This window comes from Mycobacteriales bacterium (assembly GCA_035690485.1).
In the GTDB taxonomy this organism is placed as follows: Bacteria; Actinomycetota; Actinomycetes; order JAFAQI01; family DASSKL01; genus DASSKL01.
The window spans coordinates 1-57,161 of sequence record DASSKL010000066.1 but is presented as its reverse complement, the minus strand read 5'-3'; the positions used below and the strand labels follow the sequence as shown (position 1 = coordinate 57,161).

Genomic DNA, 57,161 nt, shown 5'->3' with positions numbered 1-57,161 from the left:
GCTGCTCGCCTGCGCAGCCAGCGCGTCGATCTGCGCACGCAGCTCGACGAACAGGGCCGGGGTCAAGGCGTTGAGCTTGTCGGGCCGGTTGAGCGTGAGGGTCGCGACGCCGTCGGCATCCTCACGGAGCACGAGCGCTTCAGTGCCGGTCACGGAACGCCTCCCGTCGGTGCAACGGCCGCCAGCATCCCAGACGGTTGTTGCCTCGAGCGCGGGCGTCCGACAGCATCGCCTGGTGACCGAGACCGCGCAGCCGTCCGTACGCCAGTCCCTGGCGATGTCCGACGACGAGGTGACGGCGTTCCTCGGCGAGGGCCGTCGCGCCCAGGTGGCGACCTGCGGGGCCGACGGCTGGCCGCACGTCGTGCCGCTCAGCTACATGCTCCTCGACGGGCAGGTGTCCTTCTGGACCGACGGTGAGTCGCAGAAGGTGGCGAACCTGCGTCGCGACGCGCGGATCAGCGTGCTCGTCGAGCGCGGCAACAGCGTGGAGGAGTTCCGCGCCGTGCTGCTGCGCGGCTACGCCGACGTCGACGACGGCTACGAGAGCTCGGTCGCCGCAGGGTGCACGCTGTTCACCCGCTACAGCCCGGTGCCACTGCCGGAGGAGGCGCTGGCGCACATCCGCAAGCTGGCCCACCAGCGCGTCACCGTCCGCGTCCAGGTCGAGAAGGTCGTCTCCTGGGACCACCGCAAGGGCGCCGCTTCACTGGAACAGCTCGGCCGCTGACGAGCCATGTGTGGCGCGCACTCCGCTCTGGGGCTCGACGAGACCGAGCGAGAGCTCTGGCCGAAGCTGCGCGAGCGGCTGCGCCAACCCGGCCGGCTGATGGCGGTCATGCGCGGAGTGCTCGGTAGCGACGCGGAGATCGCCTGCGTCAGCGCGGTGACACCCGAAGGCATCGTGCAGCCTCTGGCGCTGCTGGTGACACCGGCGATCGCGGCCGAGATCGCCCTGGTGGGACCGACGACCGGCGACGGCATCCGCGCCGGGAAGATCGGCGACTACGACGTCGAGGTCGCCGTCGACGAGTCCGGCGAGCGCCCGCTCGCCGTGCTGGTCAACTCGTGGATCTTCCACAACCTCACGCTCTACAGCCGCAAGCTGTGGTCGCGGCGCTGACCACGTCCCGTCGTACAGTGCCCGCACCGTCGCGTCACAGGAGGAGCGCGTGAAGCTGTCCACCGGTCTCGGCTACACCGGCGACCCCAAGCAGGCGGCGCGCAGGGCGAAGGACCTGGAAGCCGCCGGCATCGACATGATCTGGGTGGCCGAGCTCTACAGCTTCGACGCCGTGTCGATCCTCGGCTACCTCGCCGCGCACACCGAGCGCGCCGAGCTCGCGTCCGGCATCCTGCCGATCTACTCGCGCACGCCGACGCTGACCGCGATGACCGCCGCCGGTCTCGACGCGGTGTCCGGCGGCCGGTTCGTGCTCGGCCTCGGCACGTCGGGACCGCAGGTCATCGAAGGCTGGCACGGCGTGCCCTACGACAAGCCGCTCACCCGCACCCGCGAGGTCATCGACATCTGCCGCCTGGTCTGGAAGCGCGAGCGGGTCGCCTACGACGGCGAGGCCTACCATTTGCCGCTCCCCGAGGGCCAGGGCACCGGGCTGGGCAAGCCGCTGAAGATCATCAACCATCCGGTGCGCGACAGCATCCCGATCTACATCGCTTCGCTCGGCCCGAAGAACGTCGAGATGACCGCCCAGCTCGCCGACGGCTGGCTGCCGGCGTTCTTCCACCCCGACAAGGCCGACATCTGGAAGGCCGACCTCGACCGCGGCCTGGCCCGGCGCGACTCCTCGCTCGAGCCGCTGCAGATCGTCGCGGGCGGCACGCTGTCGATCTGCGACGAGGACACCGCCCGCAAGCTGCGCGACGCGGCCCGCCCGATGACGGCGCTGTACGTCGGTGGCATGGGCGCCAAGGGTCGCAACTTCTACAACAACGTGTTCCGGCGCTACGGCTACGAGGACGAGGCCGAGCGGATCCAGAACCTCTACCTGTCCGGACAGAAGTCCGAGGCCGAAGCGCTGGTGCCCGACGACTACCTCGCCGCCACGGCGCTCGTCGGTGACGAAGGCCGGGTGCGCGAGCGCATCCAGGCCTACCGGGACGCCGGCGTGACCCGGCTCACGGTGAACCCGGTCGGTGATGACCCGCTGGCGCTGATCGAGAAGGTCAAGTCCTGGGTGAGCTGAAGGCCGCCCGCTCGAAGGCGGCCTCCACCAACGAACGATTCAGGTCCGCGACGCTTGCCGCGCCGACCAGGCTCATGGTGCGGGCGAGGTCCGCCCGGAACCACTCGAGCACCCGATCGACGCCGCGCTCGCCGGCGGCACCGAGGCCGTAGAGGTAGGCGCGGCCGGCCATGCAGGCGGTGGCGCCGAGGGCCACCGCCTTGAGGATGTCGCTGCCCCGGCGTACGCCGCCGTCGCAGATGATCTCCGTGCGCCCGCCGACCGCGTCCGCCACCGGCGCGACCAGCGGCAGCGTCGCGGGCGCGCCGTCGAGCTGCCGGCCGCCGTGGTTGGACAGCACGATCGCGTCGACACCGGCGTCGGCGGCGATCCTGGCGTCCTCGACGGTCTGGATGCCCTTGACCAGCACCGGGCCGTGCCACACCGAGCGCAGCCAGTCGACGTCGTCCCAGGACAGGCCGGGGTCGAACTGCGTGTTGATGTAGTCGGACAGCGTCACCGGCGAGGCGCCGTCGCCGACGTCGCGGCCGACGACGTTGGCGAAGCGGATCGGCTCGCTGCGCACGAACTGCCAGGTCCAGCCGGGGTGCAGCGCTCCGTCGACGAACGTCCCCAGACCGATCGCCGGTGGCAGCGAGAAGCCGCGTCGGACGTCGCGCTCACGCCGGCCGAGCACCGCGGTGTCGACGGTCAGCACGAGCGCCTCGTAGCGGGCGCCGGCAGCGCGGTCGATCATCTCCTTGACCAGCCCGCGATCGCGCCAGGCGTAGACCTGGAACCACAGCCGCCCGTCGCTGACCGCGCGCACCTCCTCGATCGACCGGGTGCTCAGCGTGGACAGCGTGTAGGGCAGGCCGGCGCGCGCAGCGGCCCGGGCGACGGCGAGCTCCCCGGCGGGATCGGCGATGCGGGTGAAGCCGGTCGGGGCCAGGGCGAGCGGGTAGTCAGCCGGCTTGCCGAGAATCGTCGTGGAGAGGTCGACCTCGGTGATGCCGCGCAGCACTCGTGGCCGGTAGGTCACCGCGCCGTACGCCGCCTGGTTGGCCGCCAGCGTGCGCTCGTCCTCGGCGGCACCGTCGATGTAGTCGAAGACCCCGCCGGGCAGCCGCCGCCTCGCGATGCGCCGCAGGTCCGCGACGGACGCGGCACGGGACAGCCGCCGCTCGATCGGGTCGGTCTCGACCGGACCCAGCCGGACGACCGACCGCAGGGTCCTGAACGGGTTCGCCATGCAAGCTCCGGTCAGGACGCGGGCAGGCGCAGCGTGCCGAGGCTGACGCCGGGCTCGTACGCCGCCTCCGGATCGGCCCGCACCGCCTCGTCGATCGCGTGCGCGTCGTCGCCGACCAGGATGCGCCAGGCGCCGCGACGTACGCCGTCGAGAATGATCGTGGCCGCCTGCGCCGCCGACGTCGGCGCGCTGTCGCGGAACATCGTGCCGATGGCCTCGACGTCGGCCTCGACCTCGCCGCCGCCGTGCGCGCGGCGGGAGTTGACGACGATGTCGGTGCCGATGTGGCCGGGCATCACGACCGCGACCTTGACGTGCGGGGCGTTGACGCGGAAGTCCTCGATCAGCGCCTCGGAGAAGCCCTTCACCGCAAACTTCGCGCTGCTGTAGGCCGTGTGCGGCACGCCCGGCGCGAGTCGCGCCCAGAAGCCGTTGACGCTGCTCGTGTTGACCAGGTAGGCGTCGTCGCTCGCGACGAGCAGCGGGACAAAGGCGCGGCTGCAGTTGTAGACGCCACCCCAGCACACGCCGAACGTGCGCTCCCACTCGCCGCGGTCGGCGGTGACGAAGCTGCCGCCGCCCCCGATGCCGGCGTTGTTGAACAGCAGGTCGACGTGGTCGGTCGCGTGGTCGCGCAGCACCTCGTCGCGGAACCGGTCGACCGCCGCGGGGTCGGAGACGTCGCACCGGTGGGCGGTGATCTTGAGGCCGGCGGGCGCCTCGGCGGACGCGAGCCGCACCGTCTCGTGCAGGGCCTCGAGGTTGAGGTCGCACGCGGCGACCGCACACCCCTCCCGGGCCAGCTGCACGACAAGCTCGCGGCCCATGCCGCTGCCGCCGCCAGTGACGACGGCGAGCCGCCCCTCGAACGAGTCCATCCGGCCCTCCTCGGCGCGGTCAGCCGGTCGCCGCCGCCACCGCACTGTAGGCCGCGAAGCCCAGCAGAATCACCCCGGTCACCCGGCGTACCACGGTCACGGAGACGTGGTCCAGCAGCTTCGAGCCGGCGGTCACCGCGAGCGCCGTCACCGCCCAGAGGGCGAGCACGGCACCGAGGCCGACCGAGAACGGCGCGGCGTAACGGGCGGCGTAGTTGGCCGTGACGATCTGGGTGATGTCGCCCCACTCGCCGACGAACACCACGCCGAACGACGTCAGCGCGACCCGCAGGAAGCTCGGCGGCACGCGCGCCGCCCGCTCCCCCTCCTCGACCCCCTCTCGCGTCACGGCCTCCTCGCTGCCGAGCAGCAGGTAGGCCGCGCCGGCCAGGAACAACGCGGCGACGACCGACTCCACCACCTGCTGCGGGAGCAGCGTCAGCGCCTGGCCGGCCGCCACGGCGATGACCACGTGCACGAGGAAGGCCGCGGCCACGCCGACCCAGACGTAGAGCCCGCGGTAGCGCGTGCCGAGCACCAGCGAGGCGAACAGGCTCTTGTCGGGAAGCTCGGCGAGGAAGATGACGCCGAACACGGTGGCGACGACCGCCGCGCTCAGCACGACGCACCGCGGCAGTGCTGCCCGCTCCGCACGTGGGTTCCTCCCGGTCTCGGCCGGGAGAAGGGACGGGGTGCCTTCGGCCCGGCCTGGTCGGCCTGGTCGAAGGTCTCGCCCACCTGCAGCGAGTGCAGGCCCGGCGGCCGGGCGCGAGCGCCAGCATGTCGACCGCCGGTGACGGGGCTACTCCCCTTCGGAACTCACTCTACCCGCGTGGTCCCGGGGCTCAGATGGGACGCGTCCCGAGGCCGGCCTCCCTCGCCCGGATCACGGCCTGCGCACGGTCCGCGACGGCGAGCTTGGTGAAGATGTTCGACAGGTGGTTGCGCACGGTCTTGTCGCTGATCCGCAGCCGCCGGGCGATCGCCGGGTTGGCGTGCCCCTGGGCGACCAGCTCGAGGATCTCGTGCTCCCGGTCGGTCAGCTGCGGGAACACGAGCGCCACCCCGGCCGGTCTCGGCCGGGCGAAGAACTCGATGACCCGCTGCGCGACGAGCGGACCGAACATCGCCCCACCCGCGCCCACGAGGTGCACGGCGCGCACGATGTCGCCCTGGTTGGTGCCCTTCAGCAGGTAGCCGCGGGCGCCCGCCCGCATCGCCGCGAAGACCGAGTCGTCGTCGTCGAACATCGTCAGGACGAGCACCGCGACGTGCGGGCTGTCTTGCGTGATGCTCCTGGTCGCCGCGACGCCGTCCAGCTCGGGCATGTGCAGGTCCATGACGACGACGTCCGGCTGCAGCTCCTCGACCAGCGAGACGACCTGCAGCCCGTCGACCGCCTCGCCGACGACCTGGATGTCCGGGTCGGTCGACAGCAGCGCCCGTAGGCCGTTCAGGAACACCGGGTGGTCGTCGGCGATCACCACCTGCAGCGGCTCGCTCATCGTGGCTCCGGGATCGGCAGCCTGGCCCGCACCCGCGCGCCCGTCTCCGGTCGCTCGAGGCTGAGCGTGCCGCCGAGCTCGGCCGCGCGCTCGCGCATCGCGGCGAGCCCGACACCCACGTCCGGCTCGGCGGCGAACCCGCGACCGTCGTCGGTGACCTCGACCTCCAACGCTCCGTTGAGCGACAGGCGGACCGTGCAGGTCTGCGCCTGCGCGTGGCGCGCGACGTTCGTCAGCGCCTCCGTCGCGATGCGGTAGGCCGCGACCTCGACGGCGGCGGGCAGCACGCCCAGACCCTCGGGCGGGCTGTCGACGACCACGCGCAGGCCGCCCTGGGTCCCGTCGAAGCGGGCCGCGTGCAGCTGGACGGCGCGCACCAGGCCGAACTCGTCGAGCGCCGGCGGCCGCAGGCCGTAGACCAGCCGCCGCACGTCGGCGACGGCCTCCTCCACCTCCGTCTCGATGGCGGCGAGGAGGCGCTCGCTCTCCTCCGGGTCGGCGGCGAGCTTGGCCCGCGCGGCGTGCAGCCCCAAGGTGACCCCGGCCAGCGTCGGGCCCAGACCGTCGTGCAGGTCGCGGCGCAGCCGGCGGCGTTCCTCCTCCCGGGCGGCGACCAGCTCCGAACGTGAGCGCAGCAGCGCGGTCGTCGTCCGCACCGCCGCCGCGGCAACACCGGCCTGCCGGGCGAGGTCGGCCAGGAGCCTCAGGTCGGCCGGGCCGAGCGGGTCGCGCGCGTCACGCGGCGACACGAGCATCCGGCCGACCACGTCGTTCTGGTAGGTCATCGGAAAGCTCACCGGCTCCAGCGACCGGGTGCCGTGCTCGGCCGCGAGGACCCGCAGACCGCCGTCGTCGAGCTCGATACCGACGTAGGGCACCCGCAGCGCGTCGGCGACGGTCTCGACCACCGTCGGCAGCACGGTCTCGGGCGCCGCCGCGGCCTCGAGCCGGCGGGCCAACCGGCCGACGGCCTCGTAAGGCCGGGCCCGATCGCCGTAGTAGACGCGGTCGACCGCTCGATGCACCCTCGACCGCAGCGGCTGGAACACCGCTGCCGCAGCCACCGCGGCGGCGACGTGCGCACCGAGCGGGACCGCGCCGGAGACCGCCAGCGCCGCCGTTGCGACGACCGCCAGGTAGAGGCCCACGACCAGCGCCGTGACGGTCGCGTAGGCGACCGTGCGCCGTACGGCGAGGTCGAGGTCGTAGAGCCGGTAGCGCAGGATCGCGACGCCGAGCACGACCGGGATCAGCACGAACACGAACGAGAACAGCGCGTCGTCGATCGTCGACGACACCACGCCGTGCAGCACCAGAGGGATCGGCAGCCAGACGACGCCCGCGAGAAACCACTTCAGCTGCTGGCGCTCGTCGCCGGCCGCCCGGCGCCACCTCAGCGCCAGCGTGACGACGCCGCCGACCAGGGCGACAACCCCGCACAGCCCCGAGATGCCGACGACCGGCCCGACCGCGCCTTGCAGCGCGGCGACGGCGTAGGGGTTGTCGATCTGCGGCACGCTCTCCAGCTTCTGCGCCGCCACCGCGTTGCCCACGAACGCCAGCAGGATGTAGCCGCACGCGGCCCAGACCAGGAAGCGCCACCGCCGCGACAGCGGCCGACCGGTCGGGAACAGCTGCGGCAAGAGTCCGGCGAGCACCCCCGCCATCGGAGTGGCCATCGAGTCGGCGAGCCACGCGACGAAGGTCCCCGCCGGCAGCGAGCCGGGCGCGTCGACGAGGGCGCGCTTGGCGTACTCCCCACCGACGCCGAGAACCGTCATCAGCACGGCGCCGACGAGGAACAGCCACCCCAACCGGTTGTCGGGTCGTTGCACGGCGACGAGCCCGCCGACAGCGGTGAAGGCGAGCGGCCCGACGACACCGACGACCGCGCCGCCGGCCCGCCCGTCGAGTGCGGACAGGACGAGTCCCAGAACCACCAGCGCGACGACGGCGAAGACGACGAGGGACACCGCGGTACGACGCACGAGATCGTGCCGCACCGCGGTGTCCGTCGCCATCGCCCCCACCCGACGTCCTGGCTGCCAGTGTCCCACCCGCGCCGCGGCGTCGCTCGGCTTCGCCGCAGGCGCGTAACTCGCTCTAGGAGTGCGACATCACGGTGTTACCGAGCACGGTGAACAGAATGCTTCCGACCACCGCGAGCGCGGCGAGAGTCAGTGCGATCGTGAACGGCCTGGCACCGATCCCTCGACCGGCTGCCTGCGCCCGCCCCTCCGCGGCCAGCATCAGCGCGCCGGCACCGATCACCACCGGCAGGCCGCTCCAGAAGGCCACGCTCACCAGCAGCGCGACCACCGCCGGCACCAGCGCCCACCGGGCCGCGTGCCGGCCACCGGACCGGATCGACCGCAGCCCCTTGGGGACGACCCAGCCGTAGACGATCAGGCCGACCACCACGGCGATCACCACGAGCGACGGGACCGCCGACTCCTGGCCGGACTTCGCGTGCGGATCGCCGTACGCCGCATATGTTGCGAGCCCGCCGGCCGCGACGACCGCGACCGCCCCGACCTTGGCGGCCAGACCGCGCACCGACGCGACCGGACCCTGCCGAACCTCGCTGATCGTGGACATCTCCCCCACCTCTCTGCCTGGACAGGAGGCAAGGCTGGCCCGGCAGCTGTCCCGCCGTCATGGGCGCGCGTCCCGACCGGCCGGGAAGTTTCGGCGGTCAGGCGGCGTGCAGCTGCATCGGCATGCCGTGCGCAGGGCGCATGGTGACCGTGGCGCGGATGCCGATCCGGGCGCCGGGGGCGAGCGAGGGCCGCCACCGCGGCGCCAGCACGGCGAGCGCCAGCACCGCCTCGGTCCAGGCGAACGACGCGCCGATGCAGACGTGCGCCCCGGCGCCGAAGGGCAGGTAGCCACCGCGCGGCTGGCCGGGTGCGGTCTCGTCGTAGCTGCCGTCGGCGCCCAGCCACCTCTCGGGGCGGAAGACCATCGGGTCGTCCCAGACCCGCGGATCGCGGTGCAACAGGTAGATCGGCAGCAGCAGCACCGTGCCGGGCGGCGGGTGGTAGGGCCCGAGCCACAGGTCGCCCACGACCTCGCGCTCGAGGATCCACGCCGCGGGGCGCAGCCGCAGCGTCTCCGCCACGACCGCCTGCACGTAGGGCAGGCGGGAGACGTCGTCGTACGCCGGAACTCTGTCGCCGAGCACCGACCCGAGCTCCGCGCGCAACCGTGCGGCCACCTGCGGATGGCGGTCGAGGAGCCACCAGACCCAGGTCAGCGTCGTCGCGGTCGTCTCGTGGCCGGCGAGCAGCAGGGTGAGCAGCTCGTCCCGAACGTCCTCGTCCGACAGCTCCGGCACGTCGGCTGCGGCCTCGCGCAGCGACTGGACCAGCTCGGCCTCGCTACGGGCAGCGGCGTCGCGCGCCACCGAGTCGAGGGTGTCGTAGGCCTCTCGCAGCCACCGCAGCCCGGGGATCGGCTGCAGGGCGACCTTCTCGAACTGCGGCACGAACATCAGCGGCAGCGCGCGGAGCAGCCGCTCCAGCGAGCCGCCGATGACCTCCGCCGTCGCCCGACCGTCGACGCCGAGGACGGACCGGCCGATGGCGTCCATCGTGAGCGCGGCCATCTCGCGCTCCATCGGCACCTGCTGCCCGTCGCGCCAGGCCCGCGCGGTGGCCTGCGCCGCCGCGACCATGCTGTCGGCATAGGTCTCGAGCCGCTGGTGCTGGAACGCCGGCTGCACCTGCCGGCGTCGCAGCCGGTGCGGCGGGCCGTCGGTGGTGATGAGGCTGTCGCCGAGGAACACGCCGATCTTGCGAAACGACCCGCTTCGGGCGACCACCTCGTAGGGCGCGGTCAGGATCTGCCGGCACCAGGCCGGGTCGGTGACGACCCAGTTGGTCTGTCCGGCGAAGCGGAAGCGGCTGACGCCGTCGCGGCGGGTGAACGCGCCGACCTCGTCCCACAGCTCGATACTGCGCGTGCGGTCCAGCGACCAGGCCAGGCGGCGCGGCGTGAAGTGGAAGCGCCGCGGTGCAGCGGCTGCGGTGACCACGGGCGCATCATCCACCTCGTGCGCGCGGCAATCATCGATGGTTACGGGCCGCCGGAGGTGATCCGGGTCACAGCGGTTCGCTGCTCACCCCGTAGACCTGCCTGGCCGTCGGAGGCCGGATCGGGCAGGCTCGGCACATGGTCGATGCGTCCCTGGCCGTCGCCGGGGTGCCACCCGAGCCGCTCGACGACGTACCCCCGCCGCCCAACCTGCGCAGCGTCGTGCGCCAGTTCGGCCCGCGGGCACTGACCGACGCGGTCATCCCGCTGGTGCTGTTCCTGGCGCTCAACAGCACCGCCGGCGTCGTGTCGGCGATCGTCGCAGCGACGCTGTGGTCGCTGGCGTTGATCGCGCTACGCCGCCTCCGCGGGCAGCGGGTGGGTGTCGTCGTCTGGATCGCCGCGGGCTACGTCGCGCTGCGCGGCACGGCCGGCGCCCTGACGCAGTCGAGCGGGGTCTTCTTCGGACCGGGCGTGATCAACAACTTCATCATCGGGCTGGCCTTCCTCGCCTCGGTCGTCGCCGCCCGGCCGGCGGTCGGCGCGATCGCCCGGGTCTTCTACCCGTTTCAGGACTACGTGCGCGCGCACGCGGCCTACCGGCAGGTGTTCTCGCGGCTGACTCTCGCCTGGGCTGCCTACCTCATCCTCGGCGGCGGCCTGCAGCTGTGGCTGCTCGCCACCCAGTCGACCAACACGTTCCTGCTGGCGCGCGCGGCGTTCTCGTGGCCGATCGCCCTGGCGCTGTTCGTGTTCTCGCTGCACTACCCGCGACGGGCCTTCGCACGCGTGCCGGATCTGGCGCCCTTCATCGCGGCCGCCGAAGCGGCCCGCACCAGAGGCCGGGGCAGCAGCGCGACGACCTGAGGCCCGGTCAGGGGATGCGCGAGTCGTGCACCGACCGCGCGGCCGCCAGCTCCTGCGGGTCGAGGGTGCTCTCGTCGACGAGGGTGACCGTCGTCCAGTTGCCCCCGACAGGGCAGCGCTGCCAGCGGCGGCGACCGAGCCGGACCGCCTTGAGCGACGCCATCGGCACCCAGATCGTGGTGAACCGGTGGCCTTCCTTGCACCGGACGACGCGGTCGTAGCGCTCGAACACGGAGGCCCCCTCAGGCACCCGCTGCGGAAACGATGGCATCGGTGCCGAAGCCGAGCAGCAGGCCCAGCAGCAGACCGTAGGCCAGCAGGTCGCCGCGCCGGGTCTTCGCCGCGACACCGAGCAGTTGTGTCACGACGTAGATGATCGACCCGGCCGCGAGGGTCAGGAAGACGACGCTGACCGGCTCGGACGTGAACGAGTGCCCGACCACCGTGCCGAGGAATGTCGGCCCGCCACCGATCGCGCCCATCGCGAGCAGGAAGCCCCAGCCAGGCCGCACGGGGCGACCGTCGTCGGTCGTGTCGCCGGCAAGGGGCGCCACGATGCCGAAGCCCTCGGTGGCGTTGTGCAGACCGAAGCCGATGACGAGGAGCGTGGCGAGGGCGATCTCCGACTTGGCCGCGGACTGGCCGATGGCGAGCCCCTCGGCGAAGTTGTGCAGACCTATGCCCACGGCGATCAGCAAGGCCAGGCGCCGGCCGGGCGACCAGGTGGCCATGCCCCGTGGCCGGGTCTCGGGCAGCTCCTCGACGTGCATCGCGCCGGGCCCGAACTTCACCGCCGCGCCCCGGGCCGGGCCGGTGCCGCCCCGCCGAATGCGCCCGGACATCCAGCGCTCGTAGAACACCAGCGACAGCAGGCCGACCGCCAGCCCGAGCGCGAAGATCGCGCCGTATCCCGCGGCGGTCGCGCCGCCGCCGTGCCCGTCGTGCACCCGGACCAGTGCCTGGTCGATCGGCTCCCATGCCGCCGACAGCACGTCCCAGACCAGGAAGAGCAGGATCCCGACGGCCACCGCGTTGAGGAACGCGCGCAGCCCCGGCGCGGGAGCGCGCAGCCGGCCCAGCGGCAGCCCGAACAGGATCGTCGCTCCGGCGATCAGCCCGAGCACGAGCGTGGTTCCCAGCCCCATCCGGGCTTCCTTCCCCACAAACGCTGATGACTAAGGGCATCCTAACCCTCGGCCCCGAGAGAGAAACCGGGGCACGGATCAGCCCGTCCTCAGGTTCCGTTCAGCCAGTCAGGGCACCGTGCCGGGTGGACGATGTCCGGCGTACGGCGAGTGGGAGAACCCGTGGACGAGCGCGACCTGCCCTGGTGGGCTCAGCCGGCGACGGCTCCCACCGACGGCGAGGCGACGGCTGCGCCTTCGCCCGGCGAACCACTCGCTGCGCCGGTCGAGCACCGCCACCGCGGGCTGAACCGCGTCACCGCGCTGCTCGCGGCCCTGCTCGTCCTGGTCTCGGGCATCGCCGGCGGGGCGCTCGCTGCGGTCCTCCACCACCCCACGGCCTCCTCGCCGTCCGCGCAGAGCGGGCAGCCCGCGCCGGGCAACGGGTTCGGCTTCCACCACTGGTGGCAATACGGCGGCAACGCGGGTCCCGGCGGCACCAACGCCGGCTCCGGCGGAACCAACAGCACGACCGGTCCCGTCGACGCCGCCTCCATCGGCCGGCGCGTGGCCCCCGGCATCGTCGACATCAACACGTGGATCGGCTACCAGCAGGCCCAGGCAGCCGGCACCGGCATGGTGCTGACACCCGGCGGCGAGATCCTCACCAACAACCACGTCATCACCGGCGCAACGAAGATCACCGCAACCGACGTGGGCAACGGCAAGACCTACGCCGCGACCGTCGTCGGCTACGACCGCAGCCACGACGTCGCCGTCCTGCAGCTCGCCGGCGCGTCCGGCCTGCAGACCGTGCGCACGGGCAACTCGTCGGCCGTGCGGGTCGGCCAGGCGGTCGTCGCCGTCGGCAACGCCGGGGGGACCGGCGGCGAACCGTCGTACGCCGGAGGATCGGTCACCGCGCTCGACCAGACGATCACCGCCTCCAACGAGTCCGACGGCACCTCCGAGCAGCTGACCGGCCTCATCGAGACCAACGCCGACGTCGTGCCCGGCGACTCGGGCGGCCCGCTGGTCGACCAGTCGGGACGGGTCATCGGCATGGACACCGCAGCCTCCGACGGGTTCCGCTTCTCCGCGACCGGCGGCGACGGCTACGCGATCCCGATCGACGACGCGCTGCGCATCGCCCACCAGATCTCCTCGGGCAACGCGTCCTCGACCGTGCACATCGGGCCGACGGCACTGCTCGGCGTCGAGGTGCAGGCCGCGCGGGACCAGAACGGGTTCGGCGCGCCGACCTCCGGTGCGCTGGTCGCCGGGGTCGTCTCGGGTGGCCCGGCCGAGGCGGCCGGCATCGTCGCCGGCGACCTCATCACCGCGGTCGACGGGCAGCCGGTCGACTCCCCCGACGCGCTGAGTGCGGCCATGCTCGCCCAGCGGCCGGGTGACGTGGTCAGCGTTGGCTACGTCGACGGGTCGGGCCGGCAGCGCAGCGTGCAGGTCCGGCTCGGATCCGGCCCGCCCCAGTAGCGGCCGGTCAGCCGGCGCCGAGCACGCGGCGGGCGAACTCCGCGTAGACCGCCACCCCGTCGGCCAGCACGCCGTCGTCAAACGCCGCCTCGGGCGAGTGGTTGTACGGCGCGGTGGCCGGGTCGCGATCGGCGGGGGTGGCTCCGAGAAACGCCATGACGCCGGGCACCTCGTCGAGCACGCGGGAGAAGTCCTCGGAACCTGCGACCGGGTTGGGCAGCTCGACGAACCGGTTGTCGCCGTGCACCTCGCGGATCACGTCCTGCAGGTCGTCGACCGACCCGGCGGCGTTGACGGTCACCGGGTAGAGCTCCTCGGCCACGGCCTCCACGTCGAGGCCGTGCGCGGCGGCGATGCCCTGGCACACCCGCACCGACTCGGCCAGCACCCGTTCGTGCGCGTCGCGAGAGAACGACCGGACCGTCGCCTCGAAGCAGGCGTCGTCGGGGATCACGTTGTGCACGGTGCCGGCGTGGAAGGCGCCGATCGTGATGACGACCGGGTCGAAGACGTTGAACCGGCGGGTCACGAACGTCTGCAGCGCGGTCACCATCTCGCAGGCGGCCGGGATCGGGTCCTTCGCCTGGTGCGGCGACGAGCCGTGCCCTCCGGCGCCGCGCACGGTGACCCGCAGCACGTCGGCCGCCGACATCACCGGGCCGGGCCGGCTGGCGAACAGCCCGCGTGGCAGCAGCCCGCTGGTCACGTGCAGGGCGAGCGCGGCATCGACCCGATGGCCGGTGGCGTCGAGGACGCCCTCACCGACCATGTGGGCCGCGCCGTCGTAGCCCTCCTCGCCGGGCTGGAACATGAAGACCACGTCGCCGGCCAACGACTCGCGCTGCGCGGACAGCAACCGAGCGGCCCCGACCAGCATCGCCGTGTGCAGGTCGTGCCCGCAGGCGTGCATGGTCTCCCCGCCGGCTGCAAAGTCGACGCCCGACCGCTCGACGACGGGCAGCGCGTCCATGTCACCGCGCAGCAGCACCGACCGTCGCGCCTGCCCGGCTGCCGAGCCGCGCAGCACGGCGGTGACCGAGGTCAGCGACGAGCCGGTCGAGACCTCCAGCGGCAGGCCGTCGAGCGCGGCGAGCACGCGCTCCTGGGTGCGCGGCAGCTGCAGCCCGATCTCCGGTTCGCGGTGCATCTTCCGCCGGAACTGCACCAGGTCGTCCTGCAGGGCACGCGCGTCCTCGAGCAGCGTCATGGCCGGATTGTGGCATCGCCGTCGCAGCGGGTAGGCGCCCATCGGCGCACGCGCTGCACCTCGCGCCGTACGCAGGAGAGGACGGAGGCACTCCGTGACGGACGCAAGCCGCGTGGGCCGGCCCCACCGGCGAGCACTGCTCGCCGTGACGCTGGCGGGGGTTGCGGGGTTCGTCGACGTGGTCGGCTACATGACCCTCGACCTGTTCACCGCGCACATGAGCGGCAACAGCACCCGGCTAGGCGTCTATCTGGGCAGCGGGGTCGTCCTGCGCGCGGCTCCGGCGCTGTTCGCCGTCGCCCTGTTCGTCATCGCGATCACCGTCGGCACGATCCTGATGGAGGCCGGCACCAGAGCGGCGCTGCGCTCGCCGTCGGCGCTGGTCATCGGCATCGAGGCGGGGCTGCTGGTGGCCTTCGCGGTCCTCGGCGGCCTGGCCGCGACCCACGGCCAGGTGGCGCGCAGAGACACCGCGACGTACTACGGGCTGGCCGCGCTGGCCGTCATCGCCATGGGGCTGCAGACCTCGACGCTGCAGCAGATCAGCGGCCGCACGGTACGCACGACGTACGTGTCGGGGATGCTGACCCAGTTGTCCGACGAGCTGGCCGGGCTCCTGCTCCGGGGACCGTTGCAGCGCAACCAGCCGAGCTACCTGCGCGCCGAGGTGGGAGTCCAGCCGGGACAGCCCTCCGGACGGCGGATCGGGCTTGTCGCTGGCATCTGGTGCGTCTACGCCGCGGGCGGCATCCTCGGCGGCTACCTGCAACATCGCTGGCAGCTGCGCTGCGTCGCCATCCCGATCGCGTTGCTTCTCGTGGTGGCCGCGACCGAGCTGCGCTTCCCGATCGACCGCCGGCTGCGCTCAGGAGAGCGCGCCACCGATTTCGACGACTGGACCGCGGGCTGACGCAGCGGCGCGAGCCCGGAGTCGCGCGTGACTGACGGCGAAGGGGTATGGCCAACACGGGGATCCAGGGGGAGGATCGACGAGGGTCTCGGACCCCTGCTCCCTGCTCTGTCGGCTGCGCGCGATGGGAGTCTCCGATGACGGTGCCGACGTTGATCCCGATCCTGTCCCCCGGCCGCCATGCCAGCCCCGAACAAGGCGGCTGCTTCATGGAGATCGCCTCGCTGCTGGCCGGCGAACGATGGAGCGACCATCCGCGCTCGGCCCACCCGGCGCTCGGCATGCTGGCGCGGGCGGTCAACGACCGCAGCAGCGACACCGGCCGCGCGGCGCTGGTGCCGATGATCCCTTCGGTGATCGGTACCTCCGCGGCGGACGAGCGCGTCGGCGCGGAGATCGTCGCGCTCTGCTGCCGGCGCGCCCTGGACGGTGCACGGCCGGCCGACCGGTTCTTCCTGACCCACGCGCTTCGGGTCAGCGAGCGACGGGCGGCCGACCCGCGACCGCTCACCTGGTGGCGCCGGCGGCTGCTGCGCAGCCACCTGCACGGCCCCGGTGGGCGCGCGATTCACGGCGCCGTCCTCGACATCGCCCGGGTGGCCGGCCCGCACGCCGACGTCGCGCTGCGCCGGCTGCTCGCCGACGCGATCGCGCTCACCCGGCAACGTTGCCGGCAACAACACTCAATTGCGGCAACTGCCGCGCCGATACCTATTGCGTGACGAGTGCTCGTAGATCGGACGCACCCGCCTCCCAGCTGACCGCCGAGTTGCGCGGGATCGCACGCCGCACCGGGCGCTCCCTCGACGGGCGCACCGACCGGCAGCTCCTGGACGGGCTGCGGCTGCTGCGCCGAGCAGTCGCCGACGCAGCAGCCGTGCAGGCACCCGCACTGCGCTGAACGCGGGCGGTGGACGTCTTACTTGAAGGCGTCCTTCACCTTCTCGCCCGCCTGCTTGAGGTCGCCCTTGGTCTGGTCGACCTTGCCCTCGGCCTCCATCGAACGGTCACCGGTCACCCGGCCCGTCGTCTCCTTGGCCTTGCCTACGGTTTCCTCTGCGGTGTTCTTGGCCTTGTCCATGAGTCCCATGCACCGTTCCTACCCGGACGTCGCCGCGCGGCTAACCTCGCTGCCCGGCTACGATCCGCTGCCCATGGAGGCCCGCCACTTCACGACGCCGAGCGCCGCACAGCTGGTCGACGTCGAAGCGCTGCGTCAGCTGAAGTACCGCTACTGCCGGCTGCTCGACACGAAGCACTTCACCGAGCTGGGTGAGCTGTTCGTCGAGGACGGCACCGCGTCGTACGGCGGAGGGGCGATCACTCTCACGGGCCGGGCCGAGATCGTCGGGTTCCTGACCACCTCGATGGGGTCCGAGCGGATCCTGACCAGCCACCTGGTCGGCCACCCGGAGATCGGCCTGAGCGAGGACGGGCGCAGCGCGACCGGCTCGTGGGCACTGCAGGACGTCGTCGTGCTGGAGGAGCCGGGACTCGTGGTGCGTGGCGCCTCCTACTACGAGGACCGCTACGTGAGGGTGGGCGACGCGTGGCGGATCGCTCACACCGGCTACCGGCGGCTCTACGAGGAGATCGGCCCACGCGTGGAAGGCACCCGGACGACGGCCTCGTGGTGGGGCACCGACGGCCGGTCGAGCCTCGTCGGTCGCTGACTCACGGCGCCAGCGAGTCGCCGTAGCCGGTACGCCGGGCCTGCTCGCGCACCGCGCCGAGTTGGGCCTCGGTGAGTATGGCCGGCGCCCCGATCTGGCAGGCCCGCCAGTAGAGGGTCGCCAGCCACTCGAGCAGCTCGGCCCGGCGGTAGGCCTCCGCCAGCGATTCGGCATAAGCGACCGTGCCGTGGTTGGCAAGGATCGCGGCGAAACGACCGTCGATCGCCCGTCGCACGTGACCGGCGAGCTCCGGCGTGCCGAACGTCGCGTAGGGCGCGACCCGCACCGGGCCGCCGAGCGCGTTGATCGTGTAGTGGATCGCGGGCAGCTCGACCGCCACCGTCGACAGCGCCGTGGCGTAGGGGGAGTGGGTGTGTACGACGGCACCGGCCACGTCGCTCGCGGCGTAGACCGCCAGGTGCAGCGGCAGCTCGGAGGTCACCCGGCGCGGTGCGCTGCGCACCGCGCCGGCCGGGTCGACGACGCAGATGTCCGCCGGCACGAGGTCGTCGACCTGGACGCCGCTCGGCGTGACGTAGATGTCGTCGCCGGCCCGGACGCTCAGGTTGCCCGACGTACCGATGCAGAGCCCGTCACGGACCATCCGGCGGCTGGTCTCGACCAGGGCGACCCTCGCGTCGTCGCCGGTCACGGCCGGAACCGGCGCAGCCGCAGGCTGTTGCTGACGACGAACACCGAGCTGAACGCCATCGCTGCTCCCGCGAGCAGCGGGTTGAGCAGGCCCGCCGCGGCCAGCGGCAGGGCCGCGACGTTGTAGGCGAAGGCCCAGAAGAGGTTGCCCTTGATCGTGCGCAGCGTCCGGCGGGACAGCCGGATCGCGTCGACGGCCGTGCGCAGGTCCCCGCGCACGAGCGTGAGGTCGCTCGCCTCGATCGCGACGTCGGTGCCGGTGCCCATCGACAACCCGAGGTCGGCCTGCGCCAGCGCAGCGGCGTCGTTGACCCCGTCGCCGACCATCGCGACGACGGCGCCGGAGTCCTGGAGACGCTTGACGACGTCGACCTTGCCGGCCGGGAGCACCTCGGCGATCACGTCGTCGGCCGCGATGCCGACCTCGCGGGCGACCGACGCGGCGACCGCGGCGTTGTCACCGGTGAGCAGGACCGGGCGCAGGCCGAGGTCCCGCAGCTCTGCGATCGCCTGGGCCGACGTCGGCTTGACCGTGTCGGCGACGACGACGATCCCCCGGGCCGCGCCGTCCCATGCCACGGCAACCGTCGTACGCCCCTCGGCCTCGGCTGCCGCGAGTGCGGCCTGCAGGTCGTCGGGCAGGGCAATGCTCCAGTCGGCCAGCAGCGCGGGCCGCCCGACCAGCACCGCCCGGCCGTCGACGACGGCCTGCACGCCGAGCCCTTCGACGTTGACGAACTCCTCGGCGGCCGGCAGCTCGCCGACCTCGGCCTGCGCCGCGGTGGCGATCGCTCGGGCGATCGGGTGCTCGGAGGCGTGCTCGGTCGCGCCGGCCAGCCGCAGCAGCTCGCGACGCTCGACCTCCGGTGCGACGACGACGGCGTGCACGGCCATCCGGCCGGTCGTGACCGTGCCGGTCTTGTCGAGCACGACGGTGTCGACCCGGCGGGTCGACTCGAGCACCTCGGGCCCCTTGATGAGGATGCCGAGCTGCGCGCCGCGGCCGGTCCCGACCATCAGGGCCGTCGGGGTGGCCAGCCCGAGCGCGCAGGGGCACGCGATGATCAGCACCGCGACGGCGGCGGTGAACGCCGTCTCGACCGGGTGGCCGGTGCCGAGCCAGACGGCGAGGGTGCCGAGGGCGAGCACGATGACGACTGGCACGAAGACCGCGGAGATGCGGTCGGCGAGCCGCTGCACCTGCGCCTTGCCGTTCTGCGCCTCCTCGACCATGCGGGCCATCTGCGCGAGCTGCGTGTCGCCGCCGACCCGGGTGGCCCGCACGACGAGCCGCCCGCCGGCGTTGACGGTGGCGCCGACCACGGCAGAGCCGGGACCGACCTCCACGGGCACCGACTCGCCGGTCAGCATCGACACGTCGAGGGCGGACGTGCCGGTGACGACGACGCCGTCGTTGGCGACCTTCTCCCCCGGCCGGACGACGAACTCGTCACCGACCGCGAGCTGCTCGACCGGCACCCGCAGCTCGACGCCACCCCGAAGGACCGCGACGTCCTTGGCTCCGAGCTCGAGCAGCGCACGCAGCGCGGCACCGGACCGGCGCTTGGCCCGCGCCTCGAAGTAGCGCCCGGCCAGGATGAACAGCGTGACGCCGGCGGCCACCTCGAGGTAGATCTCGTCCGCGCCGCCGCCCTGCGACGGCACCAGCGTGAACGGCATCGTCATCCCGCGCTCGCCGGCCCCGCCGACGAACAGCGCGTAGACCGACCAGCCGAAAGCCGCGAGCACGCCCAGCGAGATGAGGGTGTCCATCGTCGTCGCGCGGTGTCGCAGGTTGGTCAGCGCGGCGCGGTGGAAGGGCCACGCCCCCCACGTCACGACCGGCGCGGCCAGCGTGAACGACAGCCACTGCCAGTAGTCGAACTGCAGCGCGGGCACCATGCCCAGCACGATGACCGGTACGGCGAGCACGAGGGTCGTCAGCAGCCGCTGGCGCAGCGACGCGCTCGGGTCGGGCTGCTCCGGCGCTGGACCGGGCGCCGCGGCGCGGGGCTGCGGCAGCGCGGCCGTGTAGCCCGTGGCCTCGACCGTCGCGACGAGGTCCTGGGGACGCACGCCGTCGGCGTAGGTGACCCTGGCCTTCTCCGTCGCGTAGTTGACACTGGCGGTGACGCCGTCCATGCGGTTGAGCTTCTTCTCGACGCGCGCCGCGCAGGAGGCGCAGGTCATGCCGCCGATGGCCAGCTCGACCGTGTGCTGCCCGGTCTCGACGCTCATGGTTGGCTGCCGGTCAGCTCGTAGCCGGCCTCGTCGACCGCCTCGCGAACTTGCTGCTCGGCCAGCGGGGCAGCACTGGTGACGACGACCGTCGACTCGCCGCCCTCGACGAGGTCGACGTCGACCGACTGCACCCCCGGGAGGGCGGTGATCTCACCGGTGACGGCGGAGACGCAGTGGCCGCAGGTCATGCCGCTGACGGTGTAGCGCGCGGTGGTGGTCATCGGAGATCTCCTTGTCGTGGGTAGGTCAGCTGCGGACGAGGCGTGCGATGGCGTCGGAGGCCTCGCGCACCTTGGCGTCCGCCTCGGAGCCGCCCTTGGCGGCGGCCTCCATCACGCAGTGCGCGAGGTGCTCGTCGAGCAGACCGAGCGAGAAGGACTGCAGCGCCTTGGTGGCCGCGCTCACCTGCGTGAGCACGTCGATGCAGTAGTGCTCCTCCTCGACCATGCGCTGCAGGCCCCTGATCTGGCCTTCGATGCGCCGCAGCCGCTTGAGCTGCGCGTCCTTGCTGTCGTGGTAGCCCGGCGTACCGTGCGTCATCTGGCCTCCATACCCCGGGTGGGTACCTGCTCCCAACGGGGCAACCATACCCCCAGGGGGTACATTCGGCAAGCGGTCGCCGGTCTTCCCGTCCACCGCCGGTTCCGACGTCCACGATCGTCCTGAGAGCTGACCGCACCACGCGCGCGGCGGGGCCGGACCTAGCGGCGGGCCTCGGGCAGCGGCAAGGGACACGAGGGCGCGAGGGCGTCCTGGGTCATCGGGTCGACGTCGGTCAGGAACGTCGCGTGGAACCGGTTGATGAGGTTCGACAGCCCGATGGTGAAGCAAATCTCGATCATCTTCTCGACCGGGTAGTGCGCCGACAGCTCGGCGTAGAGCTCGTCGGTGATGGGGTCCATGCGGGTCGACGCCTGCGCGTAACGGACGATCGCGCGCTCCTGCGGCTCGTAGAGCCCGTCGGGCAGCGGGTCGTCACCCAGGTGCGCGAGCTTCTCTTCCGTCAGGCCTGCCACTCGACCGAGCAGCACGTGGGTGGGCACTCAATAGTGACAGCGGTTGACGACGCTGGCCGTCAGGTAGGCGAGCTCGCGCTCCGCCGGCGTGAGGGAGTTGGCCATGTAGACCGGCGGGCCGAACTGCGTCAGCGCGGCGAACACCTTCGGGTGGTTCGCGACGCCCCGGTAGACGTTGAGGTCCGTGCCGACCGCGTCGCGGATCCGGTGCAGGATCGCCGCGGCCTGCGGGTCGGCGGCGGGATCGTCCGGGTCCACCAGGGGAATGCGCGCCATGCGCGAGACTGTAGCGACGACGAGGAGGCCCGGTGCCGGCAGGAAAGCTGCGCGCGCTCGGCCTGCCGCGCATGGTGCTCCTCGCCGGCGCCGTGGCGAGCATCGTCGCGGCCGCTTCGGCACCGCGGTCCGCCTCGACGGCGGCGAGCCAGGTGTGGCCGGCGTTCGTCCTCGTGATCGGGTTGCTGCTGGTCGGGTTCGCGGCGGCGCAGGACGGTGCCTTCACGGGGATGGCGGCAGCGCTCGACCGGCTGCCCGGCCGGCCGTGGCTGCGCTACGCCTCGAGCATGGCGCTGGTCGCGGCGACGTCGGTGCTGCTCAACCTCGACACCGCCGTCCTCTTCCTGACCCCGGTGCTCGTGCTGCTGGCGCGCCGCCAGGAGGCCGGCGAGCAGGCGTTCCTCTATGGCTGCGTGTTCGTCGCCAACTCGGCCTCGCTGCTGCTGCCGGGCTCCAACCTGACCAACCTCATCGTGCTGCAGCGCGACCACCTGGCCGGCACGCAGTTCGCCGCACGACTCTGGCCCGCATGGCTGGTCGCCGTCGTGGTGACCGCCGCAGTGACGGCCGTCCTGCTTCGCGGTCACCGGGGCGCGCGAGCAGAGACCCATCGGCCGCCACCGCACCGGCCCTACCTGAGCAGCGTGGCCATCGCCGCGGTGACCGTGGCGTTGCTCGCGTCGCCCGATCCTGCCCTTCCGGTGCTCGCGATCGGAGCCGGTACGACGGTGGCCCTGTTCGCCGCCAACCGTGACGCGCGACGGCGACTGACCGGCGCGATCGACGTCACGACGGTCGCGGGACTGTTCGGCCTCGCCGTAGCCGCGGGCACCTTGGGCCGGACCTGGCTCGGGCCGGCGCACGCGCTCGCCGACGCCGGCCGTTGGGGCACGGCCTATACCGGCGCGGCAGCGGCCGTGCTGCTCAACAACCTGCCGGCCGCGGCGCTGCTGTCCGCACACCCGACCGCCCATCCGCGCGCGCTGCTGCTCGGGCTGGACATCGGGCCCAACATCGCCGTCACCGGGTCGCTGTCGGCCGTCCTCTGGTGGCAGGCTGCGCGCCTCGTCAACAGCCCGACCTCCGCACGCCGCTACTCGCAGATCGGTGTGGTGGTCGCCATGGCCGCCATCCCGCTCGCCGTCCTCGCCCTGCCATAGGCCTGGTCAGTCGCTGCGCGGATGGATGCAGACGCAGCAGCGCTGCTCCGCGGGCTCCAGCGCACCGGCCAGCCGGTCGCCGACCCCGGCGCCGGTGAGCATGCCCTCGAGGAACGCGTGGTTGAGCTCGCAGACCAGCTCGGGAGCAACCTCGACGAGCGCGTGGAAGGGGCAGTTGCGCAGCACGAGGTGCTCGTTGTCGCGAGCCGGCTCGTAGCCGAGTGCCGCGAGCCGCTCCTCCATGGCATCGAGCGCCCGCCGGCGCGACCGGCCGGTGCTCGGCCCCGACTCCCTGCCCAGCTGCTCGCCCCGCGCCCGCGCGACGGCCAGCGTGTGCGCGCGGGGGTCGCCGCGGGCCGGGGCGGTGGCCACTGCCTCGGCGAGGATCTGGCCGGCCAGCGCGTAACGTCGGGCGGGCACCGAGATCGAGACCTCGCCGTCGACGACCGCATAGCGCTTGGCCGGACGCCCGGCGCCCCGCCCGCCACGGCCCGGCGGCCGCGCGTAGGAGACCGCGAGCAGCCCGGCTTCCGCGAGCTTGTCGAGATGGAACGCCGCCAGCGGGCGCCCCATGTCGAGGGCGGCGGCGATCTCGTCGCGGGTGACCGGCTCGGCGGCCTGGCGCACCGCGTCGTAGACCGCCCGTCGGGTCGGCTCGGCCAGCACACCGACGACCGACCACGACACGCCAGCAAGTCTAGTGGGCTTGACGTCGTACCGGAAGGGCCGTATCACTAGCACTAATTATTGCTACGGCAGCCTGGAGGCCGCCATGCGCCGGTTCTCGTTCGCTCCTTCGTTGACGATCCGCGGCCGTGAGTTCCACGGCCTGCGTGGGTGGGCCGGCAAGCCGTTCCACCCACCGTTGACCGACGTGCCGATCACGGCGTACCTGCTCGCGGCGGGCTTCGACCTGTCGAGCCTCGCCGCCCGGCACGAGGCACCCACCCTGGCCCGGGAGCTCTACCACGCGGGTGGGTGGGCGTTCATCGCCGGCGCGATCGTCTCCGTGCTGGCCGCGCTGACCGGCTGGGCCGACTGGCACCGCTCGAGCGAGCCCGGCACCCAGGCGCGGCGCACGATCAACGCGCACGCGATCACGATGATCACCGTCACGCTGCTGGCCCTGGCCGACATCGGGCTGCGCTACTCGGCCGGCTCCGACCTGAATGCCGCGGCCTGGTGGGTCGCGGTGCTGTCGACGGTGACCGCCCTGCTCGTCACGACCGGCGCGACGATGGGCGGCACGCTGGTCTTCGACTACGGCTTCAACGTCGAGACGGCGACCGACTCCCCCGTCTGGCACCGCAACGAGCACGACGTGCTCCCCGGGCACAAGGACGTCGCGCCGGCACCGGACGAGCCCCCGGCCGAGGGCATCCATCCGGCCTCATGACCGCGGCAGCGGCTCCTCCACCTCGTCCGGGGCCTCTGCCTCGTCCTTCCCGCTGGCCTCGTCGGCCAGCGGGGCGCGGCCGATGACCAGCGAGAAGCGGCCGGTGCCGGACGGGATCAGCGCGCGGAGGCTGAGCACCCGCTCGTGCTCGCGGGCCTCGCGCAGGTCGCGCAGCCGGCCCTTCAGCAGCTGGTCGAGCGAGACCATGCCCATCAGCTTCCCGGGGTCGTCACGGTCGACGACGGGCAGCCGGGTGAAGGATCGCTCGGCCATGACGTAGGCCGCCTGGCGCATGGTGTCGTCGGGATGCACGACCACGGGCTGGATGATGAGCCGGTCGATCGCGCCGGCGGTGTCGACGTCGTCGAACGCCGCGCGCATGATGTCCCGGCGGGTTACGACGCCGCGGAACCGGCCGTCGGCCGACAGCACCGGGTACAGCCGCTGCCGATGCTCCGGACCGACCGTCGGGCGGCCGTCGCGCAGGAACACCGAGATGACCTGACGCAGCGGCGTCCCGTCGCGGAACGTGATCGGGTCGTAGGTCATGACCTCGCGCACGAGCAGGATCTCGAGCGGGTCGACGTCGTACTCGCGGGACAGGTGGAACCCGCGCCGCGCGACCTTCTCCGTCAGCACCGAGCGCTTGAGCACCAGCACGGACACGGCGTACGCCGTCGAGGCGCCGATCAGCAACGGCAGCAGCGCGTCCATGCGATGGGTCAGCTCGAGGGCGAAGATGACGCCGGTGAACGGCGAACGCATGACCCCGCCCAGCACCCCGGCGAGGCCGATCAGGGGCCAGAATCCCGGCCCCACACCGGGAAAGACGGTGGCCTCGACCGCGCCCAGTGCTCCACCGATCATGAACATCGGCGCCAGCACGCCGCCGGAGGTGCCGGACCCCAGGGACAACGACCAGATCAGCGTCTTGACGACGAGGATGCCGCCGACCAGGCCGAGCGAGATGCGCCCGCTGAGCTCCTGGCCGATGACGTTGTAGCCGACGCCGAGGGCCTGGGGCACGATCAGGCCGCCGACGCCGATGATCAGGCCTCCGATCGCGGGCCACCACATCCAGTGGATCGGCAGCTTGCGGAACCCGTCCTCGGCGGCGTAGACGAGCACGGTCGCGATCAGCGCGAGGATGCCGGCGGCGATGCCCGACACGACGCACAGCCCGTAAACCGAGCCGGTGAGGTGAAGGGAGGTCAGTGGCACCTTGAAGATCGGGCCGGTGCCGAGGATGGGCCCGCGAATGATCGTGGCCACCGACACCGCGGCGGCCACTGGCACATAGCTACGCGGGCGCCACTCGAAGAGCAGCAGCTCGACGGCGAGCAGCACGGAGGCCAGGGGCGCGTTGAAGGTGGCGGCCATGCCGGCGGCGGAGCCGGCGACGAGCAGCGTCTTGCGCTCGTCCGCGGTCAGCCGCAGGAACTGGGCGAACAGCGACCCGAAGGCCCCACCGGTCATGATGATCGGACCCTCGGCACCGAACGGCCCACCGGTGCCGATCGCGATCGCCGACGAGACGGGCTTGAGCAGCGCGACCCGCGGCTGCACCTTGCTGCCGCCGGTGAGGATCGACTCGATCGCCTCCGGCATGCCGTGGCCACGAATCTTCTCCGAGCCGTAGCGCGCCATCAGCCCGACCACGAGACCGCCGAAGACCGGCGCCAGCAGCACGACGGCCCAGTAGTGGTGGCCCGCGCCCGGCGCCACCAGCTTGGTGTCGACGCGGTTGTAGAAGATCAGGTTGGTGATGAGGCCGATGAGCCGCAGCAGCGCCCAGGCCACCACGGCACTGACCGCACCGATCGGCAGCGCGAGCGCGGTGATGACGAGCATCCGCGGGGTCGCGGTGAAGTCGCCCAGGTGGTGCAGTGCGGTCGGCCCTCCGTCCGGTCGCACCGGCGCGGGCGCGGTCAGGTCACCGGCTATCCGGGACCGGGAATCGTCCGATCCCTGCATCCTCCACCTCCGTACCGCAACCAGTATCGCAGGGCGATCCTGGTGGGCCGACGGCCGGAGTGGGTACCCGCGAAGAGGCCTACGGACGCACCTCGTAGTAGAGGTTGGCCGGGTCGTCGAAGTCGTGCACGACGAACCGCGTGAACCCGGCGTCGCGGACCATGCGCTCGGCCAGCTCGGTCGGGAAGCCCAACGTGCCGAGCCCCGCACCGCCCGGCTCCGACAGCGCCGACGACATGCAGGTCGCGACCGATGTGCCGTACATCATCGCGAGCAACGGGTTGCGCAGGTTGTCCTGCCAGCGCTGCTTGGCACGGATGTCCTTGATGAGCCAGACGCCGTCGTCCTTCAGCGCCCGGCGGATCGCGGTGATCGCGGCCTGCGGGTGCGGCATGTCGTGCAGGCAGTCGAAGGTGAGGACGAGGTCGTACGCCGGTTCCGACGGCAGCTGCTCGGCGGGCGCGGCGTGCACCTCGACGTTGTCGAGACCGGCCGCAGCGACCTGTGCCCGGGCCCGCTCGACAGCGTGGCGCGACGGGTCGTAGCCCTCGAACCGCGAGGCGGGGAACGCCGTGGCCATGGCGATCAGTGCGACGCCGGAGCCGCAGCCGACGTCCGCGACTCGTGCTCCCTTCTCGAGCGCGGCCGACACGCCGCCGAGCGCCGGGAGGATCACGGGGACCAGCGCCTGGCGCGCCCAGGGACCGAGCATCCGCTCGACGTGGTGCGCCGCCGAAGGGCCGAGGTCGTCGTAGCTCAGACCGACGCCGGTGCGGAACGCGTCGGCCAACCGGTCGACGATGTCCGGCGGCGCCACCCCGCCCTGGAAGGCGCCCGCGGCGAACCACAGGCTGCCGTCCTCGTCGGCGAGCACCGCGGCTGCCTCCGGCGAGAGAGTGAACGTCTCTCCGTCGTCGGTGTCCAGCAGCCCGGCGGCGGCCTGGGAACGCAGCCACTCCAGCAGCCAGCGCGGCTGCAGGCCGGTGCTCTCGGCGAGGGCGGCGGCAGTCAGCGGTCCGGCACCGTCCATCGCCCGGTAGAGACCGAGCCGGTCGCCCAGATGAATCATCAGGGCGACGACCTCACCCTGCTTGAAGCGCCAGACGTGCAGCGCCAATGCGTTGACGCGGTCGACGTCGAGATTTCGGTCGTGGCTCGACGTTTCTTTGCCAGAAATGTCCGAATTCGTTGTCACGGCTTCCTTTCGTTCGCCGAGCGGCGATTCCCCTTGCCGAATAAGGGCATATACAGCCGCACCAGTGGTCGGACACCCCCGCGCCGACCGCAAATTCGTCGGAGGTGCGTCGTGCTTCTTCTGGGCGTGATTCTGCTCATTGTCGGGTTCGTCCTAGGAATTTATGCCCTGTGGGTCATCGGGCTCATTCTCGCCGCCGTCGGCGCGGCGTTGTGGGTGATGGGTGCCATGGGTCGGGCGGTCGGCGGACGCCGGCACTACTGGTAGTTCGCCGAGGGACCGACGAAGGCCCGCGCACCACGGGTGCGCGGGCCTTCGCGCACGAACGACGTGCACGCGCGCCCGCGCCGGCAGGCCGCAGACTCCAGGACTGCCCCGCGTTTCGCCGGCCCGGATCACCTGAGTTCGGCGTGTACCGTGACGATCATGAACCCACTGCAAGGCGTCATCTCCGAGTCGTGGGCGATGTACCGGCGCCACGCGGCTCACCTGCTGCCGATCGCGTTCGTGATCTACCTGGTGGCCGCCGCGCTGGAGGCGGTGCTCATCGGCCTGCTCGGCGCCTTCGGGGCCTTCCTGGCCTTCATCGTGTCGGTGCTCAGCGTCTTCGTCCTGCAGGCCACCCTCGTCAAGGCGGTCGAGGACGTCCGCGACGGCCGGGTCGACCTGTCGATGGCCGAGACCGTGCAGGCGGCCCGGCCACGCGTCGGGACCGTCGCCGGCGCCTCGATCCTCGCGGGCATCGCGGTCGCGATCGGCCTGCTGCTGCTGATCGTGCCGGGGCTCGTGCTGATCACGTTCCTCGCGCTGATCGTGCCGGTGATCGTGCTGGAGGGCCGCGGGGTCACCGAGGCCTTCCGCCGCAGCACCGACCTGGTCCGGGGGCACGGTTGGGCGATGTTCGGTGTGCTCGTGCTGACGATGGTCGTCTACATCGTGGTGGGCTTCATCATCGGCGTGATCCTGTTCGCCCTCGCGCCGTGGGCGCGCGACTTCCTGTCGACGATCATCTCGGGCACGCTGCTCGCGCCCTTCACCGCGCTCGCGCTGACCCTGAGCTACTACCGGCTGCGCGACGTCCACCCGGGTGCCGCGCCGCGCCCCGCGGCCGATGACCTCTGGGGCTCGCCGCAGGCGTAGGCCTCAGGTGTTCTGGGCGGTCATCCCGCCGTCGACGACGAGAACGGCACCGTTGATGTACGACGCCGCCGGCAACACCAGGCCGAGCGTCGCGTGGGCGACTTCCTCGGGGTCGCCGTACCTGCGCAGCGGCACCCGCCGCCGGGCGAACTTGGCCTTCGCGTCGTCCGGGATGCCGGCGGTCATGCCGGTGCGGATCGGCCCGGGGCAGACGCAGTTGACAGTGACGCCGCGCGCACCGAGCTCGACGGCCAGGCTTCGCGTCAGCCCAATGACCCCGTGCTTCGACGCCGTGTAGGGCGAGATGTAGGCCGTCGCGCCCAGGCCCTCCGTCGAGGCGATGTTGACGACGCGCCCGTCGGCGTTGCGGACCAGCTGGGGCAGCGCGGCCCGGATGAACCGCGCGTGCGCGGTGAGGTTGACCGCGAACGTCGCCACCCAGGCCTGCTCGTAGCCCTCGCCGTCGATGGGCGCCGGCAGCGAGACGCCGGCGTTGTTGACGAGGATGTCGAGCCCGCCGAACCGCTCGCCCACTTCGGCGACCGTCGTCTCGATCGCGGCCGGCTCGCTGACGTCGACCGCCCACGTGTGGACCTCGCCGCCGGCGGCCAGGATCTCGTCGGCCACCTCGGCCAGCTGGTCCGCGCTGCGGTCGACAAGCGCCAGCCGGGCTCCCTCGTCGGCGAACAACCGCGCGGTGGCCCGGCCCATGCCGCTGGCCGCGCCGGTGACCAGGGCGACCCGTCCCGCGATGCTGCGGGACAGCGACGACAAGGGCACTAGGAGACCCACTCCTTGAGCTGGGCGATCATCCGGACGGGGTCGGGCCCGACCGGGTTGACCTGGAGCATCGTGACGCCGGCCTCCTTGTAGGCCGCGACCCGCTCCTTCACGTAGCCCTCGGAGCCGACGAGGTTGGTCTTCTCGAGGAAGTCCGCGGGCACCTTCGCGGCGGCCTCGTCCTTCTTGCCCGACAGGTAGAGGTCCTGGATCTCCTCGGCCTCGGCCTCGAACCCGTAGCGGCGGGCCAGGTCGTTGTAGAAGTTGCGGCCCTTGGCGCCCATGCCACCGACGTACAGCGCGACCATCGGGCGGGAGAAGTCGCGGATGCCCTCGACGTCGTCGCCGATGGCGAGCATGCCGCCGGCGACGATCTCCAGCGGGGCAAGGCTGCTGTCGCGGTTGGCCGCGCCCTTGGCGAGGGAGTCGCCCCAGACGCCGGCCGCCTTCTCGGGGATGTAGAGGATCGGCAGCCAGCCGTCGGCGACCTCGGCCGTCATCTCGACGTTCTTCGGGCCGAGCGAGGCCACGAAGACCGGGATGTGCTCGCGCACCGGATGGGTGATCATCTTCAGCGGCTTCCCGAGGCCGGTGCCCTGCCCCTCCGGCAGCGGGATGCGGTAGATGCCGTCGTTGGTGAGGCGCTCGCGGCGCCAGACCTGCCGGCAGATGTCGACGATCTCCCGGGTGCGGGCCAGCGGGCGGTCGTAGGGCAGCCCGTGCCAGCCCTCGATGACCTGCGGGCCCGACGCGCCGAGGCCCAGGATCGCGCGCCCGCCGGAGACGTAGTCGAGCCCGGCCGCCGTCTGGGCGAGCAGCGCGGGGGTGCGGGAGTAGATCGGCAGGATGCCGAAGCCGATCTGCACCCGCTCGGTGCGCGCGGCGACGTAACCGGCCAGCGTCGCGGCGTCGAAGCCGTAGGCCTCGGCGACCCACACCACGTCGAGCCCCGCCTTCTCGAGCTCGACGACCTGGTCGACCGCTTGGGTGAAGTTGCCGGCGTAGGCCAGCGGCATGCTGATGCGCATGTCAGGTTCCTAGCACGTGGCCCATCCGCGTGGGTAGCGGACATCCCCGCCGGGGCTTCGTAGGCTCGGGTCCGATCCGTCGTAGGCCGAAGGAGCCGACCGTGCGCGCGCCGCTGTCCCGCCTGTCCCTGGTAGCCGCGACAGTCCTGGGGACGCTGCTCGCCGGGACCGGCCCGGCCCTGGCGCACACGGCGGGCGTGCAGGTCTCGATCATCGACGACCAGGCCAACGCCTGCCCGGGCAGCCGGGTGCTCGCCGCGGACTTCACCGACATCGGCACCAGCCCGTTCCAGCGCCAGATCAACTGCATCTGGGACTACGCGATCACCACGGGCGTCGACGCGACGCACTACGCGCCCGAGCAGTCGGTGCTGCGCATGCAGATGGCCGTCTACATCTGGAACTTCCTCGACGGCATGGGTGTCGCGCCGACCGACGACCGGTCGCACGGGTTCACCGACGTCGACTCGATGCCGAACTGCGCGCCGAGCGACGCGTCGTGCCCGTGGACGACGATCAAGTCGGCCATCAACAGCCTGGCCAACGCGGGCGTCGTCAAGGGCTTCGACTCGACGCACTTCCGGCCGGGCGACGTCGTCTACCGCGACCAGATGGCGACGTTCATCAACAGCGCGCAGACCTACATCGACACGCAGCTCAGCCGCAGCGACGGCCGGCGCGGCTACGCGACGACCAACGACTACTTCGACGACGACGACAGCGACGTGCACCAGGCCAACATCAACGCGATCGCGTCCGCCGGGATCACGGGCGGCGTCAGCACGACCAACCCCTATGTCTACGACCCCGGCGCGCCGGTGCTGCGGGGCCAGATGGCGGCGTTCCTGGCCCGCGACCTCGAGGCCAACATCCGCGACTTCAACCTCGCCACGTCGGTCTTCGGCCAGGACCAGACCTACATCGTGCGGCCGGGGGGAGACGCCCACGCGGCCACGGGCCAGTCGATCCCGGTCAGCGTCTACGTCTCACCGGGAGCGGCCGGCCCGACGCAGGCCGCGCTGCTGCCGTGCGGCTCGGTGCACAACGGCGCCCAGACCGGCGACCCCTACGCCGACACCTTCACCGACGCCAACAACGACGGCCGGGCCGACGGGCTGGGCAGCACCGACACCGGTGCCGCGACGTTCGGCGGCGGCGCCCGCACCCAGGCGGTCACCGTCTCCGACAACACGGTGTCGCTCAGCGTCACCAGCGGCGCCGCCGACTGCGCCCTCGTGGTGGTCTTCAACGACAGCAACGGCGACGGGCAGCTGAATCTCGACGGCAACAAGCAGGCCAGCGAGCCCTTTGCCGCCACCGCGGAGCTGAGCTTCGGCTGATCCCCGGCTGAGCGCCGGCAAGCGGCGTGCGCGCCGCCCGCACCGCGGCACCACCGCCGAGCGGACCGGCCGCGGCCAACGTCTCTGGACACTTCCGACCAACCGGGTCAACCTGCATTGATCCGGCGTCCGAGTCCCGCGATAGTCACAAAATATATGACTCGCATGACCCATTTTCGCCGCGCCGCAGGACCGGCACGGCTCACGGAAGGGTCCGCCCATGCCGTCTGCCCCGCACCGCCCGTCGGTCGCTGACTCCGACGTGGAGGCCGCCGTCCGGGCCTACGTGGCCCGGGTGGCACGTCGCTACTTCGCCCTGCTCGTCGCGGCGATCGCACTGGTGCTCGTGGTCGTCACGGTGCCGACGAAGACGCCCAACGACAACGGCAGCCAGGCGCTCGGGCTGAACAACGGGTTGCAGGGCACGACCGGCTCCTCCCTCGGCTCGGGCGCCGGCACCGGGCAGGCGGGCGGGCTGCAGAACACCGCGAGCGGCAGCGCGACAGGGTCGGGCGGCAGCGGCGGCGGCGCGGCCGCTTCCGGCGCCGGCCTGTCGAGCGGGTCGCAGGGCGGCAGCAGCCGGCCGGGCGCCACGACGGCCGCCAGCGGCCTCGCCCGCAGCGGGGTGAAGTGCGGGCCCGGCGTGCGCCAGGTGACGTGGTCGGCCTACGCGCCCAACTGCGTGCCGAAGTACACCGGCAGCAACGGCGGCGCGACCGCACCCGGCGTCACCGCGAAGACCATCACGCTGTCCTTCCGCCTCGGCAACTCGCAGGAGGACGCCGCCGTCAACGCCGCGGCAGGGTCGTCGGCACCGGCGCCGGACCCCGTCTTCATCGCCGACATGAACACCTACATCTCCTACTTCAACAAGCAGTACGAGCTCTACGGTCGCCAGGTCGTCCTGAAGTCGTTCCAGGGGCAGGGCGACTACATCACCGAGGACCAGGGCCAGGGCGCCGACCTGGCGCAGGCCGACGCGGCGACCGCCAAGTCGCTCGGGGCCTTCGCCGACGCGACGTTCGCGCTGAAGGGCTCAGACCCCTACTGGCGGGCGCTGGCCCAGCAGCACGTGATCGCGATCGGTCCGCTCGGTTACCCGCAGTCCTACTACCAGCAGTACGCGCCCTACTGGTGGTCCGCGAGCGCCACCGGCACCATGGCGGCCAACTGGTTCATCAACGCGACCTGCCAGCGGCTCGCCGGCATGAACGCGATCTACGCGCCCGACAAGACCATGCAGGTGAAGAAGCGGGTCTTCGGGCTGATCCACCCCGACAACCCGCAGTACATCTCGATCGCCAACGACATCAAGAAGGGCGTCGGCGCCTGCGGCGTGACGCCCAAGGAGGCGTCGTACTCCATCAACGTCGTGCAGTACCAGGCGCAGGCGACCAACATCGTCGCGCAGATGCGGTCGGCCGGCGTGACGACGGTCCTGTGCTACTGCGACCCCCTGGTGCCGATCTTCCTCGAGAACGCCGCGCAGAGCCAGCAGTACAACCCCGAGTGGATATCCACCTACTGGGGCGACCCGCAGGCGCGGCAACCCGCCAGCGGCAAGTGGGGCGGCCTGATCGCCATGGGCGGAGCATCCCCCGACTTGAAGCAGACCGAGGCCTACAAGGTCTTCAAGCTCGCGAGCGGCGGCGCCGAGCCGCGGGAGCAGTACTACGCGGTCGCCTACGCCACCGTGCTCTACATCATGAACGCGCTGCAGGCGGCGGGACCCGATCTCACCCCGGCGGCGTTCGCCCGGGGCATGTTCAGCCTGCCGCCGTCGGCCGACTCGTTCATGGGCCGCTGGACCTACGGCAACAACAAGTACAGTCCCGCGACCGAGGTGCAGATCGGTTGGTACGACCCGAACATGACCAGCAAGTTCGACGGCCAGAAGGGCGGCTACCGCAACTGCGCCGGCGGACAGGAGTTCCTGCTCTCCTCGGCGCAGGGTTGGGGCGGACCGGGGCAGCAGCTGGGCTGCTTCGGCAAGTGACGCGCCGGTGACCATCGACACGCTGCTCGCCCGGGCGCAGCCCCTGCTTGCCCGGCGCGAGGCCCGCTGGGCCGGCTACGCCCTCGGCACCGTTGTCGCGTGGCGGATCGCCGACGCGGCACTGCCCAACGGGCTGCCGTTCGGACTGGTGCTGCTCGGCGTCGTGCTCGGCTCGCTGACGGCGCTCACGGCGATGGGCCTCGTGCTCATCTACCGCGCCAGCCGGGTCATCAACTTCGCGCAGGCGGAGTTCGGCGGCCTCGCCGCGGCCGTTGCGGTGATCCTGGTCGCAGGCGTCGGGCTGCCCTACGGGCTCGCGCTCCCGCTCGGGTTCCTCGCCGCGCTGCTGACCGGTGTGGTGGTGCACGAGGTCGTCGTACGCCGGTTCTTCACCGCGCCCCGGCTGATCCTGACGGTGGCCACGATCGGCGTCGCGGAGGTCGTCGGGTCGGGTCAGATCGCGCTGCCGACGTTCTTCACGCAGCTCAAGCCGCTGACGACGTTCCACTCCGGGCTGCCGGTGACGTTCACGGTCGGGCCGATCGTCTACAACGGCGACCACGTGATCGCGCTGGTGACGGTGCCGGTGGTGCTCGCCGGGTTGGCGTGGTTCTTCCGGCGCAGCGACACCGGCATCGCGGTGCGCGCCGCGGCCGAGTCGTCCGACCGTGCGCTGCTGCTCGGCATCCCGGTGCGCCGGCTGTCACTGCTGGCCTGGGTCGTGGCCGCCGGGCTGTCCGGCATCGGTGCCATGCTGTCGGCGCCGATCCTCGGGCCCCAGGTGGGCCAGCCGGGCGGCCCGTTGGAGCTGCTGGCCCCCCTCACCGCGGCCGTCATCGCGCGCATGGAGAGCCTGCCGGTCGCGGTGCTCGCGTCGCTGGGCATCGGCGTCTTCCAGCAGGGCATGTTCTGGAACTACCCCCGGTCGTCCTACGTCGACGTCGGCCTGTTCGTGGTCGTCCTGCTCGCGCTGCTGCTGCAGCGCCGGCGCCTGTCGCGCAGCGACGACAGCGGGCTCGGCGACCACGTCGCCGTGCGCGAGGTGCGGCCGGTGCCCGAGGTGCTCGCCCGGCTCCGCGCCGTGCGCGTCACCCGCGGCACCGCCTGGATCGTGCTGGCCGCCGTGCTCATCGGCGTACCGCAGGCGCTGTCGGTCTCGCACGTGACCTTGCTCGCCTACGTCGCCATCTACGGCGTCATCGCCGTGTCGCTGGTCGTGCTGACCGGCTGGTCCGGCCAGATCAGCCTCGGCCAGTTCGCGTTCGTCGGTGTGGGGGCTGCGACGACCGCGAGCCTCCTGGTGCACGCCCACGCCGACCTGTTCCTGGCGCTGCTCGCGTCGGCCGCGGTCGGCGCGATCACGGCGGCGCTCGTCGGCATCCCCGCCCTGCGCATCCGCGGGCTGTTCCTCGCGGTGACGACGCTGGCGTTCGGCGTACCGGTGTCGACCTACCTGCTCAACTCGGCCTACTTCCCGGCGCTCACGCCGTCGAGCTTCACCCGGCCGACGCTGCTCGAGCGCTTCGACCTGAACTCCCCGCTGCCCTTCTACTACCTGTGCCTGGCCGTCACGGCGTTCACCGTGTGGCTCGCCCGCAACTTCCGGCACAGCCGCGCCGGGCGCGTCGTGGTCGCCGTGCGCGACAACGAGCGAGGGGCGGAGTCCTACGGCATCGAGCCCATGCGCGCGAAGCTGACCGCCTTCGCGCTGTCCGGTGCGCTCGCCGGGGTCGCGGGCGGGCTCTACGTCGTCGGGCTGCGCGGCGTGCCGTTCTCCGGCTTCAGCCCGGAGAGCAGCCTGGTCGTCTTCACGATGGTCGTCATCGGCGGTGCGTCGTCACTTCCGGGCGCACTGCTCGGCGCGGTCTACGTGCAAGGGGTGCAGTACTTCCTGACCGGCGCGCTGCAGCTCTTCGCGACCGGCGCCGGGCTGCTGGTGCTGCTGCTCGTCATCCCCGGCGGGCTCGGGCAGCTCCTGTTCGATGGCCGCGACGCCGCGCTGCGCTGGTTGGCCCGCCGCAAGGGGCTTTCGGTGCCGAGCCTGGCCGAGCACCTCGACGAGCGGGCCGCCACCGGCGCCTACCCGCGCGAGCCGACGACGGCCGTCACCGGCGACGGCCTGCTGTCGGTGAGTGGTGTCGGTGCGGCCTACGGCCGCAACCCGGTCCTGCACGAGGTCAACGTCAACGTGCCCGACGGCAGCATGCTCGCGCTGCTCGGCACCAACGGCGCCGGCAAGTCGTCGCTGCTGCGGGTCGTCTGCGGCCTGCTGCCCGCAAGCGACGGCCGCGTGTTCTTCGACGGCGTCGACATCACCCAGATGGACGCCGCCCAGCGGGTGCGCCAGGGCCTGGTGATGATGCCCGGAGGTCGCGGCGTCTTCGGCGGGCTGTCGGTGCGTGACAACCTGCGGCTCGCGGCCTGGCTCTACCGCCGCGACGAACGGCAGGTCGCCGCCGCACTCGACGAGGTCTACGCGATCTTCCCGATGCTCGCCGAGCGCCCCGACGTGCTGGCCGGCCAGCTGTCCGGCGGGCAGCAGCAGATGCTGGCGCTGGCGCAGGCGCTGATGTGCAAGCCCCGGCTGCTGATGATCGACGAGCTGTCGCTCGGACTGGCGCCGTCGATCGTGGCGGAGCTCACCGGCGTCGTACGCCGGATCAACTCCGCCGGCACGACGGTCGTGCTCGTCGAGCAGTCGGTCAACGTCGCGACGACGCTCGCCGACGAGGCCGTGTTCATGGAGAAGGGCACCGTGCGGTTCGCCGGGGCGGCCGCGGACCTGACCCGGCGCGACGACCTGCTGCGGGCGGTCTTCCTCGGTCGCGGCAGCACCGGGCCCGCCGTCGCGGCGCCCGGGGCGGCCCCCGACGCCGAACGCGTCCCGCGGCTGCAGGTCACGGGCATCACGCGAAGCTTCGGCGGGGTGCACGCCCTGCGCGACGTCACGCTGTCGGTCGACGACGGCTCGATCCTCGGCATCATCGGGTCCAACGGGGCCGGCAAGACCACGCTCTTCGACGTCTGCTCCGGCTTCGTCACGCCCGATGCCGGGCGGATCCGGCTCGACGGTCGCGACCTCACCGCGGTCGGCGCCGCGGAACGGTCGGTGCGTGGGCTCGGGCGCACGTTCCAGGACGCCCGGCTGTTCCCGTCGATGACGGTCACCGAGGTGCTGGCCACCGCGCTGGAGCGGCACGTCGACGTGCGCGAGCCTCTCGCCTGCACGTTGCGGCTCGGGGCCGTGGAGAGCTCGGAGACCGAGGTCGCCTGGTGCGTCAGCGAGCTGCTCGAGCTGATGGGGCTGGAGCGCTACCGCGACGCGTTCGTCTCGGAGCTGTCGACCGGCACGCGGCGCATCGTCGAGCTGGGCGCGGTGATGGCGCACGCGCCGAGCGTCCTGCTGCTCGACGAACCGTCCAGCGGCATCGCGCAGCGCGAGGTGGAGTCACTGGCGCAGGTGCTGCTGCGAGTGCGTGAGGCGACCGGCGCGGCGATGGCGATCATCGAGCACGACATCCCGTTGGTGTCGTCGATCTCGGACCGCATGGTCTGCATGCACCTCGGTGAGGTCATCGCAACGGGTACGCCGGAAGAGGTGCTCGACCACCCGCTGGTGATCTCCTCCTACCTGGGCACCGACGACACGGCGATCGCCCGCTCCGACGTCGGCGGGCGCGCGAAGGCGAACGGGACTCGCAAGGGCGCACCTCGCGGCACGGGCACCCGCAGGAACGCGCCGAGCCGTGCGGCGACCAGGGCGGAGGCGACCGGCAGCGGGTCGAGTGCCGACCGCACGAGCGGCGACGCGGCGGCGTCCACCACTGGTCGGCGCAAGCCTGCGAACAACGGTGACGTCACGACGGCTGAGAAGAAGGTGCCGGCCGGCCGCACCCCTCGATAGGCGCAGTCGCGCCTGGGGCCCGAGCCGGTAGTCGCTCAGCCGGGCGGGTGGGGCGGCAACGTCCCGGCCCGTTCGGCCAGATCAAGGCCTTCGGAGCTACGGCCGGCGTTCCGCGCCGCGCTCAACGCCGCCATCGACTCCGGCGTGGGACGAGCGGTGAACGTCTTGATCAGCCCGTCGTCCGTCGTCTCGACTCGGACGTCGAGCCGGATGCTGTCGATGCCGAGTGGGCCGAGGTCGTCGTCCCGTTGCTCCAACAAGGCCACCGCCTCCTGGTCGGAGACGGCACGCAGCTCGACGACCGACGTGACCGAGTGCACTGCGAGGAGCCGCTCGACGAAGGCCCGGATCTCCGGCGTTCCCTCGTAGCGACCACGACCCACGTCGAACACGGCGTCGGCGGCGACGAACCCCAGTGCATCGTCCACACCGGCTCGCTGTCCCGACAGGTACGCCCGCAACGTCTCGGCGGCTGACCGGCCCACCTCTGCCTCCCCGTGTCGCACGTCAGAAGTCCAGCGGCGGACATCATCCACCTGCGTACGCCGTGCCGTGCGGATCCCCCACCACTTCCCGGTGGACGTGAGCTTCTCCCGCATGGGCAGACCCGTCCCTCGTCCGTCAGCGGCCCGGCTCGGCGTCCCCGGCGGACGTGACGTCGATCTGGCCGGGTACGACGAGCCCGCGTTCGTAGGCCATGACGACGGCATGGGTGCGGCTCGTGCAGCCGCCGGGTGAGCGCGGGGTGCAGCAGCGCGTCGCCGGCAGCGACCGTGCGGATCGCATGCGTGAGGTCGTCGCGCCGCGTGTCCTTGAGCAGGAATCCGGCGGCGCCTGCACGGATGGCGTCGTGCAGGTACTCGTCGGCGTCGTACGTGGTGAGGATCAGGATCCGTGACGGGAGACCGTCGAACAGCCCGCGACGCCGCACGCCGCCGCCTGACCATCGAGCCGCCGACGCGGTAAGCGCGGCAGCCGTCGAAGGACAGACCGCTGGGGCTCCCGCCCATCGCCGGGAGCTCCTTTGCCGGTCTGGAGTCAGCCCAACATGGCAGTCAGCGCCGGTGGCACCTCGGCGAGGCGCTCGACCGGCCGCCAGGTGCCACCGGTGCGCCGCGCGAGGGCCGCAGCCGCCGCGTGCGACTCCTCGGTCACGCCGGTGCACAGCACGTGCAGCCGGTCGATGCCGGCGAGCGCGGTCACCGGGTCGTCGCCCGAGGTGGACAGGCAGTCGCTGAGGAGGACGACGACGCGCTCGTCGGCGTTCATGCCGGCAAGCTGTGCGCCGGCCGCCCGCAACGCCGCCGCGAGGTCGGTGACCCCGTGCCCGCGCAGGGCGACCAGCTCGGTCACCACGTCCTCGGCCGGGCGCGCGGCAGCTCCGGGCTGGATCGTCGCGACCCCGCCGGAGAACGCGAGCACGCTCGTCGCCAGATGCGCCTCCGCGGCCAGCAGCACGGCCGCTGCCGCAACGGCCGCCACGGACACCGGCCGGCCGCCCATGGAACCGCTGGCGTCCACCAGCAGGCAGACCGCCCGCCGGGACGCCGTCCAGTGCCGGGTGACCAGCTCGTCGCTCGGCGGCGGCCAGTGACCCGACCAGCGGTCGAACGTGCGATCCAGATCGAGGTCGCCGTCGCTGCGCTTCGCCGGCGCCAGCCGCCGGGTGCCACGCGCCCGGTGCTGCACGCCCCGCCCGATCTGCACGAAGACGCGGGCCGCGAGCCGCCGAGCCGCGGCCTGCAGCTCCCGGTCGGTCGCGGTCGACAGGTCGCAGAGCATCTCCGCAGCGGCGTCGGGGTCCTCGCGCATCAACGCCTCGAAAGCGTCGGCGTCGAGCGCCCCGACCTCGGGTGACACCGCCTCGAAGGCCGCGTGCCGCCGCGCGAGGGTGTCACGGCTCTGGGTGCGTCCCTTGCCGCCCGGGGACCGGTCGTCGCGGCCCGCGGGCCGCCTCCTGCCGCCCGCCGCGTCAGGCGGGCTCTGGGCTTTTCCCGGGTTGCGCTCCCCCGGCTCGCCCGGCCACTGCGCGTCGACGATCTCCTCGATCACCGACTCGGCGGTGCGGTCGACGCCGTCCTGGACGCGCACGCGGCCGGAGAAGGCGGCGTACGCCGAATCCAGCGCGGTTTCGCGCACCAGGTCGCGCTCGCCGCGCAGGCGCTGCAGCCCGGTCAGCAGCAGCACCATGTCGATCGCCCCGCGCACCGACGAACCGTGCCGCAGGTCGCGGTGCTCGCGGGTGGCCCGCGCGACCCCGACCCCGAGCTCGACCGCGTCGTCGCTCACCGGGCCGTCGAGCGCGGTCACGGCGCGCACGATCTGCCGCTCGGCCGCCGCGTCCTGGTAGCCGAGGACCACGCGGCACATCCGGTCCGAGACCGCCTGGCTGACCCGGGCCGTGCCGACCGCGTCGAACGGGTTCATCGCCGCGATCAGCCGGAACTGCGGCTGGGCGCGCACGAGCCCCAGCCGCGGCACCGTGATCTCGCCTTCGGCGAGCACGGTGATCAGGACGTTGAGGGTCTCCTCCGGGATGCGGTTGAGCTCCTCGACGTACAGCAGTGCGCCGGAGCGCATCGCGACGAGCAGCGGCCCGTCGACGAACCCCTCCGGGCGGTAGCCCTCGTGCAGCACCAGCGAGGGGTCGTGCTGGCCCACCAGGCGGGCCGGGGTCAGCTCGGCGTTGCCCTCGACGAACACGACCTCGCGGCTGGTCTCGCGGGCGATCTCGCGCAGGAGCGTGGACTTGCCGGTGCCGGGCGGGCCCTCGATGACGAGGTGACGGCCCTGCGTGAGCGCGACGGTGAGGACCTCGCGCTCACGCCGGAGGCCGACGACGGGAACGGTCAACAGCTCAGCTGTCGTGCAGGATCACGCCGCGGATGTTCTTGCCGTCGAGCATGTCCTGGTAGCCCTCGTTGATCTGGTCGAGCGTGTAGGTCTTGGTGATCAGCTCGTCGAGCTTGAGGTCACCGGACCGGTAGAGCTCGACCATCTTCGGGATGTCGGCGAACGGGTCACTGGACCCGAAGAGCGAGCCCTTCACCGTCTTCTCGAACAGGGTGAGGAACGACGACGGGATCTCGAGGTTGTGCTCCATGTTGGCCAGGCCGGTGACGACGACCGTGCCGGCCTTGCGGATCGTGTTGAACGCGTTGAGCACGATCTCGGAGTTGACGACACCCGCGGTCACGATCGCCTTGTCGGCGCCAACACCCTGGGTGACGTCGAGCGCGATGGCGGCGGCCTCCTCGGCGCTGCTGGCGGAGTGGGTGGCGCCGAGCTCCTCGGCCTTCTCCCGCTTGAAGGCCACCGGGTCGACGGCGATGATGTTGCGCGCACCGGCGAGGGCCGCGCCCTGCACCGAGTTGATGCCGATGCCGCCGATGCCGTAGATGACGACGGTGTCGCCGACCTCGACGCCGCCGGTCTTGACCGCCGAGCCGAAACCGGTCGGCACGCCGCAGCCGATGAGGCAGGCCTTGTCGAGCGGCATGTCCTCGGCGATCTTCACGGCGGAGTTCTCCGAGACCACCGCGTGGTTGGAGAACGTGCCCAGCATGCACATCGCGCCGACGTCCTCGCCGTCGAGGTGGAAGCGGTAGGTGCCGTCGGGCAGGCAGCCGGCGAGCAGGTTGGCGCCCAGGTCGCACAGGTTCGAGTGGCCCGTCGCGCACCAGCGGCAGTGCCCGCACGAGGGCAGGAACGACGTGACGACGTGGTCGCCCTTCGCCAGCCGGGTGACGCCCGGACCGACCTCTTCGACGATGCCGGCGCCCTCGTGACCACCGACGATCGGGAACTTGAAGGGCGGCAGGTCGCCGGTACGAAGGTGCTCGTCGGAGTGGCACATGCCGGACGCGACGAAGCGCAGGAGCACCTCGCCCGCCTTCGGGGGATCGAGCTCCATCTCGACGACGTCCCAGTCGCGCTCCGTGCCCCTGAGCACGGCTGCCCTCGTCTTCACCAGATGCCTCCATCGACCTCGGTTGCCGAAACGGATGGCATGGTCCTATCACCGCACGTGAGCGTGCGAAAGGGCGGGTCTGACGCGTATGTCAGATCGGACGGCCGCCCCTGCCGCCACGCCCCGCGGGCAGGAACATCCGGTCGGTGCGGCGAAGTCGCCGCCCATGATTCGACGGCTGGTCCTGTCCCTGCTCGCAATCGCGGTCGCGGTGGCGACTCCCGCCGTCGCGTCCTCGGGCAGCCACGGGCGAGACGGAGGTCACGGCAGGAGCGGAGGCCACGGTCCCTGGGTGGCCCCGCCACGAGACGGCTGGGCCGGCCATGGCGGCGACCCGACGAACCTGCAGGGCTGCGACCCGCTGGACACCGCGCAGTGCCTGCTCCCCTACCCCAACGACTGGTTCACCCGGCCGGACCCGACCAGCGCCACCGGGCGACGGCTCGACCTGCCGCTGCTCGGCATGCCGCGCAACGTCGCCGGAAAGCCGATCGAGCCGCAGGAGTGGAACCGCAGCGACGGCTTCAGCGCCGGCGCGCAGATCCTCACCGTCGTGCCCGGCATGACGAAGAACAGCGACCTCGTCCCCTCCGGCCTGCCACCGGTGACCGACCTGGCGATGAACGCGGAGCCGGACCTCGGCGTCGTACTCCTCGACGAGGAGACCGGACGGCGCTGGCCGGTATGGGTCGAGATCGACCAGTACACCCAGGAGGACGGTGCGCTACCCGCCGGCACCGTCGGGTCGGTGCGGCAGGACCTGATGATCCATCCCGCGGAGAACCTCGCCGACGGCCACCGCTACGTCGTCGCCCTGCGCCACCTGGTCACCGACGACGGCACCGTCGCCGAGGCACCGGCGGCGTTCGCCTCCTACCGCGACGGCACCGCACCGGCGAGCGACCCGCGGCGGGCGCACATGGAGCACCTGTTCACGACGCTGGCCAAGGCCGGCGTCGACCGTCACGACCTCTACCTGGCCTGGGACTTCACGACCGCGAGCACCAGGAACGTGACCGGCCGGCTGCTCGCGATGCGCGACGACGCGTTCGCCCAGCTCGGCGACACCAAGCTGGCCGACGGCAAGGTGGAGGGGCACGCGCCCGCCTTCACGGTCGACTCCGTCACCGACCTCAGCCGCGCGCAGGACCCGAAGATCGCGCGGCGGATCACCGGCCACTTCACGGTGCCGTGCTACCTCGCCGCCTCCTGCGAACCGCCGGTGAAGTGCGACACGGTCACCCAGGGCACCTTCGACACCTGCCCTGAACCGTCCCAGTTCGCCCTGGACCCCAGCAACCCCGACGCGACACCGACGCAGACGCCGGGACAGACCTACAGCGCCAACTTCATCTGCAACGTCGGGCGGACTGCCTACGAGGACCATCAGCTGCTGCGGCCGGTCGAGTACGGCCACGGGCTGTTCGGCAGCGCGGGCGAGGTCAACTCCGACCCGCAGGAGACGATGGCCGACGAGCACGGGATGCTCTACTGCGCGACCGACTGGTTCGGCATGGCGTCGTTCGACATCCCCAACGCGGTCATCGCTCTCAACGACCTGTCGCGCTTCCCGCTGCTGACAGACCGCGTGCAGGAAGGCGAGCTCGCGTTCCTCTACCTGGCACGGCTGATGGTGCACCCACAGGGGTTCGCGGCGAACCCGGCGTTCCAGTGGCCGGGCGGCAAGACGTTCGTCGACACCCGCCAGGCGTTCTACGACGGCAACAGCCAGGGCGGCATCTACGGCGGCACGGTCTGCGCGGTGTCGGTGGACGTACGCCGCTGCGTGCTCGGGGTGCCCGGCATGGACTACTCGATCCTGCTGCCGCGCTCCAGCGACTACGTCGCCACCCAGCCGCTGACGGCGTACGACCCGACGAAGGTCGACCCGACCGACCCCACCAGCGCCATCGACCAGATCGGCTACTCGCAGATCCTGGACAACGCCTACCCGGACCAGTCGCAGCGGATGCTCATCCTCGACCTGATCCAGACGTTGTGGGACCGCTCCGACCCGGATGGCTACGCGACCCACATGACCGGCGGGCTGCCGGACACGCCGACGCACCAGGTGCTGCTGCAGGTGGCCTACGGCGACCACCAGGTCGCCAACATCACGGCGGAGACCGAGGCGCGCACGATCGGCGCCCGCGGCGCCTACCCGCCGCTGGTGTCGCAGCGCTACGCGCCCTACCACGACCCGTTCTGGGACATCGCCGCGCTCGACCCGTCGACACCGTGGCCGGGCTCTGCGATCGTGCTCTTCGACAGCGGGCCGGCGGGCAACGTGCCGAGCGCCGGCCACCACGGCACCGAGCCGCCGCCCGCGGCCGACATCCCCAACCGGTCCGGCGAGGATCCGCACGAGGCGCCCCGGCGCGCCACCTGCGGGCAGCAGCAGAAGGCCGACTTCCTCGCCGTCGGCGGCGCGGTCACCCTGCCGTGCGGTGGCCCGCCCTACTTCTCGTGGGGCTGGAACGGCACGAGCGGCCTCTGACCGCTCAGCACACCGTGCGCACGCGGCCGGTGTCCACGTCGTAGACGAAGCCGCCGACCGTGACCCGCGACAGGTAGGGCCAGGAACGCAGCCGCTGCACGTCGCGACGCAGCGCCGTCTCCTGGTCGGTCGTCGTGAGCAGCCGTAGGCTGCGGGTGTCGGGCCCGCCCGCCGCGGCGATCCGCTCGTGGATCTGGTCCTCGGTGCCGCTGGCCATCGCGCAGTTGGTGTGCGCGACGACCATCACGCGGTCGACGTCGAGGAGGTACGCCGCGAGCGCGAGCGTCCGCAGCACGTCGTCGGTAACCCTGGCGCCCGCGTTGCGGAGCAGCTTGGCGTCGCCGGGCTGCAGGCCGAGCATGCCGAGCGGGTCGATGCGGGAGTCCATGCACGTCAGCACGGCCAGCCGCTTGGCCGCCTTGCCGCTCAGGCCACGCAGCTCGAAGCCCGCCGCGTAGGTCTCGTTGGCCGCCAGGATGTCGGAAAATGTCTGCTCACTGGTCACGGCCGCAGGGTAGAGGGCGACTGCGGAGGGCCCGCGCGCGCTGGCTAGAGTGACGCCATCGACCGGCACTTCGACACCGGGGAGGACCCAGCCGTGGCCGAGGCACCCGCCGCCGTCACCGAGGCCGACGTGCCCGACGGGGTCGACGACTCCGTGGTCGAGGACCTGCTCGTCGAAGAGGTCTCGATCGACGGCATGTGCGGCGTCTACTGACCTCTGCCGTGACGCCGTTCGACGCCGACCGCGCGTGGCGGCTCAACCCGCAGGTCGCGCTGCGACCGGAGCCGTTCGGCGCCCTCGCCTACCACTACGGCAACCGCCGGCTCACGTTCCTCAAGACCCCGACCATGGTGGCCGCCGTGCGTGCGCTCGGCGAGCGGGCGACCGCGCGCGAGGCGCTGGTCGCGGTCGGCGTACCGGAGTCGCAGTGGCCCGCCTACGAGCGCGCGCTCGCCGCGCTGGTCGACTCGGAGGTCATCGTTGCCGCCTGAGACGACTGCCGCCGTGCCGCTGACCGAGCAGTTCAAGCGCGGCCTCGACGCCCCCATCTGCCTCACCTGGGAGCTCACCTACGCCTGCAACCTCGCCTGCGTGCACTGCCTGTCGTCGTCCGGCCGGCGCGACCCGCGCGAGCTGACGACCGCCGAGTGCCTGCGGGTCATCGACGACCTCGCCGCAATGCAGGTCTTCTACGTCAACATCGGCGGCGGCGAGCCGACCGTGCGACCCGACTTCTACGACCTCGTCGACCACGCGGTCGCGCGCAAGGTCGGCGTGAAGTTCTCGACCAACGGGGTGCGGATCGGCCCGGCGGAGGCCCGCCGGCTCGCCGACACCGACTACCTCGACGTGCAGATCAGCATCGACGGCGCCGACGCAGTCACCAACGACGCGGTCCGCGGCGACGGATCGTTCGCGACCGCGCGGCGGGCGATGGACAACCTCGCGGCCGCGGGCTTCGGCCCGTTCAAGATCAGCGTGGTGATGACGCGGCACAACGTCGACCAGCTCGACGGCTTCCGGGCGATCGCCGACTCCTACGGCGCGCAGCTGCGCATCACCCGGCTGCGCCCCTCGGGCCGCGGCGCCGACAGCTGGGCCGACCTGCACCCGACCGCCGCCCAACAGCGGCAGATCTACGACTGGCTGCTCGGCCACCCCGACACGCTGACCGGCGACTCGTTCTTCCACCTGTCGGCCTACGGCGAGGCGCTCCCGGGCCTCAACCTGTGCGGCGCCGGCCGGGTGGTGTGCCTGATCGACCCCGTCGGCGACGTCTACGCCTGCCCGTTCGTGCTGCACGAGCAGTTCCGCGCCGGCAACGTGCGCGAGCACGGCGGCTTCCCGCGGGTCTGGCGCGAGTCGGAGCTGTTCACCGAGCTGCGCCAGCCGGCCAGCGCCGGCGCCTGCGCGTCCTGCGGCTCCTACGACGCCTGCCAGGGCGGCTGCATGGCGGCGAAGTTCTTCACCGGCCTGCCGCTCGACGGCCCCGACCCGGAGTGCGTCCACGGCCACGGCGAGGCCGCCCTCGCCGGCGTGAGCGCGGACGCGGTCCCCGTCTCCGGGCCGGGCCACTCCCGCCCGGTGCCGGTGACCATCTCCCGCCGCCGGCCGTGACCTTGACCTCGCCCGTGACGCTCGGCCGTCACGGCGCCACCCGCGATGCCCGCAACCGGCTGATGTTCGGGCCGCACGAGACCAACCTCGCGCGCCGCCGCGAGATCTCCGACCGGCACGTCTCCTACTACCGGCGCCGCGCGGTCGGCGGCGCGGGCGTCATCGTCACCGAGACGGCCTCGGTACACCCGTCCGACTGGCCCTACGAGCGTGCGCCCCTGGCAACCGACTGCGCTGAGGGCTGGGCCGCGGTCGCGCGCACCTGCCACGACGACGGCGTCCTAGTCGTCGCCGCCCTCGGGCACGCGGGCGGGCAGGGCTCGTCGGCCCACAGTCAGGCGCCGCTGTGGGCGCCGTCCCCGGTCCCCGACGTGGCAACCCGCGAGACGCCGAAGGAGATGGAGCACGACGACGTCGCGGCGGTCGTCGAGGGGTTCGCGCACGCGACCCGGCTGGCCGTGGCCGCCGGCTGCGACGGGGTCGAGGTCAACGCGGGGCAGTTCAGCCTGGTGCGGCAGTTCCTGTCGGGCCTGACGAACCTGCGCGCAGACGCCTACGGCGAGGACCGGCAACGCTTCGCCCGCGAGGTCTTGGCCGCCGTGCGCGCCGCCGCGGGCGACGCCGTGGTCGGGCTGCGGCTGTCCTGCGACGAGCTCGCCCCGTGGGCCGGCATCACGCCGGAGATGTCGGTCGAGATCGCCAGGTCGCTCGCGGAGCACCTCGACTACGTGGTCGCGGTGCGCGGCTCGATCTACACGGCGTGGGCCACGCGGCCCGACGGGCACGTGCCGCCGGGGTTCAACCTGCCGCTCGCGCACGCGCTGCGCGCGGCGCTGCCAGCGGACCTGCCGGTCGTCGCCCAGGGCTCGATCGTCGACCCGGCGATGGCGGAGCAGGCACTCGAGCATGCCGACCTCGTCGAGATGACCCGGGCGCAGATCGCCGACCCCGACCTCGGCGCGAAGATCACCGCCGGCATCCCCGAGCAGGTGCGGCCCTGCATCCTCTGCAACCAGGCCTGCCAGGTGCGCGACGCCCGCAACCCGATCGTCTCCTGCGTCGGCGAGCCGTCGAGCGGCCACGAGTGGGAGGACCCCCCTGTCGGCGTCGCGACCGCCGCGCCGGCCGAGGTGCTCGTGGTCGGGGCCGGCCCGGCCGGGCTCGAAGCCGCCCGGGTCGCGGCGCTCGCCGGCCATACCGTTCACCTCGTCGAGCGCGCCGCCCGCACCGGGGGGATGCTGCGGGCCGCGGCCGCGGGCGCCGGGCGCGAGCGGCTCGCCGCCCTGGCCGACTGGCTCGACGCGGAGTGCCGGCGGATCGGCGTACGCATCGACACGGGCACCGAGGCGACCGCTGAGAGCGTCGCCGCGCACGGCGGGCCGGTGCTCCTGTGCACCGGCAGCCGGCCCGGCGCGCGGCGCTACGAGGCGGCCGACGACGCAACCGTCGTGGACGCCGACGACCTCCTCGCGGGGGCCGAAGTCCCCGACGGGCCGGTGGCCGTGTGGGACCCGATCGGCGGCCCGATCGGCATCAGCGTCGCCGAACTCCTTGCCGCGCAAGGCAAAGAGGTCTCCTTCCTCACCCCCGACCTCATCGTCGGGCAGCAGCTGTCGCGCACCGGCGACCTGGCGGTCGCGCACACCCGGCTGCACCAGGCCGGCGTGGCGCTGGAGAAGCGGTCGGTGCTCCGACGCGTCGACGCGGCGACCGCGACGGTCACCGACACGTTCACCGGGGAGCCGCGAGACGTGAAGGCCGCCGTGGTCGTCGACGCGGGCTACCGGCGGCCCGACGACACGCTGTGGCAGGCCGACGAGTCACAGCCCCGGGCCGGCGATGCGGTGTCGCCCCGATCGGTCTACGAGGCCGTGCTGGAAGGCCGGCGGCTGGCGCTGGGACTCGCGCCATGAGCCGCTACCGCTACCTGTTCACGCCGCTGCGGCTCGGACCCGTCGTGGTGCCCAACCGCATCGTGTTCTCGGCGCACCTGACGATCTACGCCGAGGACGGGCACCCGAGCCCGCAGCACGCGGCCTACTACGGCGCGCGCGCCGCCGGCGGCGTCGGGCTGATCGTCACCGAGGAGCACTCGACCCACCCGACCGACTGGCCCTACGAGAAGCTGATCCACGGCTTCCACGAGTCGGTGATCCCCGGCTACCGGGCCATCACCGACGCCGTGCACCGGCACGGCACGCCGATCTTCGCGCAGATCAACCACAACGGCGGCCAGGGCACCGGCATGTACTCCCGGCTGCCGGTCTGGGCCCCCTCCCCCGTGCCCGACCCGCTCTTCCGCGAGGTGCCGAAGGAGGTCGACCACGGGGAGATCCGCGAGATCGTCGCCGGCTACGCGCTGGTCGCCGAGCACTGCCGCGCCGGCGGCTTCGACGGCATCGAGTTGCAGTGCTCGCACTCCTCGATCGTGCGGCAGTTCCTGTCCGCGGCGACCAACACCCGCACCGACGCGTACGGCGGAGCGCTCGAGCACCGCACCCGGATCCTGGTCGAGATCATCGACGCGGTGCGCGAGGCGATCGGGCCGTCCCTGGCCCTCGGCGTGCGGCTCTGCGGCGACGAGCTGATCGAGGGCGGCACGACGATCGACGAGGCCGTCGAGGTGGCGCGCATCGTCGAGGCCACCGGCAAGGTGGACTACATCAACACCTCGATCGGGGTCGCCACCGCGACCCTCTACATGATCGAGGCCTCGATGCACATCCCTCCGGGCTACGCGATGTTCATCCCGTCGGCGATCCGCAAGGCGGTGCAGCTGCCGGTCGTGGGCGTGGGCCGGTTCAAGGACCCGATCCAGGCCGAGCGCGCGCTGGTCGAGGGGCACTGCGACCTCGTCGGCGTGGTTCGCGGCCAGATCGCCGACGCCGACTTCGCCGCGAAGGCGCGCAGCGGGCACACGGACGACATCCGGCTGTGCCTGTCGTGCAACCAGGAGTGCGTCGGCCGCATGGGCCTGAACCGGTGGCTCGGTTGCATCGAGAACCCCCGCACCGGCAGGGAGGATCTGGTGCCGGAGCAGCCACCGGCAGCACCCCGCCGTCGGCGGGTGCTGGTCGTCGGCGCCGGGCCGGCCGGCCTGCAGGCGGCGATCTCCGCGGCCCAGCGCGGCCACGAGGTCGAGGTCCGCGAGCAGGAGGACACCGCCGGCGGGCAGGCCCGGCTCGCGGCGACCGTGCCCAACCGGGCTGAGTTCGGCGACATCGTGCGCAACCAGGTGACCGAGTGCGGCCGCCTCGGCGTACGCATCCGCTACCGGCAGCGGGTCGACGCGACCGCCATCCGCGCCGCCGCCCCCGACGTCGTCGTCATCGCGACCGGCGCGACGCCGGAGCGGCCCTACTGGATGAGTGACGAACCGGGCGCGCCGCGGGTGGCGCACGTGCGCGAGGTCCTCGACGGCACCGCCGTGCCCGGGGGCCACGTCGTCGTGGTCGACGAGCTCGGCTTCCACCACGCGACGAGCGTCGCCGAGCTCTTGGCCGACCGCGGCTGCGCCGTCGAGGTCGTCACCCCGGGCATGGTCGTCGGGCAGGACCTCGGCATCACGCTCGACATGGAGAACTGGAACGTCCGCGCCGCCGCCAAGGGCATCCGGCAGGCCACCGACCTCGTCGTCACCGGGGTGTCGCCGGAAGGGCTCGCGCTGCTGCACCACCCGACCGGGCGGCAGGAGCTACGCCGCTGCGACTGGGTCGTGCTCGCGACGCCGCAGCGCGCCGACGACGCCCTCTACCGCGAGCTGCGCGACGAGCCCGGCCTCGAGGTGCACCGGGTCGGCGACTGCGTCGCGCCGCGCCGCGCCCACGCCGCGGTCATCGACGGCGACCGGATCGGGGCGACGCTGTGACGGCGACGCTGATCGCCGTGGTGCCCGTGCGCGGCGGGACCCTGCCCCTGGGTGGCGACGAGGCGGTGGCGGAGGCCGGCGGCCGCGCGTTGCTCGTCGGTGACGGCACCCGCGAGGCGGCCCGCGATCTGGCCGGCGCCGCCGAGGTCTGGACCTGGGAGGCGGGTGGCTACGCACCGGCCGCGTGGGCGACCGCGCTCGCGCCCCGGCTGGCGCCGGAACGCGTCGTGCTGCTGCCCGCGTCCCCGGACGGCCGCGACCTCGCCCCCCGGCTCGCCGCGGCACTCGGCCGCCCGCTGCTGGCCGGCGCGCTGCAGGTCCGCGCCGACCGCGCGCTGCTCGCCCGGCACGGCGGCCTGGCCACCGTCGACGTCGGCATCGACGAACCGGTCGTCGCGACGCTGCAGCCGGGCGTGCGGGGCGTGGAGGCGGCACCCGCCAAACCCGCCAAGCCGCGCGCGCTGAAGATGGCGCGGGCGACCGGGCGCGACGCCGACGTGGTCGAGGTGCTGCCGCCCGACCCGGCGACGATGGACCTCGCCGAGGCGCCGCGGATCGTGGCCGGCGGCGCGGGCCTGCACGAGGACGACTTCCCGCTGCTGGCCGACGTGGCAACGGCGCTCGGTGCCTCGATGGGCGCCACCCGGGTGGTCGCCGACGCCGGCTGGGTGCCCTTCGAGCGGCAGATCGGCACGACGGGGGTCGCCGTCGATCCCGACCTCTACATCGCGCTCGGCATCTCCGGCGCGGTGCAGCACACGTCCGGCATCGGCCACCCCCAGCACGTGGTGGCGGTCAACGTCGACCCGAGCTGCCCGATGATGGCGCTGGCCGACCTGGCGCTGGTCACCGACGCGCCCGCACTGCTGCGAGCGCTCGCGGCGCGGCTGGACGTCGCCCGTCCCGAGGAGGCCGGCCGTGGCTGAACGGTTCGACGTGGTCATCGTGGGCGCCGGCCCGGCCGGGGCGACCGCGGCCCTCGTCGCCGCGCGGGCCGGCCTCTCGGTCTGCCTGCTGGAACGCGGCCCGTTCCCCGGCTCGAAGAACATGTACGGCGGCGTCATCTACGGCCGCATCCTCGACCAGGTGCTGCCGGGGTGGTTCGACGAGGCACCGGTCCAGCGCTGGATCACCCGCCGCTCGACGATGGTCACCACCGACGACCAGGCGCTGACCATCGACTTCCGCAACGGAGCCTGGTCCCGGGCCCCGTACAACGGGGCGACCGCCTTCCGGGCCGACTTCGACGGGTGGCTGGCCGGCAAGGCCGAGGAGGCCGGCGCGACGCTCGTCTGCGCGACCACGGCCACCGGGCTGCTGCGCGGTGGCGACGGCCGGGTGGTCGGCGTACGCACCGACCGCCCCGACGGCGACATCGAGGCCGGCCTGGTGATCGCGGCCGACGGCGTCAACTCGTTCCTCGCGAAGGAGGCCGGCCTCTACCCGCACTTCTCGGCCGAGCACATCACCCTCGGGGCCAAGGAGGTGCTGCACCTGGGCCGCGACGAGATCGACCGCCGGTTCGGGCTGCGCGACCTCGAGGGCCTCGACATCGAGATGCTCGGCTGCACGCAGGGCATCGCCGGCGGCGGCTTCCTCTACACGAACCTCGAGAGCATCGCCGTCGGGGTCGTCCTGTCGGTCACCGGTCTGGCCCGCTCCGGCCTGCGGCCCGAGCAGGTCATTGCGGGCATGAAGCAGCACCCCGCGATCGCGCCCTACGTCGAGGGCGGCGAGCTCGTCGAGTACTCCGCACACCTGATCCCCGAGGGCGGCTACCGCGTGATGGCCGAGCTGGCCGGCGACGGCCTGCTCGTCACGGGCGACGCCGCCGGGTTGTGCCTGGCCGCCGGGCTCTGGCTCGAAGGCGTCAACTTCGCGATCGGGTCGGGCCTGGCGGCGGCGCAGACGGCGGTCGAGGCGCTGGCAGCCGGTGACACGTCCGCGGCCGGGCTGGCCGGCTACCGGAGGCGGCTGGAGCGCAGCTTCGTGCTACAGGATCACAGGAAGCTGCGGCGGGCTCCCGACCTGCTGCTGTCCGACCGGGTGCAACGCCTCTACCCGCAGCTCACCTGCGACGTCGCGGAGGGCATCTTCACCGTGGAGAACCCGAGCCGCAAGCGAGGGCTGGCGCGCGTGGCGCTCGACGCGGTCCGCCGGTCGCCGGTGCGCGTGCGCGACCTCGCCCGCGACAGCCTGACCATGCTGAGGAGCTACGGATGAGCCGGCGCTGGGGCGGGCCCAGCTTCGAGGACCGCATGGCGACGGTCGACTTCCGGGTCGCGCCGACCGCGCACATCACCGTCGACTCCGACGTCTGCCGCAGCTGTACGACGAAGGCCTGCGTCACCGCCTGCCCCGCCAACCTCTTCGTGCCGACCTCCGACGGCGGCGTGCTGTTCAACTACGAGCAGTGCTTCGAGTGCGGCACCTGCTACCTGGTCTGCGACGAGGCGGGCGCGCTGACCTGGACCTACCCGGAGGGCGGCCACGGCGTCGTCCTGCGCAGGTCGTGATGGCCGGCACCGTCGTCGCGTGCCTGAAGCACGTCGCGCTGCGGGTGCGGGTGGACCCGCTGACCGGCGACGTCTCGGCCGAGCCGCACGCCACCGGCATGTCCGACGCCGACCGGGCGGCGCTCGAGTGGGCGCTGCGCCTGGGCGAGCACTGGGGGCGCGACGTCGTCGCGGTGACGGCCGGGCCGGCGGCGGCGGCCGGCGTGCTGCGCACCGCGCTCGCCGCCGGCGCGAGCCGCGCGGTGCGGGCCGACCTGCCGGTCGACGCGGCAAGTGACTCGGTCGCGGCGGCGCTCGCGGCGGCCGTCCCCGACGGCGAGGTCTGGCTCTGCGGCGACCACAGCCTGGATCGGGGCAGCGGGTCGGTGCCGGCGTTCCTCGCCGCGCAGGTCGACGCCGCGCAGGCGCTCGGGCTGGTCTACCTCGAACCGGCCGGCGACGGCGTCCTCACCGCCGAGCGCCGCCTCGACGGCGCCCGGCGGGAGCGGCTGCGGGTGCCGGCTCCCGCGGTGCTGTCCGTCGAGTCCGCCACGGCACGGCTGCGGCGGGCCCCGCTGCCGGCGCTCGTCGACACGCGCGCCGCCGACATCGCCGTGACGCCGGCGCCCTCCGCCGTACGCCGTGAGCCGGCCGGGCACGTCAGGCCGTTCCGCCCCCGCGCCCGGTCCCTGCCCGGTCCCGACCCGGCGCTGCCGGCGCGGGAACGGCTGCTCGTGCTGACCGGCGCGCTCAGCGAGCGCACGCCGCCCCGGCTGGTGACCGCGGGACCGGAGGAGGCCGCCGACGAGCTGGTGCGGTTCCTGCGTGACACCGGCTACCTGACATGACCCGGCGTTGAGCAGCGGGCTCGCGGACCTCACCTGGCCGGAGGTGGCGGGCCGGCCCACGCTGGTCGTGCCGCTCGGCTCGCTGGAGCAGCACGGCCCGCACCTGCCGCTCGACACCGATACCAGGATCGCGGTCGCACTCGCGGAGCGGCTGGCCGCCGCCGAGCCGGGCTGCGTCGTCGCCCCCGCGGTGGCCTACGGCGCGAGCGGGGAGCACCAGACCTTTCCGGGCACCCTGTCGATCGGCTCCGAGGCGCTGGAGCTGCTGCTGGTCGAGCTGGTGCGTTCGGCGTCGGCGACGTTCGCACGCACCGTGCTGGTCAACGGCCACGGCGGCAACACCGAGACCGTCTCTCGGGCGGCGGCCCGGCTGACCGGCGAGAGCCGGCCGGTGCGGTGCTGGTCGCCGCGGCACGGCGGGCCGACCGACAGCCACGCCGGACGGGCGGAGACCTCCCTGATGCTGGCGCTCGCACCGGCCCTCGTGCACCTCGACCGGGCGAGCGCGGGCAACACCGAGCCGCTCGCCGACCTGCTGGGCCGCCTCCGGGCAGGCGGCGTCCGCTCGGTGTCCGCGACGGGGGTCCTCGGCGACCCCACCGGTGCGCACGCGGCCGAGGGCGTCGCGCTGCTGGACCGGCTGGCGTCGGACCTGATCGCCGACGTACGCGCGTGGGTCGCGGCGTGACGTTCCCCGAGACGTTCGGGGTGGCACTCGATCGCGACACCGCGGTCTACGACGCGGGGCGCACGCTGCTCGGCGGGTCCCCGCTGCGCCTGGTGCGCCTGTCCGAGGGCGGAGCCGCGGCCGTCGGCCGCTGGCGGACCGGAGGCCGCCCCGCGTCGCCGGCGGAGCGGGCGCTGGCGGGCCGCCTCGTCGACGCAGGCCTCGCCCATCCCGTGCCTCCGGCCGTGGTCGTGGCCGACGTCACGGTCGTCGTCCCGGTGCGCGACCGGGCCGACGACCTGGCCGCCTGCCTGGCCGCGCTCGGCGGCGAGGTGCCGGTCCTGGTCGTCGACGACGGTTCGGTCGACGCCGCACCGGTGCGGCGGCTGGCGGCCGAGCACGGCGCCGCCCTGCTGCGGCGGGAGCGGCCCGGCGGCCCGGCGGCCGCGCGCAACGCGGGTTGGGACGCGTGCACCACGGCGTACGTCGCGTTCGTCGACTCCGACTGCCGCCCCGCACCGGGGTGGTTGGCCCCGCTGCTCGCCCACCTCGCCGACCCCGACGTGCACGCCGTCGCCCCACGGATCATCGACGCGCCGGGCGACGGTTGGCTGGCGGCCTTCGAGGCCGCCCGGTCGCCGCTCGACCTCGGGGACCGCGCGGCCGGCGTACGGCAAGGCTCCCGGGTGCCCTACGTGCCGGCGGCGGCGCTCGTCGTGCGGCGCGACTGCCCGCTGCGGTTCGACGAGTCGATGCCGGTGGGCGAGGACGTCGACCTCGTCTGGCGGCTGGCCGCAGGCGGCGGCCGCGTGAGGTACGAGCCGGCGTCGCGGGTCGCGCACCGGCACCGCACCCGGCCGGTCCCGCTGCTGCACCGCCGGTTCGACTACGGCACGTCGGCCGCACCGCTCGCCGCTCGCCATCCGGGCCGGCTGCCGGCCGTGTCGCTCAACGCGTGGAGCGTCGCCGCCTGGTCGTTGCTGCTCGCCCGCCGCCCGGTGCTCGCCGGCGTCGTGACGGGGGTCGCCGCCGCGCGGTTGGCGCATCGGCTGGAAGGCCGCACCGCCTCGCCGTACGCCGTGTCGGTCCGGCTGGCCGGCCGCGGCACGCTCGGCGCCGGCCGGCTGCTCGCGGCGGCGACCACCCGCACCTGGCTGCCGGTTGCCGGCGCGGCCGCGGTCCGGTCGAGGCGGATCCGCACGGCGCTCGCCGCCGCCGTGACGGTGCCGGCGCTGCTGCAGTGGCTCGACCGGCGGCCGGCCCTGGACCCGGTGCGCTGGACCGCGGCGTCGCTGCTCGACGACGCGGCGTACTGCGCCGGCGTCTGGGCCGGTTGCGCCCGCGAAAGGACGCTCGATCCGCTGCTGCCGTCATGGCGCCCGGCGGAGGAATCCGAGATCCACGGCTGACGTTGCCTGCCGCGTAGGCTGCAAACAGAGGTCTTACCGGACCGTCATCGAAGCCCGCGCAGGAGGCGAACCGCGCCGTGTCAGCGCAGCAGTCCCAACCGGAGTCCGACCCGCTGGCGTCGTTCGGACCCAACGAGTGGCTCGTCTACGAGATGTACCAGCAGTACCTCCGCGACCCCGACTCCGTCGACCGGGCCTGGTGGGACTTCTTCGCCGACTACCAGCCCCGGATGGCCGACAACCCGGCCGGCTCGCCGGTGAGCGACACCGGCAACGGGGCCGTGCCCCGGCCGGCGCCGCCGACGGCCACACCGGCTGCCACGCCGGCCACACCCGCACCCGCACCCGCGCCTGCCGCTGCCGCACCCGCGCCGGTCACGCCGGCGGCACCGGCACCGCAGCCCGCGGCGCAGCAGCCGGGCGAGGCACCGAAACCCGCCTCGGCCCCTGCCTCCGGATCGGCGGCGCCCGCGCCGCAGGCGGACGAGCACACCACGCCGTTGCGTGGCTACGCCGCCCGCGTGGTCACCAACATGGAGGCCAGCCTCGGCGTCCCGACCGCGACCAGCGTGCGGTCGATCCCCGCCAAGCTGCTGATCGACAACCGCACGGTCATCAACAACCACCTGCGCCGCGGCCGCGGCGGCAAGGTGAGCCTGACCCACCTCATCGGCTACGCGCTGGTGCGCGCACTCGACGTGATGCCGGCGATGAACCGCAGCTTCGCCGAGGTCGGCGGCAAGCCCGCGATGGTCGAGCCCGCCCACGTCAACCTCGGCCTCGCCATCGACCAGCAGCGCGACGACGGCAGCCGGCAGCTGCTCGTGCCGGCCATCAAGGGCGCCGAGACCATGGACTTCGCGCAGTTCTGGTCGGCCTACGAGGACATCATCCGCAAGGCCCGCAACAACGCGCTCACGCCCGACGACTTCGCCGGCACGACGATCAGCCTGACCAACCCGGGCACGATCGGCACCGTCCACTCGGTGCCGCGGCTGATGGCCGGGCAGGGCACGATCGTCGGAGTCGGCGCGCTGGAGTACCCCGCGGAGTACCAAGGCGCGTCGGAGGAGACGCTCGCCGACCTCGCGGTCAGCAAGGTGCTGACGCTCACCAGCACCTACGACCACCGCATCATCCAGGGCGCCGAGTCGGGCGACTTCCTGCGCGTGATGCACCAGCTGCTGCTCGGCGACAACGACTTCTACGACGAGGTCTTCCGGGCGATGAGGATCCCTTATGACCCGGTGCGCTGGGCGCCCGACGTCTCGCTCGACCACGAGGACCAGGTCGGGAAGCCGGCTCGCGTCATCGAGCTGATCCACGCGTTCCGGGTGCGCGGGCACCTGATGGCCGACACCAACCCGCTCGAGTTCGAGCTGCGCAAGCACCCGGACCTCGACGTGGTCACCCACGGCCTGACGCTGTGGGACCTCGACCGCGAGTTCCCCGCCGGCGGCTTCCCGGGCGGCGCCCCCGACAAGCGGGTGATGAAGCTGCGCGACATCCTCGGCGTGCTGCGCGACTCCTACTGCCGCACGGTCGGCATCGAGTACATGCACATCCAGGACCCCGACCAGCGGCTCTGGATCCAGCAGCACGTCGAGCGTCCGCACGAGAAGCCCGACCGGGCCGAGCAGCTGCACATCCTCGCCAAGCTGAACCAGGCCGAGGCGTTCGAGACGTTCCTGCAGACCAAGTACATCGGGCAGAAGCGCTTCAGCCTCGAGGGGGGCGAGACGCTGATCCCGCTGCTCGACGCCGTACTCACCGCGGCCGCTCACGACGACATGGACGAGGTCGTCGTCGGCATGTCGCACCGCGGCCGGCTCAACGTGCTCGCCAACATCGTCGGCAAGTCCTACGGCCAGATCTTCCGCGAGTTCGAGGGCAACCTGGACCCGCGCACCGCGCATGGTTCCGGCGACGTGAAGTACCACCTCGGCGCCGAGGGCACCTACACCGCGCCGGACGGCGAGCAGGTCGCCGTGTCGCTGTCGTCGAACCCGAGCCACCTCGAGGCCGTCGACTCGGTGCTGGAAGGCATCGCCCGGGCG

At 72.8% G+C, this 57,161-nt stretch carries 57 protein-coding genes (1 of these 57 running past the window's edge); 29 read left to right on the top strand and 28 right to left on the bottom strand.

What is annotated here, in order from left to right; translation table 11 throughout:
* Positions 1–153 carry the 5' end (the start) of an enoyl-CoA hydratase/isomerase family protein gene (locus tag VFJ21_09080; GenBank protein HET7407267.1) on the bottom strand. The gene continues 588 nt to the left of window position 1, outside the view, so the window shows 153 of its 741 coding nt (coding positions 1–153); its start codon is at positions 151–153; the stop codon falls past the left edge of the window.
* Between the two features lie 82 nt (positions 154–235).
* On the opposite strand from VFJ21_09080, the gene VFJ21_09075 reads away from it, so the two are divergent.
* From VFJ21_09075 to VFJ21_09065, 3 genes are read left to right on the top strand one after another with little or no spacing between them, the layout of a single operon-like run.
* Positions 236–730, top strand: a complete 495-nt coding sequence (locus VFJ21_09075; GenBank protein ID HET7407266.1) for a pyridoxamine 5'-phosphate oxidase family protein — start codon at positions 236–238, stop codon at positions 728–730.
* A gap of 6 nt (positions 731–736) precedes the next feature.
* Positions 737–1,123, top strand: a complete 387-nt coding sequence (locus tag VFJ21_09070) for a hypothetical protein (GenBank protein HET7407265.1) — start codon at positions 737–739, stop codon at positions 1,121–1,123.
* Between the two features lie 55 nt (positions 1,124–1,178).
* Positions 1,179–2,207 carry an LLM class F420-dependent oxidoreductase gene (locus VFJ21_09065; GenBank protein ID HET7407264.1) on the top strand — a complete coding sequence of 343 codons (1,029 nt, stop codon included), beginning with the start codon at positions 1,179–1,181 and terminating at the stop codon, positions 2,205–2,207.
* On the opposite strand, the gene VFJ21_09060 is transcribed toward VFJ21_09065, so the two are convergent.
* The 7 genes from VFJ21_09060 to VFJ21_09030 form a co-directional block, all read right to left on the bottom strand.
* On the bottom strand, positions 2,188–3,438 hold the full coding sequence (locus tag VFJ21_09060) for an alpha-hydroxy acid oxidase (GenBank protein HET7407263.1): 1,251 nt from the start codon (positions 3,436–3,438) through the stop codon (positions 2,188–2,190). The genes VFJ21_09065 and VFJ21_09060 overlap by 20 nt on opposite strands.
* A gap of 11 nt (positions 3,439–3,449) precedes the next feature.
* The gene (locus VFJ21_09055) at positions 3,450–4,316 is read right to left on the bottom strand and encodes an SDR family NAD(P)-dependent oxidoreductase (GenBank protein ID HET7407262.1); all 867 of its coding nucleotides are present in this window, start codon (positions 4,314–4,316) and stop codon (positions 3,450–3,452) included.
* A gap of 19 nt (positions 4,317–4,335) precedes the next feature.
* Positions 4,336–4,938 (bottom strand): TMEM165/GDT1 family protein, encoded by a 603-nt coding sequence (locus VFJ21_09050; protein HET7407261.1) that lies wholly within the window; start codon positions 4,936–4,938, stop codon positions 4,336–4,338.
* A gap of 223 nt (positions 4,939–5,161) precedes the next feature.
* Positions 5,162–5,821, bottom strand: coding sequence for a response regulator transcription factor (locus VFJ21_09045; protein ID HET7407260.1), 660 nt, complete (start codon positions 5,819–5,821; stop codon positions 5,162–5,164).
* Complete coding sequence (locus VFJ21_09040) at positions 5,818–7,842, bottom strand: sensor histidine kinase (protein HET7407259.1); 2,025 nt, start codon at positions 7,840–7,842, stop codon at positions 5,818–5,820. The genes VFJ21_09045 and VFJ21_09040 overlap by 4 nt, the downstream gene beginning before the upstream one ends.
* An 82-nt stretch (positions 7,843–7,924) precedes the next feature.
* Complete coding sequence (locus VFJ21_09035; protein ID HET7407258.1) at positions 7,925–8,419, bottom strand: hypothetical protein; 495 nt, start codon at positions 8,417–8,419, stop codon at positions 7,925–7,927.
* 97 nt (positions 8,420–8,516) lie between these two features.
* Positions 8,517–9,857: a cytochrome P450 gene (locus VFJ21_09030; GenBank protein ID HET7407257.1), complete on the bottom strand. Its 1,341-nt coding sequence runs from the start codon at positions 9,855–9,857 to the stop codon at positions 8,517–8,519.
* Between the two features lie 137 nt (positions 9,858–9,994).
* On the opposite strand from VFJ21_09030, the gene VFJ21_09025 reads away from it, so the two are divergent.
* Entirely contained in the window at positions 9,995–10,723 is a 729-nt protein-coding gene (locus VFJ21_09025) for a VC0807 family protein (protein ID HET7407256.1), read from the top strand.
* A gap of 7 nt (positions 10,724–10,730) precedes the next feature.
* Here VFJ21_09025 and VFJ21_09020 read toward each other — a convergent pair whose 3' ends face one another.
* A complete protein-coding gene (locus tag VFJ21_09020) occupies positions 10,731–10,955 on the bottom strand; it encodes a hypothetical protein (GenBank protein HET7407255.1) in 225 nt (74 codons plus the stop codon).
* Positions 10,956–10,965: 10 nt separating this feature from the next.
* Positions 10,966–11,868: a ZIP family metal transporter gene (locus tag VFJ21_09015; GenBank protein HET7407254.1), complete on the bottom strand. Its 903-nt coding sequence runs from the start codon at positions 11,866–11,868 to the stop codon at positions 10,966–10,968.
* 162 nt (positions 11,869–12,030) lie between these two features.
* Between VFJ21_09015 and VFJ21_09010 the strand changes: the two genes are divergently transcribed.
* Positions 12,031–13,341, top strand: a complete 1,311-nt coding sequence (locus VFJ21_09010; GenBank protein ID HET7407253.1) for a trypsin-like peptidase domain-containing protein — start codon at positions 12,031–12,033, stop codon at positions 13,339–13,341.
* 7 nt (positions 13,342–13,348) lie between these two features.
* On the opposite strand, the gene VFJ21_09005 is transcribed toward VFJ21_09010, so the two are convergent.
* Positions 13,349–14,548: a M20 family metallopeptidase gene (locus tag VFJ21_09005; protein ID HET7407252.1), complete on the bottom strand. Its 1,200-nt coding sequence runs from the start codon at positions 14,546–14,548 to the stop codon at positions 13,349–13,351.
* Positions 14,549–14,642: 94 nt separating this feature from the next.
* Between VFJ21_09005 and VFJ21_09000 the strand changes: the two genes are divergently transcribed.
* The 3 genes from VFJ21_09000 (at position 14,643) to VFJ21_08990 (ending at position 16,359) form a co-directional block, all read left to right on the top strand.
* On the top strand, positions 14,643–15,458 hold the full coding sequence (locus tag VFJ21_09000) for a YoaK family protein (protein ID HET7407251.1): 816 nt from the start codon (positions 14,643–14,645) through the stop codon (positions 15,456–15,458).
* A gap of 137 nt (positions 15,459–15,595) precedes the next feature.
* Positions 15,596–16,180 carry a hypothetical protein gene (locus tag VFJ21_08995; protein HET7407250.1) on the top strand — a complete coding sequence of 195 codons (585 nt, stop codon included), beginning with the start codon at positions 15,596–15,598 and terminating at the stop codon, positions 16,178–16,180.
* Positions 16,177–16,359 (top strand): hypothetical protein, encoded by a 183-nt coding sequence (locus VFJ21_08990; GenBank protein HET7407249.1) that lies wholly within the window; start codon positions 16,177–16,179, stop codon positions 16,357–16,359. Before VFJ21_08995 ends, VFJ21_08990 begins: the two co-directional genes overlap by 4 nt.
* 18 nt (positions 16,360–16,377) lie before the next feature.
* Here VFJ21_08990 and VFJ21_08985 read toward each other — a convergent pair whose 3' ends face one another.
* Positions 16,378–16,548 (bottom strand): CsbD family protein, encoded by a 171-nt coding sequence (locus VFJ21_08985; protein HET7407248.1) that lies wholly within the window; start codon positions 16,546–16,548, stop codon positions 16,378–16,380.
* On the opposite strand from VFJ21_08985, the gene VFJ21_08980 reads away from it, so the two are divergent.
* A complete protein-coding gene (locus VFJ21_08980) occupies positions 16,547–17,131 on the top strand; it encodes a nuclear transport factor 2 family protein (GenBank protein ID HET7407247.1) in 585 nt (194 codons plus the stop codon). The two genes, VFJ21_08985 and VFJ21_08980, sit on opposite strands and share 2 nt — an antisense overlap.
* A 1-nt stretch (position 17,132) precedes the next feature.
* On the opposite strand, the gene VFJ21_08975 is transcribed toward VFJ21_08980, so the two are convergent.
* From VFJ21_08975 to VFJ21_08950, 6 genes are all read right to left on the bottom strand, one after another.
* A complete protein-coding gene (locus VFJ21_08975) occupies positions 17,133–17,783 on the bottom strand; it encodes a class II aldolase/adducin family protein (GenBank protein HET7407246.1) in 651 nt (216 codons plus the stop codon).
* Positions 17,780–20,020 (bottom strand): heavy metal translocating P-type ATPase, encoded by a 2,241-nt coding sequence (locus tag VFJ21_08970; protein ID HET7407245.1) that lies wholly within the window; start codon positions 20,018–20,020, stop codon positions 17,780–17,782. Before VFJ21_08970 ends, VFJ21_08975 begins: the two co-directional genes overlap by 4 nt.
* Positions 20,017–20,244, bottom strand: a complete 228-nt coding sequence (locus VFJ21_08965) for a heavy-metal-associated domain-containing protein (GenBank protein HET7407244.1) — start codon at positions 20,242–20,244, stop codon at positions 20,017–20,019. The genes VFJ21_08970 and VFJ21_08965 overlap by 4 nt, the downstream gene beginning before the upstream one ends.
* 25 nt (positions 20,245–20,269) lie before the next feature.
* The gene (locus VFJ21_08960; protein ID HET7407243.1) at positions 20,270–20,563 is read right to left on the bottom strand and encodes a metal-sensitive transcriptional regulator; all 294 of its coding nucleotides are present in this window, start codon (positions 20,561–20,563) and stop codon (positions 20,270–20,272) included.
* A gap of 161 nt (positions 20,564–20,724) precedes the next feature.
* Entirely contained in the window at positions 20,725–21,039 is a 315-nt protein-coding gene (locus VFJ21_08955) for a hypothetical protein (protein ID HET7407242.1), read from the bottom strand.
* 27 nt (positions 21,040–21,066) lie between these two features.
* Complete coding sequence (locus VFJ21_08950) at positions 21,067–21,315, bottom strand: carboxymuconolactone decarboxylase family protein (protein HET7407241.1); 249 nt, start codon at positions 21,313–21,315, stop codon at positions 21,067–21,069.
* 32 nt (positions 21,316–21,347) lie between these two features.
* Between VFJ21_08950 and VFJ21_08945 the strand changes: the two genes are divergently transcribed.
* Positions 21,348–22,475, top strand: coding sequence for an SLC13 family permease (locus VFJ21_08945; protein HET7407240.1), 1,128 nt, complete (start codon positions 21,348–21,350; stop codon positions 22,473–22,475).
* Between the two features lie 6 nt (positions 22,476–22,481).
* Here the strand turns inward: VFJ21_08945 and VFJ21_08940 are convergent, their stop codons facing one another.
* On the bottom strand, positions 22,482–23,162 hold the full coding sequence (locus VFJ21_08940; protein HET7407239.1) for a helix-turn-helix domain-containing protein: 681 nt from the start codon (positions 23,160–23,162) through the stop codon (positions 22,482–22,484).
* An 85-nt stretch (positions 23,163–23,247) separates the two neighbouring features.
* Here VFJ21_08940 and VFJ21_08935 point away from each other — a divergent pair, with 85 nt between their 5' ends.
* Positions 23,248–23,871, top strand: coding sequence for a DUF2231 domain-containing protein (locus tag VFJ21_08935; protein ID HET7407238.1), 624 nt, complete (start codon positions 23,248–23,250; stop codon positions 23,869–23,871).
* Here VFJ21_08935 and VFJ21_08930 read toward each other — a convergent pair.
* Positions 23,866–25,845: a chloride channel protein gene (locus tag VFJ21_08930; GenBank protein ID HET7407237.1), complete on the bottom strand. Its 1,980-nt coding sequence runs from the start codon at positions 25,843–25,845 to the stop codon at positions 23,866–23,868. The genes VFJ21_08935 and VFJ21_08930 overlap by 6 nt on opposite strands.
* A gap of 79 nt (positions 25,846–25,924) precedes the next feature.
* Positions 25,925–27,040, bottom strand: a complete 1,116-nt coding sequence (locus VFJ21_08925; protein ID HET7407236.1) for a class I SAM-dependent methyltransferase — start codon at positions 27,038–27,040, stop codon at positions 25,925–25,927.
* Between the two features lie 111 nt (positions 27,041–27,151).
* On the opposite strand from VFJ21_08925, the gene VFJ21_08920 reads away from it, so the two are divergent.
* On the top strand, positions 27,152–27,307 hold the full coding sequence (locus VFJ21_08920) for a DUF6131 family protein (protein ID HET7407235.1): 156 nt from the start codon (positions 27,152–27,154) through the stop codon (positions 27,305–27,307).
* A gap of 159 nt (positions 27,308–27,466) precedes the next feature.
* Positions 27,467–28,180, top strand: a complete 714-nt coding sequence (locus VFJ21_08915; GenBank protein ID HET7407234.1) for a hypothetical protein — start codon at positions 27,467–27,469, stop codon at positions 28,178–28,180.
* A gap of 3 nt (positions 28,181–28,183) precedes the next feature.
* On the opposite strand, the gene VFJ21_08910 is transcribed toward VFJ21_08915, so the two are convergent.
* Both VFJ21_08910 and VFJ21_08905 read right to left on the bottom strand, forming a co-directional pair.
* A complete protein-coding gene (locus VFJ21_08910; protein ID HET7407233.1) occupies positions 28,184–28,960 on the bottom strand; it encodes an SDR family NAD(P)-dependent oxidoreductase in 777 nt (258 codons plus the stop codon).
* Positions 28,960–29,988, bottom strand: coding sequence for an LLM class F420-dependent oxidoreductase (locus VFJ21_08905; protein HET7407232.1), 1,029 nt, complete (start codon positions 29,986–29,988; stop codon positions 28,960–28,962). Before VFJ21_08905 ends, VFJ21_08910 begins: the two co-directional genes overlap by 1 nt.
* Before the next feature lie 101 nt (positions 29,989–30,089).
* Here VFJ21_08905 and VFJ21_08900 point away from each other — a divergent pair, with 101 nt between their 5' ends.
* From VFJ21_08900 to VFJ21_08890, 3 genes are all read left to right on the top strand, one after another.
* Complete coding sequence (locus VFJ21_08900) at positions 30,090–31,328, top strand: S-layer homology domain-containing protein (GenBank protein HET7407231.1); 1,239 nt, start codon at positions 30,090–30,092, stop codon at positions 31,326–31,328.
* Between the two features lie 220 nt (positions 31,329–31,548).
* Complete coding sequence (locus VFJ21_08895; GenBank protein ID HET7407230.1) at positions 31,549–33,324, top strand: hypothetical protein; 1,776 nt, start codon at positions 31,549–31,551, stop codon at positions 33,322–33,324.
* Between the two features lie 7 nt (positions 33,325–33,331).
* The gene (locus VFJ21_08890; protein ID HET7407229.1) at positions 33,332–37,228 is read left to right on the top strand and encodes an ATP-binding cassette domain-containing protein; all 3,897 of its coding nucleotides are present in this window, start codon (positions 33,332–33,334) and stop codon (positions 37,226–37,228) included.
* Between the two features lie 35 nt (positions 37,229–37,263).
* On the opposite strand, the gene VFJ21_08885 is transcribed toward VFJ21_08890, so the two are convergent.
* The 4 genes from VFJ21_08885 to VFJ21_08870 all read right to left on the bottom strand — a co-directional run bounded on the left by VFJ21_08885 (position 37,264) and on the right by VFJ21_08870 (position 41,198).
* Positions 37,264–37,713 carry a hypothetical protein gene (locus VFJ21_08885; GenBank protein HET7407228.1) on the bottom strand — a complete coding sequence of 150 codons (450 nt, stop codon included), beginning with the start codon at positions 37,711–37,713 and terminating at the stop codon, positions 37,264–37,266.
* A gap of 136 nt (positions 37,714–37,849) precedes the next feature.
* On the bottom strand, positions 37,850–38,014 hold the full coding sequence (locus VFJ21_08880; protein ID HET7407227.1) for a hypothetical protein: 165 nt from the start codon (positions 38,012–38,014) through the stop codon (positions 37,850–37,852).
* Positions 38,015–38,266: 252 nt separating this feature from the next.
* Positions 38,267–40,081 carry a MoxR family ATPase gene (locus VFJ21_08875; GenBank protein ID HET7407226.1) on the bottom strand — a complete coding sequence of 605 codons (1,815 nt, stop codon included), beginning with the start codon at positions 40,079–40,081 and terminating at the stop codon, positions 38,267–38,269.
* Positions 40,082–40,085: 4 nt separating this feature from the next.
* A complete protein-coding gene (locus VFJ21_08870; protein ID HET7407225.1) occupies positions 40,086–41,198 on the bottom strand; it encodes an NDMA-dependent alcohol dehydrogenase in 1,113 nt (370 codons plus the stop codon).
* A gap of 292 nt (positions 41,199–41,490) precedes the next feature.
* Between VFJ21_08870 and VFJ21_08865 the strand changes: the two genes are divergently transcribed.
* Entirely contained in the window at positions 41,491–43,695 is a 2,205-nt protein-coding gene (locus VFJ21_08865; protein ID HET7407224.1) for a hypothetical protein, read from the top strand.
* 4 nt (positions 43,696–43,699) lie between these two features.
* On the opposite strand, the gene VFJ21_08860 is transcribed toward VFJ21_08865, so the two are convergent.
* Positions 43,700–44,200: a carbonic anhydrase gene (locus VFJ21_08860; GenBank protein HET7407223.1), complete on the bottom strand. Its 501-nt coding sequence runs from the start codon at positions 44,198–44,200 to the stop codon at positions 43,700–43,702.
* Between the two features lie 129 nt (positions 44,201–44,329).
* Between VFJ21_08860 and mftA the strand changes: the two genes are divergently transcribed.
* The 12 genes from mftA to VFJ21_08800 form a co-directional block, all read left to right on the top strand.
* Positions 44,330–44,413, top strand: coding sequence for a mycofactocin precursor MftA (mftA, locus tag VFJ21_08855; protein HET7407222.1), 84 nt, complete (start codon positions 44,330–44,332; stop codon positions 44,411–44,413).
* A gap of 8 nt (positions 44,414–44,421) precedes the next feature.
* Positions 44,422–44,691 (top strand): mycofactocin biosynthesis chaperone MftB, encoded by a 270-nt coding sequence (mftB, locus tag VFJ21_08850; GenBank protein ID HET7407221.1) that lies wholly within the window; start codon positions 44,422–44,424, stop codon positions 44,689–44,691.
* 13 nt (positions 44,692–44,704) lie between these two features.
* Positions 44,705–45,817 (top strand): mycofactocin radical SAM maturase, encoded by a 1,113-nt coding sequence (mftC, locus tag VFJ21_08845; GenBank protein HET7407220.1) that lies wholly within the window; start codon positions 44,705–44,707, stop codon positions 45,815–45,817.
* 14 nt (positions 45,818–45,831) lie between these two features.
* Positions 45,832–47,730 carry a mycofactocin system FadH/OYE family oxidoreductase 1 gene (locus tag VFJ21_08840; GenBank protein HET7407219.1) on the top strand — a complete coding sequence of 633 codons (1,899 nt, stop codon included), beginning with the start codon at positions 45,832–45,834 and terminating at the stop codon, positions 47,728–47,730.
* Positions 47,727–49,685 carry a mycofactocin system FadH/OYE family oxidoreductase 2 gene (locus VFJ21_08835; protein ID HET7407218.1) on the top strand — a complete coding sequence of 653 codons (1,959 nt, stop codon included), beginning with the start codon at positions 47,727–47,729 and terminating at the stop codon, positions 49,683–49,685. The genes VFJ21_08840 and VFJ21_08835 overlap by 4 nt, the downstream gene beginning before the upstream one ends.
* A complete protein-coding gene (locus VFJ21_08830; protein HET7407217.1) occupies positions 49,682–50,611 on the top strand; it encodes a mycofactocin-associated electron transfer flavoprotein alpha subunit in 930 nt (309 codons plus the stop codon). The genes VFJ21_08835 and VFJ21_08830 overlap by 4 nt, the downstream gene beginning before the upstream one ends.
* Positions 50,604–51,908 (top strand): FAD-dependent oxidoreductase, encoded by a 1,305-nt coding sequence (locus VFJ21_08825; protein HET7407216.1) that lies wholly within the window; start codon positions 50,604–50,606, stop codon positions 51,906–51,908. The genes VFJ21_08830 and VFJ21_08825 overlap by 8 nt, the downstream gene beginning before the upstream one ends.
* Entirely contained in the window at positions 51,905–52,201 is a 297-nt protein-coding gene (locus tag VFJ21_08820; protein ID HET7407215.1) for a 4Fe-4S dicluster domain-containing protein, read from the top strand. Before VFJ21_08825 ends, VFJ21_08820 begins: the two co-directional genes overlap by 4 nt.
* Positions 52,201–53,028, top strand: a complete 828-nt coding sequence (locus tag VFJ21_08815; GenBank protein HET7407214.1) for a mycofactocin-associated electron transfer flavoprotein beta subunit — start codon at positions 52,201–52,203, stop codon at positions 53,026–53,028. The genes VFJ21_08820 and VFJ21_08815 overlap by 1 nt, the downstream gene beginning before the upstream one ends.
* Before the next feature lie 7 nt (positions 53,029–53,035).
* Positions 53,036–53,716 carry a mycofactocin biosynthesis peptidyl-dipeptidase MftE gene (gene mftE / locus VFJ21_08810; GenBank protein HET7407213.1) on the top strand — a complete coding sequence of 227 codons (681 nt, stop codon included), beginning with the start codon at positions 53,036–53,038 and terminating at the stop codon, positions 53,714–53,716.
* Complete coding sequence (mftF, locus tag VFJ21_08805; GenBank protein HET7407212.1) at positions 53,713–55,104, top strand: mycofactocin biosynthesis glycosyltransferase MftF; 1,392 nt, start codon at positions 53,713–53,715, stop codon at positions 55,102–55,104. Before mftE ends, mftF begins: the two co-directional genes overlap by 4 nt.
* A 77-nt stretch (positions 55,105–55,181) precedes the next feature.
* A partial coding sequence (locus VFJ21_08800; protein HET7407211.1) for a multifunctional oxoglutarate decarboxylase/oxoglutarate dehydrogenase thiamine pyrophosphate-binding subunit/dihydrolipoyllysine-residue succinyltransferase subunit occupies positions 55,182–57,161 on the top strand: 1,980 nt, incomplete at its 3' end.

What these genes read in the sequence shown, in the direction of transcription:
- VFJ21_08820 (HET7407215.1), top strand. Translation starts at nt 51,905, where the DNA reads ATGAGCCGGCGCTGGGGCGGGCCCAGCTTCGAGGACCGCATGGCGACG.
- VFJ21_08815 (HET7407214.1), top strand. Translation starts at nt 52,201, where the DNA reads ATGGCCGGCACCGTCGTCGCGTGCCTGAAGCACGTCGCGCTGCGGGTG.
- VFJ21_08835 (HET7407218.1), top strand. Translation starts at nt 47,727, where the DNA reads ATGAGCCGCTACCGCTACCTGTTCACGCCGCTGCGGCTCGGACCCGTC.
- VFJ21_09040 (HET7407259.1), bottom strand. Translation starts at nt 7,842, where the DNA reads ATGGCGACGGACACCGCGGTGCGGCACGATCTCGTGCGTCGTACCGCG.
- VFJ21_09070 (HET7407265.1), top strand. Translation starts at nt 737, where the DNA reads ATGTGTGGCGCGCACTCCGCTCTGGGGCTCGACGAGACCGAGCGAGAG.
- VFJ21_08965 (HET7407244.1), bottom strand. Translation starts at nt 20,244, where the DNA reads ATGACCACCACCGCGCGCTACACCGTCAGCGGCATGACCTGCGGCCAC.
- VFJ21_09015 (HET7407254.1), bottom strand. Translation starts at nt 11,868, where the DNA reads ATGGGGCTGGGAACCACGCTCGTGCTCGGGCTGATCGCCGGAGCGACG.
- VFJ21_08935 (HET7407238.1), top strand. Translation starts at nt 23,248, where the DNA reads ATGCGCCGGTTCTCGTTCGCTCCTTCGTTGACGATCCGCGGCCGTGAG.
- VFJ21_08895 (HET7407230.1), top strand. Translation starts at nt 31,549, where the DNA reads ATGCCGTCTGCCCCGCACCGCCCGTCGGTCGCTGACTCCGACGTGGAG.
- VFJ21_08930 (HET7407237.1), bottom strand. Translation starts at nt 25,845, where the DNA reads ATGCAGGGATCGGACGATTCCCGGTCCCGGATAGCCGGTGACCTGACC.
- VFJ21_08950 (HET7407241.1), bottom strand. Translation starts at nt 21,315, where the DNA reads ATGGCGCGCATTCCCCTGGTGGACCCGGACGATCCCGCCGCCGACCCG.
- VFJ21_09055 (HET7407262.1), bottom strand. Translation starts at nt 4,316, where the DNA reads ATGGACTCGTTCGAGGGGCGGCTCGCCGTCGTCACTGGCGGCGGCAGC.
- VFJ21_08880 (HET7407227.1), bottom strand. Translation starts at nt 38,014, where the DNA reads ATGCGATCCGCACGGTCGCTGCCGGCGACGCGCTGCTGCACCCCGCGC.
- VFJ21_08915 (HET7407234.1), top strand. Translation starts at nt 27,467, where the DNA reads ATGAACCCACTGCAAGGCGTCATCTCCGAGTCGTGGGCGATGTACCGG.
- VFJ21_08995 (HET7407250.1), top strand. Translation starts at nt 15,596, where the DNA reads ATGACGGTGCCGACGTTGATCCCGATCCTGTCCCCCGGCCGCCATGCC.
- VFJ21_08905 (HET7407232.1), bottom strand. Translation starts at nt 29,988, where the DNA reads ATGCGCATCAGCATGCCGCTGGCCTACGCCGGCAACTTCACCCAAGCG.
- VFJ21_08985 (HET7407248.1), bottom strand. Translation starts at nt 16,548, where the DNA reads ATGGGACTCATGGACAAGGCCAAGAACACCGCAGAGGAAACCGTAGGC.
- VFJ21_09045 (HET7407260.1), bottom strand. Translation starts at nt 5,821, where the DNA reads ATGAGCGAGCCGCTGCAGGTGGTGATCGCCGACGACCACCCGGTGTTC.
- VFJ21_09060 (HET7407263.1), bottom strand. Translation starts at nt 3,438, where the DNA reads ATGGCGAACCCGTTCAGGACCCTGCGGTCGGTCGTCCGGCTGGGTCCG.
- VFJ21_08980 (HET7407247.1), top strand. Translation starts at nt 16,547, where the DNA reads ATGCACCGTTCCTACCCGGACGTCGCCGCGCGGCTAACCTCGCTGCCC.
- VFJ21_09035 (HET7407258.1), bottom strand. Translation starts at nt 8,419, where the DNA reads ATGTCCACGATCAGCGAGGTTCGGCAGGGTCCGGTCGCGTCGGTGCGC.
- VFJ21_09005 (HET7407252.1), bottom strand. Translation starts at nt 14,548, where the DNA reads ATGACGCTGCTCGAGGACGCGCGTGCCCTGCAGGACGACCTGGTGCAG.
- VFJ21_09025 (HET7407256.1), top strand. Translation starts at nt 9,995, where the DNA reads ATGGTCGATGCGTCCCTGGCCGTCGCCGGGGTGCCACCCGAGCCGCTC.
- VFJ21_08970 (HET7407245.1), bottom strand. Translation starts at nt 20,020, where the DNA reads ATGAGCGTCGAGACCGGGCAGCACACGGTCGAGCTGGCCATCGGCGGC.
- VFJ21_08960 (HET7407243.1), bottom strand. Translation starts at nt 20,563, where the DNA reads ATGACGCACGGTACGCCGGGCTACCACGACAGCAAGGACGCGCAGCTC.